This is a genomic window from Nocardia alni, from assembly GCF_019038435.1.
Lineage (GTDB): Bacteria > Actinomycetota > Actinomycetes > Mycobacteriales > Mycobacteriaceae > Nocardia > Nocardia alni.
Genome location: NZ_JAGPOX010000082.1, coordinates 1 through 42008, shown reverse-complemented (window position 1 = coordinate 42008; position 42008 = coordinate 1). Strand labels below are relative to the sequence as shown.

40 protein-coding genes are annotated in these 42008 nt (G+C 67.8%); 31 read left to right on the top strand and 9 right to left on the bottom strand.

The genetic code is table 11. The features are described 5' to 3' along the window. Positions 1 to 1184, bottom strand: a 1184-nt coding sequence (locus JZ791_RS47345) for a lytic transglycosylase domain-containing protein (RefSeq protein WP_498049407.1), incomplete at its 3' end; no start/stop codon positions are given. A gap of 271 nt (positions 1185 to 1455) precedes the next feature. On the opposite strand from JZ791_RS47345, the gene JZ791_RS27295 reads away from it, so the two are divergent. The 8 genes from JZ791_RS27295 to JZ791_RS27260 all read left to right on the top strand — a co-directional run bounded on the left by JZ791_RS27295 (position 1456) and on the right by JZ791_RS27260 (position 9658). Further along, positions 1456 to 2412, top strand: a complete 957-nt coding sequence (locus JZ791_RS27295; RefSeq protein ID WP_216898098.1) for an HpcH/HpaI aldolase/citrate lyase family protein — start codon at positions 1456 to 1458, stop codon at positions 2410 to 2412. A gap of 12 nt (positions 2413 to 2424) precedes the next feature. Continuing rightward, positions 2425 to 2916 carry a YflT domain-containing protein gene (locus JZ791_RS27290; protein ID WP_216898097.1) on the top strand — a complete coding sequence of 164 codons (492 nt, stop codon included), beginning with the start codon at positions 2425 to 2427 and terminating at the stop codon, positions 2914 to 2916. A gap of 3 nt (positions 2917 to 2919) precedes the next feature. Next, a complete protein-coding gene (locus JZ791_RS27285) occupies positions 2920 to 3495 on the top strand; it encodes a suppressor of fused domain protein (protein WP_216898096.1) in 576 nt (191 codons plus the stop codon). Positions 3496 to 3713: 218 nt separating this feature from the next. Continuing rightward, positions 3714 to 4568, top strand: coding sequence for a PHP domain-containing protein (locus tag JZ791_RS27280; protein ID WP_216898095.1), 855 nt, complete (start codon positions 3714 to 3716; stop codon positions 4566 to 4568). Between the two features lie 34 nt (positions 4569 to 4602). After that, the gene (locus JZ791_RS27275) at positions 4603 to 4869 is read left to right on the top strand and encodes a hypothetical protein (RefSeq protein ID WP_216898094.1); all 267 of its coding nucleotides are present in this window, start codon (positions 4603 to 4605) and stop codon (positions 4867 to 4869) included. A gap of 51 nt (positions 4870 to 4920) precedes the next feature. Then, positions 4921 to 6498: an FAD-dependent oxidoreductase gene (locus tag JZ791_RS27270; RefSeq protein WP_216898093.1), complete on the top strand. Its 1578-nt coding sequence runs from the start codon at positions 4921 to 4923 to the stop codon at positions 6496 to 6498. A 578-nt stretch (positions 6499 to 7076) separates the two neighbouring features. Further along, the gene (locus tag JZ791_RS27265) at positions 7077 to 8273 is read left to right on the top strand and encodes an NAD(P)-dependent malic enzyme (protein WP_216898092.1); all 1197 of its coding nucleotides are present in this window, start codon (positions 7077 to 7079) and stop codon (positions 8271 to 8273) included. A 59-nt stretch (positions 8274 to 8332) separates the two neighbouring features. Beyond that, positions 8333 to 9658, top strand: a complete 1326-nt coding sequence (locus JZ791_RS27260; RefSeq protein WP_216898091.1) for a glycoside hydrolase family 27 protein — start codon at positions 8333 to 8335, stop codon at positions 9656 to 9658. An 82-nt stretch (positions 9659 to 9740) separates the two neighbouring features. Here JZ791_RS27260 and JZ791_RS27255 read toward each other — a convergent pair whose 3' ends face one another. Continuing rightward, positions 9741 to 11189 carry a sensor histidine kinase gene (locus JZ791_RS27255; protein ID WP_216898090.1) on the bottom strand — a complete coding sequence of 483 codons (1449 nt, stop codon included), beginning with the start codon at positions 11187 to 11189 and terminating at the stop codon, positions 9741 to 9743. Continuing rightward, positions 11186 to 11842: a response regulator transcription factor gene (locus JZ791_RS27250; protein WP_216898104.1), complete on the bottom strand. Its 657-nt coding sequence runs from the start codon at positions 11840 to 11842 to the stop codon at positions 11186 to 11188. The genes JZ791_RS27255 and JZ791_RS27250 overlap by 4 nt, the downstream gene beginning before the upstream one ends. Positions 11843 to 11951: 109 nt before the next feature. Between JZ791_RS27250 and JZ791_RS27245 the strand changes: the two genes are divergently transcribed. From JZ791_RS27245 to JZ791_RS27190, 12 genes are all read left to right on the top strand, one after another. Continuing rightward, positions 11952 to 13259 carry a DUF1800 domain-containing protein gene (locus tag JZ791_RS27245; protein WP_216898089.1) on the top strand — a complete coding sequence of 436 codons (1308 nt, stop codon included), beginning with the start codon at positions 11952 to 11954 and terminating at the stop codon, positions 13257 to 13259. 12 nt (positions 13260 to 13271) lie between these two features. Next, the gene (locus JZ791_RS27240) at positions 13272 to 14465 is read left to right on the top strand and encodes a DUF1501 domain-containing protein (protein ID WP_216898088.1); all 1194 of its coding nucleotides are present in this window, start codon (positions 13272 to 13274) and stop codon (positions 14463 to 14465) included. Positions 14466 to 14516: 51 nt separating this feature from the next. Beyond that, positions 14517 to 14753 (top strand): FitA-like ribbon-helix-helix domain-containing protein, encoded by a 237-nt coding sequence (locus tag JZ791_RS27235; RefSeq protein WP_216898087.1) that lies wholly within the window; start codon positions 14517 to 14519, stop codon positions 14751 to 14753. Then, positions 14750 to 15193 carry a type II toxin-antitoxin system VapC family toxin gene (locus JZ791_RS27230; RefSeq protein WP_216898086.1) on the top strand — a complete coding sequence of 148 codons (444 nt, stop codon included), beginning with the start codon at positions 14750 to 14752 and terminating at the stop codon, positions 15191 to 15193. Before JZ791_RS27235 ends, JZ791_RS27230 begins: the two co-directional genes overlap by 4 nt. A 63-nt stretch (positions 15194 to 15256) precedes the next feature. Continuing rightward, the gene (locus tag JZ791_RS27225; RefSeq protein ID WP_216898085.1) at positions 15257 to 15772 is read left to right on the top strand and encodes a hypothetical protein; all 516 of its coding nucleotides are present in this window, start codon (positions 15257 to 15259) and stop codon (positions 15770 to 15772) included. Further along, positions 15769 to 16953: a sensor histidine kinase gene (locus JZ791_RS27220; RefSeq protein ID WP_216898084.1), complete on the top strand. Its 1185-nt coding sequence runs from the start codon at positions 15769 to 15771 to the stop codon at positions 16951 to 16953. Before JZ791_RS27225 ends, JZ791_RS27220 begins: the two co-directional genes overlap by 4 nt. Continuing rightward, positions 16917 to 17579, top strand: coding sequence for a response regulator transcription factor (locus JZ791_RS27215; protein WP_216898083.1), 663 nt, complete (start codon positions 16917 to 16919; stop codon positions 17577 to 17579). Before JZ791_RS27220 ends, JZ791_RS27215 begins: the two co-directional genes overlap by 37 nt. Before the next feature lie 62 nt (positions 17580 to 17641). Next, positions 17642 to 18049: a VOC family protein gene (locus JZ791_RS27210; protein WP_216898082.1), complete on the top strand. Its 408-nt coding sequence runs from the start codon at positions 17642 to 17644 to the stop codon at positions 18047 to 18049. Between the two features lie 226 nt (positions 18050 to 18275). Further along, entirely contained in the window at positions 18276 to 19193 is a 918-nt protein-coding gene (locus JZ791_RS27205; RefSeq protein WP_216898081.1) for a LysR family transcriptional regulator, read from the top strand. A gap of 322 nt (positions 19194 to 19515) precedes the next feature. Continuing rightward, complete coding sequence (locus JZ791_RS27200) at positions 19516 to 22167, top strand: MmgE/PrpD family protein (RefSeq protein WP_216898080.1); 2652 nt, start codon at positions 19516 to 19518, stop codon at positions 22165 to 22167. Positions 22168 to 22173: 6 nt separating this feature from the next. Further along, positions 22174 to 23574, top strand: coding sequence for an MFS transporter (locus JZ791_RS27195; RefSeq protein ID WP_216898079.1), 1401 nt, complete (start codon positions 22174 to 22176; stop codon positions 23572 to 23574). Positions 23575 to 23723: 149 nt separating this feature from the next. Beyond that, entirely contained in the window at positions 23724 to 24239 is a 516-nt protein-coding gene (locus JZ791_RS27190) for a hypothetical protein (protein WP_216898078.1), read from the top strand. Here JZ791_RS27190 and JZ791_RS27185 read toward each other — a convergent pair. From JZ791_RS27185 to JZ791_RS27170, 4 genes are read right to left on the bottom strand one after another with little or no spacing between them, the layout of a single operon-like run. Further along, positions 24236 to 24919, bottom strand: a complete 684-nt coding sequence (locus JZ791_RS27185; RefSeq protein ID WP_216898077.1) for an ABC transporter permease — start codon at positions 24917 to 24919, stop codon at positions 24236 to 24238. The genes JZ791_RS27190 and JZ791_RS27185 overlap by 4 nt on opposite strands. Continuing rightward, complete coding sequence (locus tag JZ791_RS27180; RefSeq protein ID WP_216898076.1) at positions 24916 to 25584, bottom strand: ABC transporter permease; 669 nt, start codon at positions 25582 to 25584, stop codon at positions 24916 to 24918. Before JZ791_RS27180 ends, JZ791_RS27185 begins: the two co-directional genes overlap by 4 nt. Before the next feature lie 4 nt (positions 25585 to 25588). Then, positions 25589 to 26731: an ABC transporter ATP-binding protein gene (locus JZ791_RS27175; RefSeq protein WP_216898075.1), complete on the bottom strand. Its 1143-nt coding sequence runs from the start codon at positions 26729 to 26731 to the stop codon at positions 25589 to 25591. Positions 26732 to 26734: 3 nt separating this feature from the next. Further along, positions 26735 to 27634 carry an ABC transporter substrate-binding protein gene (locus JZ791_RS27170; protein WP_216898103.1) on the bottom strand — a complete coding sequence of 300 codons (900 nt, stop codon included), beginning with the start codon at positions 27632 to 27634 and terminating at the stop codon, positions 26735 to 26737. Positions 27635 to 27874: 240 nt separating this feature from the next. Here JZ791_RS27170 and JZ791_RS27165 point away from each other — a divergent pair, with 240 nt between their 5' ends. From JZ791_RS27165 to JZ791_RS27150, 4 genes are all read left to right on the top strand, one after another. Next, positions 27875 to 28888 carry a glycine betaine ABC transporter substrate-binding protein gene (locus tag JZ791_RS27165; RefSeq protein ID WP_216898074.1) on the top strand — a complete coding sequence of 338 codons (1014 nt, stop codon included), beginning with the start codon at positions 27875 to 27877 and terminating at the stop codon, positions 28886 to 28888. 46 nt (positions 28889 to 28934) lie between these two features. Next, complete coding sequence (locus JZ791_RS27160) at positions 28935 to 30395, top strand: wax ester/triacylglycerol synthase domain-containing protein (protein ID WP_216898073.1); 1461 nt, start codon at positions 28935 to 28937, stop codon at positions 30393 to 30395. Positions 30396 to 30506: 111 nt separating this feature from the next. Beyond that, on the top strand, positions 30507 to 31004 hold the full coding sequence (locus tag JZ791_RS27155) for an MTB12 C-terminal domain-containing protein (RefSeq protein ID WP_216898072.1): 498 nt from the start codon (positions 30507 to 30509) through the stop codon (positions 31002 to 31004). A 7-nt stretch (positions 31005 to 31011) separates the two neighbouring features. After that, complete coding sequence (locus tag JZ791_RS27150) at positions 31012 to 32577, top strand: MFS transporter (protein WP_216898071.1); 1566 nt, start codon at positions 31012 to 31014, stop codon at positions 32575 to 32577. Between the two features lie 189 nt (positions 32578 to 32766). Here the strand turns inward: JZ791_RS27150 and JZ791_RS27145 are convergent, their stop codons facing one another. Continuing rightward, complete coding sequence (locus tag JZ791_RS27145; protein ID WP_308163119.1) at positions 32767 to 33384, bottom strand: TetR/AcrR family transcriptional regulator; 618 nt, start codon at positions 33382 to 33384, stop codon at positions 32767 to 32769. Positions 33385 to 33477: 93 nt separating this feature from the next. Here JZ791_RS27145 and JZ791_RS27140 point away from each other — a divergent pair, with 93 nt between their 5' ends. The 4 genes from JZ791_RS27140 to JZ791_RS27125 all read left to right on the top strand — a co-directional run bounded on the left by JZ791_RS27140 (position 33478) and on the right by JZ791_RS27125 (position 38675). After that, positions 33478 to 35016: a flavin-containing monooxygenase gene (locus tag JZ791_RS27140; RefSeq protein WP_254206382.1), complete on the top strand. Its 1539-nt coding sequence runs from the start codon at positions 33478 to 33480 to the stop codon at positions 35014 to 35016. Beyond that, positions 35016 to 35849: an SDR family NAD(P)-dependent oxidoreductase gene (locus JZ791_RS27135; RefSeq protein ID WP_216898070.1), complete on the top strand. Its 834-nt coding sequence runs from the start codon at positions 35016 to 35018 to the stop codon at positions 35847 to 35849. Before JZ791_RS27140 ends, JZ791_RS27135 begins: the two co-directional genes overlap by 1 nt. A gap of 16 nt (positions 35850 to 35865) precedes the next feature. Beyond that, complete coding sequence (locus JZ791_RS27130) at positions 35866 to 36780, top strand: alpha/beta hydrolase (protein WP_216898069.1); 915 nt, start codon at positions 35866 to 35868, stop codon at positions 36778 to 36780. Positions 36781 to 36884: 104 nt separating this feature from the next. Continuing rightward, the gene (locus tag JZ791_RS27125) at positions 36885 to 38675 is read left to right on the top strand and encodes an AMP-dependent synthetase/ligase (RefSeq protein WP_216898068.1); all 1791 of its coding nucleotides are present in this window, start codon (positions 36885 to 36887) and stop codon (positions 38673 to 38675) included. A gap of 416 nt (positions 38676 to 39091) precedes the next feature. Here JZ791_RS27125 and JZ791_RS27120 read toward each other — a convergent pair whose 3' ends face one another. After that, positions 39092 to 39796 carry an IclR family transcriptional regulator gene (locus tag JZ791_RS27120; RefSeq protein WP_254206381.1) on the bottom strand — a complete coding sequence of 235 codons (705 nt, stop codon included), beginning with the start codon at positions 39794 to 39796 and terminating at the stop codon, positions 39092 to 39094. Between the two features lie 105 nt (positions 39797 to 39901). Between JZ791_RS27120 and dhaK the strand changes: the two genes are divergently transcribed. The 3 genes from dhaK to dhaM form a co-directional block, all read left to right on the top strand. Beyond that, positions 39902 to 40903: a dihydroxyacetone kinase subunit DhaK gene (dhaK, locus tag JZ791_RS27115; RefSeq protein WP_216898067.1), complete on the top strand. Its 1002-nt coding sequence runs from the start codon at positions 39902 to 39904 to the stop codon at positions 40901 to 40903. A gap of 2 nt (positions 40904 to 40905) precedes the next feature. Next, positions 40906 to 41523, top strand: coding sequence for a dihydroxyacetone kinase subunit DhaL (gene dhaL, locus JZ791_RS27110; RefSeq protein WP_216898066.1), 618 nt, complete (start codon positions 40906 to 40908; stop codon positions 41521 to 41523). Positions 41524 to 41611: 88 nt separating this feature from the next. Then, the coding region (gene dhaM / locus JZ791_RS27105; protein ID WP_254206380.1) for a dihydroxyacetone kinase phosphoryl donor subunit DhaM at positions 41612 to 42008 on the top strand (397 nt) is incomplete at its 3' end.

Here is a 42008-nt window from a genome sequence, read left to right as displayed (position 1 = left end):
TCCGTCGTCGGCAGCGTCAGATTTGTATAAGAGACAGGAACGGCCTGGGGATCGTTCGCCGGGAGGGCCGGTTCGCCCGGTTTCGCCGGTTGATCCGGGATGGCCTGAGTGCTGAGAAGTCCGGGCGCCCAATGCTGTATCCCGGCGACGATGCCGTCCTGGACGGAAGGCTGCGGCGGAACCGCCGCGGGGTCACAGGGGTTCGGCCTCGGTGGCGGGCAGAAGATGCCGCAGGGGATCGGCGGCAGACCCGGGATGTTGATCACCAACTGGGTCGGCGGGAGGGCCTGTGCCCGGGGGGACTTCGGCTCGGCGGGGGTGGCCGGCGTCGTTCCCGTCGCATCGGTCGCTCCGGTGCCCCCGGGCATGGAACCCGGCGGGACGAGGTCGGGGGAGATGCTCACCTGTGTCGGCGTGCCGCCGGTCTTGTAGGCGTTGGACCAGCTCAGCACCTCCGAGGCATAGGACAGGGAGTTGTTGTAGCGCAGCACCGCCCGCAGTTCCTGCGACGGGTCGCGCAGATCCAGCCCGCCCGAGCACAGGTACTTGCCCGCGGCGAGGGTGGCGTCGAAGACGTTGTTGGGGTCCGGATGTCCGCTGCCGCGGCCGTCGGAGGCGTACTTGGCCCAGGTGCCGGGCAGGAACTGCATCGGGCCGATGGCGCGCACATACGCGCCGTCGGAGGCCTTGATGACCTCGTTGCCGGGCAGGGTGCCGTCCAGCGAGGGACCGTAGATGACTCCGACCGTGGTGCCGTTGGCGTCGGTGCGGCCGCCCCCGGCGTGATTGGATTCGACCTTGCCGATACCGGCCAGCAGATGCCAGCTCAGCCCGCAGTTCGGATCCGAGGATTGCAGCGCCAGTTCGGCATTGCGGTACGCGGCCAGCACGAGTTCGGGGATGCCGAAGGCCCCGGCGCCACCCGGTAGCGAAAGCTCCTGCAGCGGTACCGTGCCGCCGAACAATGGGAGGCCGTCGGGCGACTCGGCCATCGCGCGGAGTTTGCGAGGGGCTTCGGGCGCGGCGGGAACCAAGCCCACCTCGTCGTCGGATGTCGCCGCGGTGGTGTCGGATGTCGCCGCCAGCTGGGGTTCGGCCGTCGCGGAGGTGGTGGGGTGCGCGACGGTGTCCACCGCCGAGCCCGAGGCCACCAAACCCGCTACCATCAGCGCCGATACGGTCACAGGTCCCGATATACGCATCGGCACACCAACCCTTCTCGTCGTATGAGTGGCCGGAGCACAAGCGGCCGCTCGCGACCAACGTGATCCAGGTTACCCACCGGTCATCTAGTTGTTATCGAGATTTGCGGTCAGTTGTCGCCTACCTGCGGCGAAATCGGTACCCGAAACCTCTTTCGATCGGTACTGTCCTTCGCCCTTGCTAGGTTAGGGGCCATTGGCGTCAGTGGTATCGATAGACTCGCCCTGAAAACCAGATCCCGAGGAGTCACGCATGCCAACCCGCCGTTCGGTGCTCGCCGTCCCGGGCAGTAACCCCCGGATGATCGAGAAGGCCAAGGGATTGCCCGCGGACGAGATCTTCCTCGACCTGGAGGACGCGGTGGCCCCGGCGGCCAAGGCGGCAGCTCGGGCAACGATCGTCGCGGCGCTGAATTCATCCGGCTGGGGTCGCCAGATCCGGGTGGTGCGGGTCAACGACTGGACCACCGCGTGGACCTACGCCGATGTGATCGCCGTGGTCGAGGGCGCGGGCGCGAATCTGGACGCGATCCTGCTGCCCAAGGTGACCGATGCCGGTCAGGTGCGTGCGCTGGATCTGCTGCTGACCCAGCTGGAGAAGGTCTGCGGGCTCGAGATCGGCCGCATCGGCATCGAGCCGCAGCTGGAGAACGCCCTGGGACTGCGCAATATCGACGAGATCGCCACCGCGAGCTCGCGAGTGCGGACGCTGGTGTTCGGGCCCGCCGATTTCATGGCCAGCATCAATATGCGCACGCTGGTGGTCGGCGAACAGCCCGAGGGCTACGACACCGGCGACGCTTATCACCACATTCTGATGACCATCCTGCTGGCCGCCCGCGCGCACGGCCTGCAGGCGATCGACGGTCCGTATCTGCAGATCCGCGATCTGGACGCGTTCCGCCGCTCGGCCGCGCGCACCGCGGCCCTGGGTTTCGACGGGAAATGGGTGCTGCATCCGACCCAGATCGAGGCCGCCAACGAGATTTTCAGCCCGCGCCAGGTCGATTACGATCGCGCGGAGGAGATTCTCGACGCCTACGCCTATCACACCTCGGCCGATGGCGGCGCCCGCGGCGCGGTCATGCTGGGCGAGGAGATGATCGACGAGGCCAGCGCGAAAATGGCTCAGGTCGTGGCCGAGAAGGGCCGCGCGGCGGGAATGACGCGAACCACGCGTTTCGTAGCACCCGCAACAACGGCCAACTAGCATGATGGAGTTATGACGAACCCGCTCGGGAACCCGAACCGTAATCGGCCGGGTCTGCCGACCCCGCCGTCCGGCTGGCCGGTCGGGTCGTACCCGACCTACGCCGAGGCACAGAAGGCCGTCGACTTCTTGGCCGACAACCAATTCCCGGTGGAAAACGTGACCATCGTCGGGGTCGACCTGATGCAGGTCGAACGGGTGCTCTATCGGCTCACCTGGGGCAAAGTCATTGGCGGCGGCGTGATTTCGGGTGCCTGGCTGGGCCTGTTCCTGGGTTTGCTGCTGAGCCTGTTCACCAGCGGCGGCGCGATCGGCCCGCTGATCGTCGGCCTGGTCGGCGGCGTGATCTTCGGCCTCATCTCCGCCTCGATCCCCTACGCCGCCACCCGCGGGCAGCGCGACTTCGCCTCCACCATGCAGTTGGTCGCCGGTCGCTACGACGTGCTGTGCGAGCCGAAGGCCGCCGAACAGGCCCGCGACATGCTCGCGCGGCTGGCCATCTGATCCATGGATGTGCTTGACTCCGTCCGGGCGTCGGTGCTGTCGCATTTCGATGTGTCGTCGGCGAATTCGGCCTCGGTGACCTTTCTCGGACTCGAACCGATCGAGATCATGCGCATCCCCGAGGGCAATTTCCTGCATTACGTCACCCTCGGCGGCGCGCGGCGTCCGATGACGGATCCGGCTGCGGCCGTGGTGGATTCCGAACGCGGACCGCGCGCCGAACTGGTGATGACGTTACGCGCACGCCGTACCCCGCACGCCGGCCTCACCCGCGCACTGGGCGTCCTGATCGCCTCGCCCGCTGTGGAAGGCATTGTGCTGCAAACCGATGCGCTGCTGGACCTGGGGGAGTCCCTGTGGGCCGACGCGCCCTTCACCGCAGCCCTGCTCGGCCAGAGCGATATACCGGACCTACCGCTGCCCGAACCGGCCGACCCCGTGCGCTTCCTGTCGGTCGCGCCGATCACCGCGACCGAGGCCGCGTGGGTCCGCCTTCGCGGTGCGTCGGCCCTGCGTGAGGCATGGTCCGAGGCGGGCATCGATATCCGCGACCCCGACCGGGGCGCGGCGAGTCTCTGAGCTGATTCGCCGGCCTGCCTCTCCGGTGATTTTCGGCGCCTGCGGGCACGTCGGCGCGATATCTCGACACGACAACTGATTTCGTGCCTGTACGGGTAACTTGCCGGGAGCGGGCTGACTCGGCCACACGTTTACCGCCGGTCGCCAACGGAACCGGGCGTGACTCGCAAGTCTGGCCTGAGGCGCGCAGAGGCGGGCCAGCGGGCAATATGGACACGGTGCGCATCGATCTTCATACCCACAGCACCGCGTCGGACGGTACCGACAGTCCGGCGGATCTGGTCCGAAAGGCCCAGGTGAGCGGCCTGGACGTGGTCGCGATCACCGACCATGACACCACGGCGGGGTGGGCCGAGGCCCTGGACGCGTTGCCGTCGGGGATGTCGCTGGTGCGGGGGATGGAGATGTCGTGTCAGGGGATGGGTGAGGACGGCTGGCCGGTGCCGGTGCATCTGCTGGCGTATCTGTTCGATCCGGCCGACGTGGCCTTCGCCGCCGAACGTGAGCGGCTGCGTGCCGAGCGGGTGACCCGGGTGCGGGCGATGGCCGAGCGGATGGCCGCGGACGGGCTGCCGGTCGATCCGGAGACCGTGCTGGCCTCTGCGGGCCCGGCGGCCGGGCGTCCGCATCTGGCGCGCGCACTGGTCGCCGCCGGGGTGGTGCCGACGGTGGACGCGGCGTTCGTGAAGCTGCTGGCCCCGCGCGGGCGCTATTACGCCGAGAAGGCCGACACGCCGCTGCACCGCGCGGTCGAGATGATCACCGCCGCGGGAGGTGTGCCGGTCGTGGCGCACGCACGGGCGCGCAAACGAGGTCGGCTGCTGGCCCTGGACGAGATCCGTGACCTGGCTGGGATCGGGCTGGGCGGGCTGGAGGTCGACCACCCGGATCACAGTGCGGCCGATCGCACGGTCCTGCGTGAGCTGGCCGCCGAGCTGGGGCTGCTGACGACCGGTTCATCGGACTACCACGGCGCGAACAAGACCATCCGGCTGGGTGAATTCACTACGGATCCAGCGCAATTCGAGAAACTCGCCGGTAAGGCGACCGGGGTGCCGGTGGTGTCGGCATGAGGTCTCGGGTCGGGGTGCGCCCGATGGAGGTGGCGTGAGGGTGCTGCGTGGGCTCAGCGGTGCGATTGCCGCGGGGATGGTGGTGTTGACAGTGGTGGTGGCCGGTTCGGCGGTGGTCGGCGGGCTGCGCGGGTATCCCGGACCGGGCATGAGCATGGTGGCCTGGCATATCGGGTTGTCGGTGGTGGCCGTGACTGCCCAGGTATACACAGACAGGCGTCGAGCTTTGGCCGCCTTTTCTGGGGCACTGGTCGTTTTTGTGGCGGCAGGTTATCTATTGGTTACGCAATGGTGGAATTAAACCCCCTGTAATAGTTGCGTCCAGGTGAATTGTGGCCGAACCTTATTAATCGTGACCGAGATCGAGTCCGACGTACTGGTGTTGGGGGGTGGTCCCGCGGGGGTGTGGTCGGCGCTGGCCGCAGCACGTGCCGGCGCACGCGTGGTCTTGTTCGACAAGGCACGGTGCGGTGCCAGCGGACCGACCGCGAAAGGCAGTGTCTCGCTCTGGCATATCCCGCCCGGTGCGGCCCACGCGGAGGCGGTGGCGCGCGGATTCGCCGACGGCGGGCGGCTCGGTGATCCGGAATGGATGGTGCGGCTGCTGGCCGAAACGCACCGTCAGGTCGAAGAGTTGATCCGCTGGGGGTATCACATTCCACCGGATTACACCGGGAAGCCGGTGCGGATCAGCCTGGACGGGGCACGATACCTGGCTCGGATGCGTCGGCGCCTGGTGCTGTCCGGGGTGCGGATCTTCGATTACCACCCGGCGCTCCAGTTGCTCACCGACGCCGAGGGCGTGGTGACCGGTGCGGCGGGTGTCCAGGTGGGCAATGGATTTCGCGGCTGGTCCGCGCGCGCCGGGGCCGTGGTGCTGGCGACCGGCGGATGTGCGTTCCGTTCCGGGGGTGCGGGGACCGATGTCGACACCGGCGACGGGCTGCTGATGGCCGTCGAGGCCGGTGGCGAGCTGTCCGGAATGGAGTTCTCCAGTGCGTACTCCCTGGTCCCGGCTCAGGCTCGGGAGGCGGCCGGAGCGCCGTGGACGGCCGGGACGGCGCCGTGGATGGACGGATCGGCGTCGAGGGGGTCCGGGGGTCCGGGACGAGCGAGAGGGTCCTTCACGACATTGACCGACGAATCGGGCACGGTATTCGACGATGCCGGATCTGCTTCGTGGGCACAGGCTTTCGCGGCGATAGCCGATGGTCGGCGGGTCTACGCGTCCTGGTGCGATTCCTCTCAGGACGTCTCGCGAGTCCCGCTGCGCGCCGTACTGCAGGGCACCGTGCGCGGCGCCGGCGGTGTGCGCCTGGCCGGATTCGACTGTGCCACTACAGTTCCCGGACTGTTCGGTGCGGGCGAGGTGACCGCCCGCGAGCCGATCACCGGCGCGGTCGGCGGGCTCGACGGCCACGGCGGGGCCTGGGCGATGACGTCGGGTTCGTGGGCCGGCGCGAGCGCGGCCCGGTTCGCGCGCGGACGCGGACGCCTCGGTGCGGTGCGGGCGGTGCCCGGCGCGGGACTGCACCACATGTCGGGCATCGATCCGCGCGCGGTGGTCGGCCTGGTACAGGAGCACACGCTGCCGCTGCGGCGCAGCTACTGGCGCAGCGCCGGGAGCCTGCGCGACAGTATCGCCGAATTGGACGCCATCTGGCCCGCCACCGAATTCGATCTGGGCGGCAGCGGCCCGGGCAGGGTCCACGCCCGGGAGGCCGCGGCGCTGCTGGCGGTGGCGCGGTGGACCAAGTACAGCGCCCTGGCCCGCACCGAATCACGCGGTGTGCATCGCCGCACCGACTACCCGGCGTCGGGGGACAGTTGGTGCCGGATGTTGTCTACCGGCGGCCTGGAATCGGTATGGGTGCGCGCGCGGCAGTGCGAACCGATCCCGGCACAGCCGTCCGACCTCGCCCCGGCCTGATATCGCCGCTTTGCTCACTCCTGCCGGTCGCGTCCGGTGCGACAGTTCACCGACCGGGCGTTCTCATCCGCGAGTCTTCACTAACTCGACGGTAATTCCCGTCACCTACTGTCGGGAGATGGTACGAATGGTCCACCTCGCGCGGGCGCGCCGCACCTCGCAGGAGGGGTGGTGATTTGGCAAGTCCTCGACCTACTGGCAGAATGTTCGGGATCCCGGCCGATGCCACCGCCCGGTCCGGGATGTTGGTGAACGGCGATCCGTGACGCACGGCTCCGGTCCGCGGATCACCCGCCGGGTCAACCCACCCCGGTGGCTCCGCAAGTTCCGCCGCCTTACCGTCCCCCATACGCTCTGCCCGGACAACCCTCCGGATCGGATTCGCGGATCTGTTTCGCTATATGCTGATCATGTCTTGTAATCCGTTGTGTGACTTGCCCTGATGTAACTACTGAACAGTATTTTCGGACAGGCGTGAGCACCCGTGAGTAACTCGGCTGTAAAGCCGAAAACCCCTATTTCCCATACCCGACGGTAACCGTCCCCCGGTTTAGACCGCACCGAGCAGGAGTGAAATCGTGTCATCTGTGACTGACGCACCGAATGCAACTGCCAACCTGTCCGAGATTACGCATGATGAGATTTTCGCCGGCCATCTCGGAGGCAAGCTCTCGGTAGAACTCAGCGCACCCCTGGACTCGCAGCGCGATCTGTCCATTGCCTACACCCCGGGCGTGGCGCAGGTGAGCCGGGCCATCCACGCCGATGCGGAGCTGGCCAAGCGCTACACCTGGACCGACCGTCTGGTCGCCGTGGTCAGCGACGGCACGGCCGTGCTCGGCCTGGGCGATATCGGCCCGCGCGCCTCGCTGCCGGTGATGGAGGGCAAGGCGGCGCTGTTCAAGAAGTTCGCCGGGCTGAACTCGATTCCGATCGTCCTGGACACCAAGGACGTCGACGAGATCGTGGAGACCGTGATCCGGCTGCGGCACAGCTTCGGCGCGGTCAACTTGGAGGACATCTCCGCCCCGCGCTGCTTCGAGATCGAGAAGCGGATCATCGAGGCGCTGGACTGCCCCGTCATGCACGACGATCAGCACGGCACCGCGATCGTGGTGCTGGCCGCGCTCGAGGGCGCCGCCGCGGTGCAGAAGCGGGATATGTCGGGCCTGAAGGTCGTCATCTCCGGTGCGGGCGCGGCGGGTGTGGCGTGCAGCAACATCCTGCTGGCCGCCGGTGTTTCGGACGTCGTCGTGCTGGATTCGAAGGGCATCGTCAGCACCGACCGGACCGACCTGAACTCGGTCAAGGCCGAGCTGGCCGGGCGCACCAACCCGCGCGGGCTCAGCGGCGGCGCGGCGCAGGCGCTGGCCGGGGCCGATGTGTTCATGGGCCTGTCCGCGGGCACCATCGCCGAGGAGCTCATCGCCTCGATGGCGCCCGAGGCCATCGTGTTCGCGATGTCCAACCCGGATCCGGAGATCCACCCGGAGGTGGCGCACAAGTACGCCGCCATCGTGGCCACCGGCCGCAGCGACTTCCCGAACCAGATCAACAATGTGCTCGCCTTCCCCGGCGTGTTCAAGGGCGCGCTGGACGCGGGCGCGCGCCGGATCACCGAGGGCATGAAGGTGGCCGCCGCCAAGGCGATCTTCGGTGTGGTGGCCGACGAACTGGCCGCCGACAAGATCATCCCGAGCCCGCTGGACACCCGCGTGGCGCCCGCCGTGGCCGAGGCCGTCGCCGCGGCCGCGCGTGCGGAAGGCGTTGCGTAGCAATCGTTGTCATCACAGGTAAAGAGCGCCCCACGCCGCGACGGGTGGGGCGTTCTGCGATGTCCGGCGAGCCGTCCGGCAGTCGCCGGGGTCCGGTCGCGGGGACGCTGGCCGTAGCGCTGTCGGTGGTGCTGCTGTTCCTCGGCTGCGCGGCCTCCGCACCCGTCTCCGATACCGTGCGGCTGAGCCGTGCGACGGTCGCGATACCCGGCGTCGCGCCGACCCCGCCGATGGGCTGGAATTCCTGGAACAGCTACGGCTGCACCGTGAACGCGCAGGCCGTCGAGCTGGCGGCCGACACGCTGGTGGCCAGCGGGATGCGCGATGCCGGATATCGGTACGTGGTCGTCGACGACTGCTGGTTCCTGCCCCAGCGCACGTCTTCCGGTGCGCTGCAAGCGGATCCGAAGCGGTTCCCGCAGGGGATGCGGGCGCTGGCCGACTATGTGCACGCGCGGGGTCTGAAATTCGGGATCTACCAGAGCCCGAACGCACGCACCTGCGCGCAGATCGCCGGCACCTATCCGGGCAGTACGGGCAGCGCCGGACACGAGGCCGCCGATGCCCGCACCTTCGCGTCCTGGGGTGTGGACTATCTCAAATACGATTGGTGCTCACCGGATTCCGATCTGGACCGGCAGATCGACGACTTCACACGAATGCGAGATGCGTTGCGCGCCACCGGTCGTCCGGTCGTCTACAGCATCAACCCGAACAGCGACGTGCCGGAGGCGCCGCCCGGCACGATCTTCGACTGGTCCGGCATCGGCACCCTGTGGCGTACCACCAACGACGCCTACCCGGGCTGGGCGCTCGGTCAGGGACTGGCCGGGGACCAGGGCATTCGCGAGATTCTGGACACCGCCTCGTGGTGGGCGGCACGGACCGGGCCGGGTCACTGGGCCGATCCGGATATGCTCGCCGTCGGCGTCGCCGGTGTGGCCGGCACCGCCTACCCGGGACTCACACCCGCCGAGGAGCGCACCCAGTTCGGCATGTGGTCGCTGCTGGCCGCCCCGCTGATCGCCGGTAATGCGCTGCCGTACATGGATGAGACGACCTGGCGGCTGCTGACCGATAGAGATGTCATTGCCGTGGACCAGGATCCGCTCGCCGCGCCTGCCACCGTGGTGCCCGGAACCGGCGGAAAAGTCTGGCGTAGAACGCTATCGGATGGATCGATGGCGGTGGCGTTGTGGAACAGCGGTGATGCCGATGCGCGGATATCTATTTCACTGGCGGATCTCGGGCTGCCCGCGGGGAATGGTTACCTCGCCCGAAATCTGTGGACCGGAACACGGACGACAGTGGGGAATTCGATCGGCGCGCAGGTATCGGCGCACGACACCGTACTTCTGCGGATCGGTCCGATTCGGGCGAGTTGAGAATTACCGTCGGGCTTTTCGAAATAATGAACGTCGAAGTGTCGACGCGGTTTCAATTACGGGAACGAATGGTGTGTTGATATCAGTGACGGAGCTCCAGAGAACGCCGCAGCGGGTTCGTCGGTGCGGAAGCCGAGACGATCGGTTCGGTGGTCTGCGAATCCGATTGCGTTAGTTGAAGGCGTGCCGCACCGGTGGTCAGGGCGGGGCTCGCATCGACCCGCAGTGTCAGGACGAAGACCGCGCCGACGCCCTCGATCGGTTCGGCGCACACCAGGTCGCCGCCATGCGCGCGGGCGATACCGCGGGCGATCGGCAGGCCCAGTCCCGACCCCGAGGAACGGATCTCGCGCGCGGGGTCCAGGCGGACCAGGCGGTCGAAGATGCGCTCCCGGTCGGCTCGCGGGACCCCGGGGCCGGTATCGGCGATGACGACCCGAGCGACATCACCGTGCACGCCGACGCGCACCGTGACCCGGCCACCATCGGGCATGGCGTGGCAGGCGTTGCCGAGCACGTTCACCAGGATCTGACCGATTCGTTCGGGGTCGGCCGTCACCCGCGCGGGCACGCCGTCGAGCTGGAATTCGACGCTCGGGTGCAGCATCCGCACCCGATCCACCTGTACCTGGGTCAGCTCGTACAGGTCCAGTGATTCGCTGTGCAGTTGCAGGCCGGCGTCGATGCGGGCCATATCGAGCAGATCGTCGACCAGTCGCCCGGCCCGCTGCGCCTCCCGGGCCAGCAGCAGATACATCCGCTGGGTTTCCTCGGCATCGGCGTCGGCCCGCTGGTGCAGGACGGCCTCGGCGATCGCTCGGATTCCGGCGACCGGGGTGCGCAGCTCGTGCGCGGCGTCGCCGACGAAGGCCCGCAGCTGCCGCTCGGACGCGCGGGCCCGCGCCTCGGCGCCCTCGAGCGCGTCCAGCATCTCGTCGAAAGCGCCGGCGGTGCGGCCGAGTTCGGTATTCGTCCGGGCGGGGGACAGACGGCGGCCGCGATGCCCGCGGGCGATATCGCGGGCCAGCAGCGTCATCGAATCCAGCGGCGCCAGCGCGCGCCGCACACCGAACCACAGGCCGCCCGCGATCAAGACCAGGGCCACGGTGATCGCCCCGACGATCACCCACACCAGCTCCTGCTGGATCTTGGCCAGCAGCGGCATATCCACCTGGAGGGTCAGCCGGGCGCGATTCACCGGGCCCCGGCCGACCAGCACGATCCGGCGCGTCATGCCCACGTTCTCGGCCTCACGGCGCGGGACGAGGCTGCCGTAGGCACGGCCGTCGGTCAGTACCAGCCGCGCACGCACCGAGCGGTTGTCGACCCGGGCGATCAGCTCGCCGGGCGGGGTGTGCTGCTGGGCGAGCTGGCGGGCCAGCTGCGCCCGGTCGGTGATCGTGTTCTGCTCGGTACGAGTGACCACGAACGCGAACAGGCTGTGCACGGCGAATCCGACGACCAGCAGCGCGATCCCGGAAACGATCGCGGCGGTGAGGGTTACCCTGCGGCGTAGCGATACCGTCTTCATCGGTCCCCGGCGCGTAACGCGTATCCCATACCGCGCACGGTGTGCAGCAGGCGCGGGCCGTGCTCCTCGAGTTTGCGGCGCACCGCGCTCACGTACACCTCCACCAGATTCGGGTCGTAATCCTCGTAACCCCATACCGCGGTGAGGATTTGGGTCTTGGTGACCACCTGGTCGCGATGCGCGGCCAGATAGGTCAGCAGTTTGAATTCGGTCGCGGTCAGGGTAACGGTGTTGTTGCCGCGCTGCACGATGCCCGAATCGACGTCGACGACCAGATCGGCGATCGTGATCTTGGTCTGTAGTTTGCCCATCCGCCGCAGCAGCGCCTCCACCCGGGCCACGAGTTCGGTCAGATCGAACGGTTTCACCACGTAGTCGTCCGATCCCGCGCGCAGCCCGCGCACCCGGTCCTGGACGCCATCCCGGGCGGTCAGCATCACCACCCCCGCCGCGCAGTGCGCCCGCACCGACTCCAGCAGGACGAAGCCGTCCCGCCCGGGCAGCATCACATCGAGCACCACGACATCGGGCCGGAACTGCGCCAGATCGCGCTCGAGCTGCGCGCCGTCGGGGCGCGCCAGCACCTCGTGACCGGCCGCACCCAGTCCCGACGCCACCGCGGCCCGGATCGCGTCGGCGTCTTCGATGATCATGATTCGCCCGCTCTGCACACAGACATTCTTGCTGCTCCGCGCTGAGGATTGGCTGAAAGTCCCGTGTGCGCGCTCTCGAGACGGCCGGTTTTCGGCCGATACTCGGTGCATGGCCAGCCAATCAGCACAGTGGACGCACACCGCGCGGGTGCTGCGCCGTGCGGGTTTCGGTGCGACCGGAGCCGAGATCGACGCGACGCCGGATCCGGTGGGGTATCTGCGCGCCGCGCTCGCCGGTGATCCGGAGGCCGATCCGGGCGCGCGGGCCACCCCGATGCCGCAGTTCACGACGCCGACGCCGCCGGGCAAGAACGCGACCGTCCAGCAGCGCAAGCAGCACGGCGCCGAGATCGGTCAGCAGCTCGACGCACTCACCGTGTGGTGGATCCGGCGCATGGCGGCGGTGCGGGTTCCGGTCCGGGAGAAGCTGACCCTGTTGTGGCACAACCACTTCGCCACATCGGCCAGCAAAGTGCGCAGCGCCGCGGAGCTGGCCGGGCAGAATCGGACGCTGCGCACGATGAGCGCCGGGGACTTCTCACAGCTGGCCTACGCGATGCTCACCGATCCGGCGATGCTGCGCTGGCTGGACGGCAACGCCAGCACGGCCAAGGCGCCCAACGAGAACCTCTCGCGCGAATTCATGGAGCTGTTCGCGCTCGGGCACGGCAACGGATACACCGAAACCGATGTGCGCGAGGGGGCCCGGGCGCTGACGGGCTGGGTCGTCAAGGACGGCGGCGCGGTCTTCGAGCCCGAACGCCACGATACGGGCACGAAAACCCTTCTGGGCGTGACGGGTCCGCTGGGTACGAAGGAATACTGCGATATCGTGCTCGGCCGCCCGGAGTCGGCGAAATATGTGTGCGGGCGGATGTGGCAGCAGCTGGCCTCGAACGATCCGGCCTCACCGGCGGCGCTGGATCGCCTCACCGCCGCTTACGGTCCGGGCCGGGATCTGGGCGCGCTGACCACTGCGATACTCACCGATCCCGAATTCACCGGTGCGCGCGATACCGTCGTGCACGCCCCGGTGGAATGGCTGATCGGGGCGGTGCGCGCGTTCCGCGTGCCGCTGAGCGAGGACACCGATGCGCGGCACGTCGCCGGGGTACTGCGCACCCTGGGCCAAGTGCCGTTCTACCCACCGGATGTGGGCGGCTGGCCCAGTGGGCAGGCGTGGATGTCGACCGCCGCCGCGCAGATTCGGCTTTCGGCGATCACCTCCCTGCTGAAAAAGGCCGATCTGTCGGCGATTTCGAGCGCGGGTACCAGCGATCGCATCGATGTCGTCGGTCATCTGCTCGGCGTCGGCGCGTGGTCCGACCGCAGCGCCAAGGTGCTGGGGACGGCTGTGAACAGCCCGCCCCGCCTGGCCGCCATCGCCGTGAACACGCCCGAATACCTGACCAGCTGAGGACGAATCGCCATGACTCGAGTCAGTCGCAGACAATTCATCGTCGGCTCCAGCGTGCTGGGCGCGCTCGGGGTGCTGGGCGCCTCCGCGATCACCTGGGACGAATTGCAGCACCGCGCGAGCGCAACCCCGCTGGCCGCGGGGTCGGGAATCCTGGTGGTGCTCACGCTCTACGGCGGCAACGACGGCATCAACACCGTGATTCCCTACGCCGACAACGCCTATCACGACGCTCGTCCCGAATTGTCCTACCGCCCGGAGGAAGTGCTGCACCTGGACTCGCAGCTCGGCCTCAACCCGGCGATGAAGGGCATGGCAGGTCTGTGGAACAGTCACAACCTGGCCATCGTGCGCGGCGTGGGCTATCCGAAACCGGATCACAGCCACTTCCGTTCCATGGAGATCTGGCAGACCGCCGTCCCGGACGACCCCTCGCCCACCGGCTGGATCGGCCGTTGGCTGGACGCGACCGGCGAGGATCCGCTGCGTGCGGTGAATATCGGTTCGGTGCTGCCGACGCTGGCCATCGGCGCGAAACACACCGCGTCGGCGCTGGATCCGGCGTCCGCTCCGCTGACCTCGGCGATGCGGGCGGAGCTGGCCGCGCTGGCCATATCCGATCCGCGGGACAGTGCCGCACAGGGTTTCGTGTGCGGCGGGTATCGCTCGGAACAGACCGTGTCGCAGACGTTCTCGAAGGTCGAGTCGGACCGGACGAAGCGAGGCGCGAATTCACTGGGTGCGCAACTGAATCTGGTCTCCCAATGTATCAAGGCCGGTGTGCCGACCCGGGTGTACTCGGTGAGTCTGGGCGGCTTCGACACCCACGCCGGCGAACGCGAGACCCAGCAGCGACAGCTGGGCCGGGTAGATGAGGCGGTCTCCGGATTCCTGCGCGATATGGCCGGGCATCCGCGCGGGCGTGACGTGGTGCTGCTGGCGTACAGCGAATTCGGCCGCCGCGTACGCGCCAACGCCTCGCAGGGCACCGACCACGGCACCGCCGGGCCGGTCTTCGTCGCCGGCATGCCGGTCAAGGGCGGCTTCTACGGCGACGAGCCCAGCCTCACCGACCTCGACGACGGTGATCTGAAGTCCACCGTCGACTTCCGCGACATCTACAACGAGCTGTTGCGGCGGGTGGTCTCCACCGATCCGGGGCCGGTGGTCGGCGCCGGTCGCCGCGATCTCGGCCTGATCGCCTGATCCGGACCAGCTATGCCTGCATTATGCAGGCATAGACGCTAGACTGACATCATGGCAGTGGCGATCACCATCCGCAACGTCCCCGAGGGCATCCGGGACGAGCTCGCCGCGCGCGCGGCGAGTCAGGGCCGCTCGCTGCAGGAGTTCCTGATGCAGCAGCTCATCGAGATCACTACGCACCCTCCGCTGGAGGATGTCGTCACTCGCGCGCGTGCTCGCGTGCGTGCCGCGCGCACCGAGCTGAGCCGGGAGGACATCCTCGCCGCGCGCGACGAGGACAGACGATGACGGTCGTTCCCATCCGTCGCGGGATGCCGACCCGTCCCGCGGCCGTCGTCGACGCCTCGGCCGTGGTGGCATTGCTCGTCGATTCGGGTCCGGTCGGCGAATGGGTCAGCGAGGTCGCCGAGGGGCGCATGCTGTTCGCCTCCGATCTGATGCCCTTCGAGGTCACGAACGTCCTGCGCCGCAATCGGCTGGCGGGGTTGATCGACGAGACGACCGCGAACCTCGCCCATGCCGACATGCTCGACATGGTGATCTTTCTCGACCCGTATTACGCGGTGGCCGAACGCGTCTGGGCGTTGCGCGAGAATGTCACCGCGTACGACGCCGCGTACGTCGCGATCGCGGAGGCCAGGGGGATACCGCTCATCACGCTCGACGAGCGCCTGGCCCGGGCGTCCGGGCCCACCTGCGAGTTCCTCACCCCGGTGTCCGCGGCCTGATTTCCACCCCGGGTCCACCTGCGGGTGGTGGGTGGAGGCATCGGCGTCGGCGACCGTAGAGCTATGAACATGCAGCATGCGGTGCTCGAAGGCATTGTGGTCGTCCTGGTGCTCGGACTCGTCGTCTACCGGCAGACCAGGTGGCAGGTCCTGGATATCGGGCGGATCTGGCGCGGTCCGATCATCCTCGCGGTGATCGGGGTCGTGGAGGCCAGGACCGCGCTGTCCGGGGCGACGTTCGGTACGACGGCGGTGGCGCTGCTCGCGCTGGAGGCGGTGCTGAGCGTGGCGGTCGGCGTGGGCATGGGGATGCTGTCGCAGTTCCGGTGGGCCGAGGGCACGTTGCAGGCCCGCACCGGACTGGTCGGATCGCTGCTGTGGTTCGTCATGCTGGCGCTGCGCCTGGGTGTGGACGTGTGGGCCTCGGCGGGCGGCGCGAAGATCGTGGCCTCGGCCGGTTTCATCCTGCTGATGCTGGCGCTCAACCGCGCGGGGCGCAGCCTGGTGCTGCTGCGGCGTGCCGAGCGGATGCGCCCGGTCGCGGCCGGTTCCGCGGGTACGGCAGACTGGATCCGATGACCACCCCCCTGTCGACGAACGGCCTGTCCAGGCTGCTGCGCCTGATCGGGCTCGTCGCCGTGGTGTTGTCCTCGCTGAGCGTCCCGCTGTGGCATCACCCGTGGCTCGCCGCGGGCGCGGTCCTGTCGTGGGCCGGGTGGGCGGTGTGGGCGCTGGCGCCTGCACTGACGCCTGTGACGGTGCGGCTGTGCGTATTCGCCCTGGCGATCGGTGGTGGTCTGACGGGCGTCCGGGTGCCAGGGTCGGCCATCTCCGCACTGGTGGCCCCCGCCTCCGCCCTGGCGATGGTGGGGGAGACGCTCTGGTTCGGGCTCGGCGTTTCGGCGCTGACCGTCGTATGCCTGGGCATCTCGATACTCACCACGCCCGGAAATGTGACGGGTGTGGTGGGCCTGCTGATCGGCTTGGTGGTGGTGGGACTGATCGGCTGGAGCCGCCGTCAGGCGCGGACCACCAGCGAGCAGAACCGGATCCTGGTCGAGCAGAGCCGGGTGATCCGCGACGAGCGGGACCGCGCCGCGGCCATGGCCGAGCGCGGACGGCTGGCCCGCGACATCCACGACGTGCTCGCGCACACCCTGGGCGGGCTGGTGCTGCAACTCGACGCCGCCGACGCGCTGCTCGAGGCCGGGGATGTGCAGCGAGCGGCCGAACGGGTCAAGGCCTCCCACAAGTTGGCCGTATCGGGACTGGATGACGCTCGGCGCGTGGTGAACGCGCTGCGCGCCGAGAGATTCGATCTCTCCGGTGAGCTCGAGCGTCTGCTGCAGGATCATCGCGCGGTGGGCGGGCAGGTGCGGCTGCACGCCGATGTCGAGTTGCGAGGCGTGGACGAGCAGGTGGCGGTCGCGCTCACCCGAGCGGTACAGGAGGTGCTGACCAACGCCCGCAAACATGCGCCCGACCAGCCCGTCGCGCTCACCATCCGGGATGCGGATGCCGGGTTCCTCGAGATCGAGGCCACCAATCCGATTGCCTCCCACTGGGTTTCCCTGGGCAGCACCGGCGCGGGGGCGGGTCTGCTCGGGATGACCGAACGCATCGCGGCGGTGGGTGGCAGTGTAGAGGCGGACAGGGTGGCCGCCGGAGCCGGTGACGCCGCACGAACGGATGCCGAGGACGGGCTCTCGGCGAAGGAGGGTCGATGGTGGAGGGTGCGAATCCGAGTGCCGCGCCGGTGATCTCGGTGGTGGTGGCGGACGATCAGACCACGGTCCGCGACGGACTGGCGACCGTGCTGTCGCTGCTGCCCGATGTCGAGGTGGTCGGTGAGGCCCGCGACGGCGCGGAGGCGGTGGAGTTGGTGCGCACGCTGACCCCACGTGTGGTGCTGATGGATCTGCGCATGCCCGGTATCGACGGCGTCGCCGCCACCGCCACGATCGTCGCCGAACATCCCGAGACAGCCGTCCTGGTCCTGACCACCTACGCCGACGACGCCTCGATCGCCGGCGCGCTGCGCGCGGGCGCCCGCGGATATCTCACCAAGGACGCGGGGCGTTCCGAGATCGCCGCCGCGGTCCGCTCGGTCGCCAGCGGCCACACCACCCTCGCCGCCGACGTCGCCGGCCGTCTGGTTTCCGCGCTCGGCGCGCCCGCACAGCCCGCGCGCGCGGATCTCACCGACCGCGAACTCGATGTGCTACGTCTGATGGCCCAGGGCCGCAACAACTCCGAGATCGCCCGCGAGCTGTTCATCGGCGTCAGTACTGTCAAGAGTCATATCAATTCGCTGTTCTCCAAGCTGGACGTGCGCGACCGAGGTCAGGCCATCGCGTACGCCCATCGTGCGGGCCTCGCGGTGTGACGGCAGCCGGCCCGGGGTGCATAGTGCAACCTTAAGGTTGCCTTTTGTGGCAGGATCGGGATATGGACGATCAGAGAATCACCACACAACTGATGTTCGAGGGGAACGCCGAGGCGGCGATGAGCTTCTACGTCGGATTGTTTCCCGACGGTGAGATCCTGTCCGTGCAGCGGTACGGCCCCGGCGACCCCGGCCCGGAAGGAACGATCAAGCACGCGGCGTTCACCCTGGCGGGCCAGCGCATCCAGTGCATCGACAGCCCCGCATCCCATGCCTTCGGTTTCACCCCGGCGATGTCGCTGTTCGTCCAGTGCGCGACGAACGAGGAACTGGAATATCTCTACAACGCCCTGATAGAGGGGGGTCAAGCATTGATGCCCCTGGACGAGTACCCGTTCAGCACTCGCTACGGCTGGGTGAACGATCGCTTCGGCGTGTCTTGGCAGCTGAACTACGGCGAGGTCCGCTGAGGCGGATGCGTTGTGACCTACCCCGGCCTATCGCTGCATTCTTGTGGCCCGATCGTCCGGTTTCCGCCAGAATCGGCCGGAAAATGCAGCGGGAGGCCGGTTCTCGGACTGCCGAACCGGGTTCTCCTGCGACGAGGTTCGGCTCGGTCGGTCGCGCTGGGTACTGAAAACCGCGCGCCGCGTGGGGGCGCGCGTAGATTGCGGGCGGGGGACCCGGAGGTGGTGTATGGATCGGGCCGCGCAGGTGAGCTTTCACGATCTGGAAGTGCTGCTGGCGTTCTCCGCCACCGAACATCTCGGGCAGGCCGCCGACCATCTCGGGATGAGCGTGCCCAGTGTGCAGCGGGCGATCCGGGCGCTGGAGGACAAGCTGGGGGTGCGGCTGGTGGAGCGGGAGGGGCGGCGGCTGCGGTTGCGGAATACCGGGTGGGTGCTGGTGCGCCAGGCGGCCGGACTGTTGCGCTCGCGTGCGGATGCGGTGGACGCGGTGCTGGCGGCGGCTGGGGCGAACCTGGTGCCGCTGCGGATCGGACATACCTTCTCACTGGGGATCGCGGTGGTGCCGAGGATTGTCGCGGCGTTCCAGGAGCAGGCGACAGGGGTGCGGGTGATGCTGCGGCAGGGTGCGGCTACCGCGATCATCGCGTCGTTGCTGTCGGGCGAAGTGGACGCGGCGTTCACCTCGATCTCACCGGTCGAGCCCGATGTGCGGGTGGTGCCGCTGTTCGAGGAGCCGATGCTGCTGGCGGTGCCGACCGGGGATGCGCTGGACGCGGGGGCGGCGGTGGAGCTGAGTTCGGTGGCGGATCGGCGGTTCGTGGCGATGAGTGAGGGGTCCAACAGTCGTGGATATTTGATGAGAGCCTGTGCGCGTGCGGGTTTCACGCCGCGTATCGTGCTCGACACCGATGATCTGTTCAGTGTGACCGGGGCTGTTGCGGCTGGTATCGGTGTCTCGGTACTGCCAGGGCGGATGGGGGATTACGGGCATCCGGGGGTGGCGCTGTTGCCGCTGATCGAGACCGTGCCGACCCGGCGGACCGTCTGCCTGGCCTATCGGCGGCAACCGGGGCGAGAGGCGCAATTGCGTGTGTTGCGGGAGGTCGCGCAGCGGTATGTGGGGTTGAGGGACTTATCCACTTAGGTGTACTTGGCTACCGCTTGTCAGGTGTCCCGGATGATCGTTGGACTCAGATCGGGAAACCCGGGGCACATCAAAGTCTCCGGATTCACCGGGGCGGCTCAGCCCGGGGTCGGCAGGCGGCGTTGAAGACTCGTCCATCGAGGTGTTCTCGAATACCGCCCGTCAGGTGTCGTGGACGGTCGTTGGCTCAGGTCGGGAAATTCATGTGGGAGCCGGTGGTTTTCGGGGGCGGCGGGTGTGGGGGTAATCGTTGCGTTGGGCGTAACGATTGGGTTGGTTGGCGCTGTCGATTCGCGAGGGCGCCGATCGTACCGTTTGCCATGTGACTTCTCTCACAAGTGATTTCTGTGTCGGGTTGGTCGGACTCGCGGCGGTGCCGTTGCCGCCGCGAGTCCGGAGGGCTGCTCAGCGGACGTTGTTGAACGTTGTCGCGACGTCGGTCGGGGCGTCGGGTGAGGCGGCGGTGGATATCGCCGTTGCGCACGGTCTCGAGCATGGTGGTCAACCCGTGGTGTCCGTGCCGGGGCGTGGGGAACGGCTCGACGTGTTCGGGGCGGCGTTGGCTATCGGAATCGCCGCGCATCTGGACGATTTCGACGACACCCATCTGGCGACCGTGATTCACCCCGGGGCCGCGACGTTGGCTACCGTGCTGCCACTGGGTGCGACGCTCGGCGCATCGGGGGAGCGGGTGCTGCGTGCGTTCGCGGTCGGTTGCGAGGCGCAACTGCGGCTGGGTAATGCGATATCGCCGGAACATTACGACGCCGGTTGGCATATCACCGGCACCTGCGGGGTGGTGGGTGCGGCGGTCGCGGCGGCGGTCCTGCGCGAGCTGGACGCGACCGGACTGGAGACCGCGGTCGCGCTGGCCGCCACGCAAACTCTCGGTCAGCGGGAAGCCTTCGGCTCCATGACCAAACCCTTTCATCCGGGGCAGGCGGCGGCGAACGGACTGCTGGCCGCGCTCCTTGCCGAACGCGGATTCCCGGGCGTACCACAGATCTTCGAGCGCCCGGGCGGATTCTTCGCCGCCCTCACCACCCAGGCGCATCCGGAACAACTCCTCGACGGGCTCGGCGAGCGCTGGGAACTGGAGAAGAACACCTTCAAGCCGTATCCGTGCGGGATCGTCAGTCATCCCCTGATCGATGCGGCGGTGGCGGCCGCGGTGCGGATTCCGAATCCCCAACGGGTACAGAGAATCACCGCTCACTGCCACCCGCTAGTGGTGGACCTGATGGGCCGCATCCAACCCGCCGACGGACTCCAGGCACGATTCAGCGCCGCACATACCATCGCCGCCGCACTGGCCGACGGGGAACTGACACTGCGGCAGTTCCGAGACGAGCGAGTAACCGCCGACGACCTCCGGCGCCTACGCGCGGCCGTACGCTTCGAAACCGATCCGGAAATCCGCCGCGACGAGGCCCGCCTGACGGTCCACCTGGACAACGGCACCGAAATCACCGAATACGTCGAACACGCCCGAGGCAGCCTGGCCCGCCCCCTCACCGACGCGGAACTGACAGCCAAGGCCCGCAACCTGATCGAGGACGTCCTCCCCGGCCGCACCGACCGCATAATCGCCGCGACCGCCCTGGACACCCCAGACGGACTGACCCCCCTGATCAATGCGATAACACCCGAAACAACCACGGTGCCAGCAGAATTCGATACCGAAGCGATACCCTCCTCCGAAGCGATCCCAGCGGTAGACGAGTCCAATGCCGCAGCCGTGTCGGACGACGGACCATACACAGCCGCAGCCGGATTCAGTACCGCAGTCGTGTCCGATGACGGATCGAACGTAGCCACCGCGGTCTTCGATTCCGGTGCCGGATCCGCCGCCGTCGCATCCCCGCCCGATGGTGCTTCGGTGCCGGGCGGTGGGACGAATACTGCCGGAGCTGGATCTGGTTCTGCCGTAGCGTTCGACGAGGGATCGGAGGTCGCCACAGCCGAATTTGGTGTCGGGGCCGGTGCTGAACATGGGGCTGTCACTGCCGCCGCGCGATCCGATGTCGCCTTCGGATCTGCCGGTGCTCTCGCTGCCGAGGCCCGAGTCGATGCCGGTGGCCGGTCCGATGGTGGTTACGAATCTGGCAGCGGGCATGCTGCCGGGGCCGGAGCCGACAGTAGCGACCATGGCGCAACGGGAACGACTTCTCTGCTGGCCGGTTTCGCCGCCGGGGTTCGGGTGCCGGACGTAGCCACGGCAGAGGCTGTGCGCGCGATAGAGGTGGTCATTGCTGCGACGCCTGGTCCGGAGGTGGCGGCAATTGCCGAGGTTGCTGCTGTCGAGGGTGATTCGGGGAAAGTAGGGGTTCCGGGCCGGGCCGGGCGCTTCGGAGTCCTCTGGGCGGCCGTGCTGACCGGTGCTGCGGCATGCGGTGTCGGGGGCGAGGTGGCACACAGCACTGGTGATGTCGTCATCGTCGCTGCGGCGTTGGCGGTGGGATCTGCCGGGAGCCATACGCTCGGTGCGGTCGCTGAGGCGGTTGCCGTCGGCCGAGAGGTGGTGCGCCGCATGCACATTGCGATCGGAGTTCACCTGGGCGCGTTCGACTCGGCGACTGCGATCGGACGCCTTGGTGCGGCGGCCGCCGCCGGACGCTTGCTCGGGCTGCACCCGACCGTACTGGCGCATGCCCTCGGGATGGCCGCCACTCAGGCAGCGGGATTCGCGGTGCTTGCCGAAACCCCGGTGGGTGCACTGCAATCCGGCAAGGCTGCCGGTGACGCCGTGCAGGCGGCCTACCTGGCACGCGCGGGATTCACCGCCGCACCCACCGCCATCGAGGGCCGCCGCGGCCTCGCGGCACTGCTCGCCCCGGGTACGGCGCTCGACGGCGTCACCACCGGCCTCGGCGTCATCTGGCGATCCGTGTCGCAGGACACGGCCGCCACGTCGCCGTGGGATCTCGATCGTCCGATCGAGGAGTTCTCGAAAATCTCGCAGCCGAAAGGATAGTGAGCAATGGCTGCACCCACCGATATTCCGCCTACCGCTTTGGATCTCGCGGCGCGGATCGACCGGCTACCGGGCTGCCGCTACCTGGCGGGGCTGACCGCTCGCATCGCGCTCGGCGGGTGGTTCGAGTTCTACGAGCTGTTCCTGGCCGGGTACATCTCGCTGGGATTACTGGGATCCGGTCTGTACCAACAGAAATCGGGTGGATACTTCGATTGGTCCGGCTTCGCGGCGTTCACCGCGTCGTTCTTCGCCGGGATGTTCCTGAGCACGGTGGCGTTCAGCCGGATTCCGGACCGGTACGGCCGCCGGTCCACCTTCACCGTGTCGATGGTCGGCTATTCGGTGGCCGCACTGCTGATCGTGACCGCGCCCTCGTCGGGGTGGATCGACCTGTGGCGCTTCATCGCCGGATTCGCGGTCGGCATCCAGTTGGTCAACAACGACAGCTTCATGTCGGAGCTGGCCCCGAAGGCGATCCGCGGTCGGTACGTGGCACTCGGATTCGTCGTGATCCTCACGGCCGTGCCGATCGTGGCGCTGCTGGCGTGGCTGTTGGTGCCGCATGCGCCGCTGGGATTGTCCGGGTGGCGCTGGGTGATGCTCATCGGCGCGGTGGGCGGGCTGCTGGTGTGGTTCGCCCGGCGCGGGCTGCCGGAGTCACCGCGGTGGCTGGCCGCGCGCGGGCGGTTGGCCGAGGCCGCGACGGTCGTCGATGCGATCGAGGCGCGAGTGGTCGCGCAAACCGGTCGGCCCCTACCGGATCCGGCGCCCACGGCCGCCGAACCGGTTATCCGGGCGGGCAGTTGGCGCGAGGTGTTCGGGCGCCGGTATGGGCGGCGCACGCTGATGCTGTCGATATTCCAGTTCTGCCAGACCATCGGCGTGTACGGCTTCTCCAACTGGGCGGCGATCCTGCTGGTGCATCGCGGCCTGACAGTGGTGAATTCGCTGGGCTACAGCTTCCTGATCGCCTGGTTCACCCCACTGGGCGGCCTGCTGGCCTTCGCGGTGGCCGACAAGGTGGAACGCAAGTGGCAGCTGGCCGTCGCGGCCGCCGGAATCGGCGTCTTCGGAATGGTTTTCGCCGAGGCACGCTGGATCGGACTGGTGATAGTCGGCGGCGCGGTGGTGACGCTGTGCAGCAACTGGCTGATCGGCATCTTCCACACCTATGCCGCCGAGCTGTTCCCTACCCGGATCCGTGCTCGCGCAGTCGGATTCTCGTTCAGCTGGAGCCGGCTGAGCCAGGTGTTCGTCGGCTACTGGGTGGCCGACCTGCTCGCCGACTACGGCACGGCGGGAGTCTTCGTATTCATCGCGATCGCGATGGTTGTCGTGATCGTCGCTGTCGGCGGCTTCGGCCCGAAGACGAACGGCAAACGGCTGGAAGAGATTTCACCGTAGGGACCGGGCGCGTCACCAAAGATGAAAGTCAAGAGAGTGTAACGATCCGACGCACTCCCCGCAGATCTCCGACCAGGGTCGCACACTCGGAACGTCAACAAAATTGTTGACAATAATTCTCGCAGTCTGTGGGGAATGAAGGAGTTGGCATGAGCAGTCGAGCCGGGGTAAGCGTCCTTGCGACGCTGCGGCGCGAGGAGCTGAGTGAGACCGTGCGGGTCGGGCTGATCGGCGGATTCGTCGGAGCCGTATGCATCTGGATCTACGAGGCCATCGTCTGGGTCGGGGTGCAGCATCAGATGCCGATGAAAGGAATTCCGGCCAATGCGACCGGGTTGACGTTCGGTCAGTCGGTGCAGAGTTCGCTGGGGGTCTGGGCGTACGTCCTGGGCACCATCATCCACGTTCTATTCGCCCTGATCTGGGGCGTCGTCTTCGCGGTGTTCTGGCCGTGGTTCCGGCGGCACGGAGTCGAGGCGACGCTGGTGGCACTGCCCTACGCGATCATTCTATGGATCCTGATGCATGTCGGCATCATCATCGTCTCGAACTATCATCCCAACTACGGGGATTCGACGGTGGTGATCGGCGGGTTCATGTCCCACTTCTGTTACGCGGTCCCAATGGCTCTAGTGGTGAAACATCTGATGGCACAGCGGAATTAAGCAGCTGACCTGGCTCTGCGCAACCGGCCTTTACCAGGGGCGCTGAGCCAGACCACCACCGCCAGAAGCGAATCCAGTACCAGCGCCAGTAAGGCCACGAGCAGCGCGCCGACCAGTACTCGGTCGTACTTGTACAGGGCGATGCCGTCGAAGATGTAGCGGCCCAGCCCGCCCAGGTTCACGTAGGCGGCGATCGTGGCCGTCGCCACCACCTGGAGTGTGGTGGAGCGCAGGCCCGTCAGCAGGACCGGCATCGCGTTGGGCACCTCGACCCGAAGCAGGATCTGGCGCTCGCGCATGCCCATGGCGCGCGAGGCGTCGACCACGGTCGGGTCCACGTTCGCGATGCCCGCGTACGCGCCGGCCAGCAGCGGCGGGACGCCGACGGTGATCAATGCGAGCAATGGTGGCAGCAGGCCAAGCCCGAGGCCCAGGACGACGAAGGTGAGCACGCCCAGGGTCGGCAGCGCGCGCATCGCGTTGGCGAAGCCGACGACCGCGCCGCCGCCGCGGCGGGTGTGGCCGACCAGCAGGCCGATCGGCACCGCGATCACCGCGGACAGCGCGATCGCCAGGAAGCTGTACCACACGTGCTGGACCAGCCGGTGCGCGATACCGGCCGATCCGTCCCAGTTCGCGGCGGTGGTGAAGTAGTGCCACGCATCGATGAAAAGATTCACGCGCCAACCGCTTTCGTCCGGCGACTCACCCGGGGAGCGCGCAGCCACGGGGTGGCCATGCGCCCGATCACGAACAGCACGCGGTCCACCACCAATGCCAGGATCAGCACCACGACGATTCCGGCGATGATCTCGTCCGGATAGTTGCGCTGATAGCCCTGGGTGAACAGCTTGCCGAGCCCGCCGACGCCGATCAGCGCGCCGACGGTCACCATGGAGATGTTGGTCACCGCGACCACCCGCAGATTGGCCACGAAAACCGGTACGGCCAATGGGAATTCGACGGCGATCAGGCGGCGCAGCCGGGTATATCCGATCGCGTCGGAGGAGTCGAGTACGGCCGCGGGCACCGAATCCAGCGCCGCGGGGACCGCGATGATCAGCAGCGCCACCGAGTAGATGCTCAGCGCGATGATCACATTCAGCGGATCGATGGCCGCGATGCCCGCCAGCGGCGGAATGATCACCAGCAGCGCCAGCGACGGGATCGTGAAGGCCAGGCTCGCCACGATGGTCGAGATGCGGCGCAACCACGATACCCGCCGCACCAGCGCGCCCGCCGGAATCGCGATCACCAGCCCGATCAGCAGCGGCGCCAGCGCCAGATACAGGTGGGTCTGCGCGAATCCGGCGATATCGCCGAAGTTGTCGATCAGATAGCGCATCGGCTCACTCCTGGTCGAAGAAGTGCCGGTTGCGGGTGACATCCTCGGCCGAACGCTGCTGTGCCAGTTGGTCGATGACCTCGGTGGCCAGGATTCCGCCCGCCGCCGCCCCCGAATCATCCACGGCCACACCCCATCCGGACGGCGAGGAGATGGCCGAGTCCAGCGCCTGGCGCAGATCTCCGCCGGGCGGGAACAGCGAACCGCCCGCGGCCATGCCGTCGGCCGGCGGATGGCCTGCGCGAATGAGTTCGAGGCCGGTGACGTCGACCCAGCCCTGCGGCCGCTTCGCCGCGTCGACCACCAAGACCCAGTCGCCCGATTCGAGCCGCAGCGTGGAGAGCTGCTCGGCGGTCGCGGTCGTGATGTCGTGCAGCACCACATCGGCGGCACTGCGGAACGACAGGCCACGGTAGCCGCGGTCGCGCCCGGCGAAGTCGGCCACGAAATCCGTTGCGGGATCGGCCAGTATCACCTGTGGTGGGTCGTACTGCTGGAGCACGCCACCGCGGCCGAAGACCGCGATGCGGTCGCCGAGCTTGATCGCCTCGTCGATATCGTGCGTGACGAACACGATCGTCTTGTGTAGATCCGCCTGCAGTCGTTGCATTTCCGCCTGCAACTCCTCGCGCACCACCGGATCGACGGCGCTGAACGGCTCGTCCATCAACAGGATCGGCGGATCGGCCGCCAGCGCCCGCGCCACGCCCACGCGCTGCTGCTGCCCGCCGGACAGCTGGGCCGGATAGCGGCCGGCCAGCCCCCGGTCCAGGCCGACCCGGTCCAGCACCTCGAGCGCGGCCCGGCGCGCGGCGCGGCGGGACTGCCCGCGCAGCACCGGGACCGTGGCGACGTTGTCCAGCACGGTGCGGTGCGGTAGCAGCCCGGCGTTCTGGATGACGTAGCCGATGCCCAGGCGCAGCTTCACCGGATCGACGGTCGAAATATCCTGGCCCGCAACGGTGATCGTGCCCACAGTGGGCACGATCATCCGATTGATCATCCGCATGGACGTGGTCTTACCGCAGCCCGAGGGGCCCACGAAGACGGTGAACGACCCGGATTCGATGCGCAGATCCAGATCGGTGACGGCCTGCGTGCCGTCGGGATAGGTCTTACCCACACCCTCGAATGCGATGTCGCTCACCCTCTATCCGACCGGCTTGTCCAGCCCCTGCGCGGTGACCCACGCCTTGGCCGCGGCGGCGGGCTCTGTCTTGCTCGCGCCGGAGACCTGCTCATTGAGAGTGATCAGCTGGTCGGTGGTCAATTTCGCGGAGACGGCGTCGAGGACCTTGACGGCCTTGTCGGACTTCTTCTTGGCGTTGAACACCGGCACGACGTTCTGCGGGGAGAAATTGTGCTTGGGATCTGCCAGTACCACCAGATTGTCCGCCTTGATGGCCGGCGAGGTGGTGAAGATATCGGCGATGGTGACCTGTCCACTGGTCAGCGCGCGTACGGTCGCGGGTCCGCCGCCGTCGCTGATCGGGACGAACTTGTCGGCCGCGATATCCAGGCCATAATGGGCCTTCAGGCCCGGCACTCCGTCGGGGCGTTCGGCGTTTTCCGGCGGGGCGCCGTAGCTGACCTCGGCCGAATGCGGGGCCAGATCACCGATCGAATGCAGATTCCACTTGTCGGCGGTCGCCTGGGTGACCACGACCGCATCGGAATCCTCGCCGGGGGCCGGGGTGGCGATGGCCAGCTGATCGCCGAGCGCCTTGGTCAGTGCCGCATTCACCGCGTCTGGGTCGGTCGCGGTCGCGGATTTGTCGAGGTATGTCAGCAGATTGCCGGTGTAGTCGGGAATCAGGCCGATCGAGCATTGCTTCAACGCCGGAATGTATGCCTCGCGGCTGCCGATGTTCAATTTGGTGTCGACGCTGAAGCCGTTGGCGCGCAACGCCGCGGCATAGACGTCGGCGACGGTCTCGGATTCCGGGAAGTTCGCCGAGCCGACGGTGAGCTGATTGGCGTCACCGCTGCAGCCGCCGGATCCGGAGGCCAGAGGATTGGAATTGCTGCCGCCACAGGCCGACAGGGCCATCGCCGCGGCCAGCGCCACGGCCGTGGCGAGGAATCGCACGGCGGTGAATGCTGGGCGTAGGCCTCGTCGACGTGCGTAGGTGGTGATCGTGGATTTCACTGCTGTCCTTCCGGGGGCCCGGCACCGCCGGGTTCGGTTTCGGCGTGCCCCGTTACGATTCTCGCCGAGACGGCCGCCACAGGCTGTCCATCCTTGCAGCCAGATATCATTCTTACTATCAAAGGGAGTGGGTGTCGCCGGATGGCGTTGGCCGTGCCGTTGCAGTCGCTGCGCAGGGCGGCGCACGTCGTGGTCGCGGTTATGGCGGCTACGCTGCTCGTTTCCTGCTCCCACGGTGATTCCGCCGCCGCGATCGCGATCGGCGCGGGTGATTCGGCTCAATCCGAGTTGATCGCCGAACTCTATGCCGGGGCCCTGGCACGCACCGGGGTGCACACGATTGTGCGGTCGCAGCTGGGCCGGCGCGGTGATTATCTGTCCGCCCTCGACGCCGACCGGGTGGTGCTGGTGGGCGACGAGAGCGGCGATCTGCTGACCGCATTCGACGCGGGTTCCGCCGCGCGGTTTCCGGATCCGACGGCTGCTTCGGATTCGGAAGCCTCAGATTCGAGCGCCACCAGTACCGCACCGTCATCGGCCGCCACCTCGGTGCCCTCGGTATCGGATTCCCTGAGTCGCGCGCTGCCCGAGGGTCTGGCGATCTCCGATATCGCCGACGGCACCGATCTTCGCCCGGAATTCGTATTCTCGAAGGCCGCGGCGACGCGCTTTCCGAGTTCGCTGACAGATCTCGCGCCACGATGCGGTGCACTGTCGGTGGGCATCGCCACCGGTCATGAGCTCGATCCACTGCGGCGGCCGCCGGACCCGCGGCGCGACGTGCTCGACCCGCTGCGCTCGGTCTACGGCTGCGATATCACCCACTACACGGTCTTCCCGAACGACAGCGCGCTGCAGAGTGCGCTGCGGTCCGGCCGGGTTCAGGCCGGTGTGCTGACCGCCCCTGCCGCGCTGCTGACCGGCGGCGTGGGTGATCTCGTCACGGTCGCCGATCCGGAGTACGCGTTCCGGGCGCAGAACGTCGTCCCGCTGTTCCGGCAGGGTTCGCTCAGCGACGTGCAGATCAAAAAGCTGAATTACGTTGCGGGAGAACTGACCACCGACGACTTCACAACGATGATCCGCAAGCTGCGGGACGAGCATGCCAAACCCGCCGACCTGGCCCGCGACTGGCTCGATCTGCACAGTCTGTAGGACGCGGGCGTAATCTCGAGATAGATCATCTACTCGGGAGTCCGAGATGGACGTGGTAATCGGATTGATGGTGTTCACCGCGGGTGTCGTGGTGGGCATGCTGGTGTTCGCCTACGTATATCCGGATTCTCCCGTCGTCCCGCCCGCCGACGCCTTCTTCCTCTACGTAGAGGACGCCGGCGCGCCGCAGCACGTGGGCGGGTTGGTGGTATTGCGCCCCGATCCCTCCGGTGGACCGACCCTCGACGAGGTGCGTGCGCTGGTGCGCGCGGAGTTGGTGCGGCTCCCGCGCTTTCACCAGCGACTGGACTCGCCCGGGCGGTGGTGGCGGTACCGGTGGGTCGAGGCGGGGATCGACTGGGCCTGGCATGTCACCGAAACGGTGCTGGACGCCGATGCGGCGCCCGCCGACCACGCATCCGGAGCATCCGGGACTGCCGGGAAAAGCGCCGCATCGAATGAAACCGACGCCGCCGCAGATCCTTCCGGCTCGATGGCGGCACTGTGCGCGATCGTCAGCGATCTCGCGGCGGTTCCACTTCCACGAGATCGGCCGCTGTGGCGACTGGTGCTGGTGCGGTCCCGGCCCGGCGGCCCGGCGGTGGGAATCGTTCTGCTGCTGCACCATACGGTCGCCGACGGGATCGGCACGGTGGTGCAGGCGTTGCATCTGCTGCGTCCGCCCGTCGACCTGACCATGGGTGCGCCCGACGAACCATTCTGGGGAACAAGGGCTTTGGCGGTCACGGTGGGCCTGGCCCAGCTCGCCGCGCAGGCCCGCCCTCCCGGACGTCTGCCCGCAGGATCCCCGCAGCGGACCTTCGCCGCCGCGACGCTGGATCTGGAAACGGTTCGGGCGGTGGCTCGTTCACGCGATATGCGGGTCACCGACGTGCTGCTCGGCGTCATCGTGGGTGCGGTGCGTCGCACGCGCCCGGATCTGGCCGGGCGCACGGGCGGGACACTGCGGGTGGCGGTGCCGCTGATGGTGCGCACATCCGCCGCCGATGCCGAAGGTAACCGCACCGCCGCGGTGATGATCGATATCCCGTTGACCGATGACGGACCCGACCCCGAGCGCGGACTGGCCGATATTCGCGCCCGCAGCGCCCGCCTGCACACCGGAACCCGTGCGGTTGCCTCACATTTCGTCCTGGCCACGGCGCTGCGTCTGCTGCCGGAGCCCGCGGTGTCGCTCTTCGCGCGCAACGTGTACGGCGGCCGGTTCTTCCACGCCATCGTCTCCAACATGGCCGGGCCCGATCTGCCGATGACGTTCGCGAACGTGCCGATCGCGCAGGTGTTTCCGATTCTGCCGACCGCTCCCGGGGTGCCGCTGGTGGTCGGGCTGCTCAGCTGGAACGGCGTGCTCGGCGTCGGGCTGTCGGTCGACCCGGCCCTTCTGGATCCTGCGCCGTTCACCACTATGTTGCCCGGAATTCTCGCTGAATTCGGCACAAGATCGGCTGTTGCCGATCCGGGTCCGCAAGTGGGCTCCGGCGAGTAACGTGCGGTGCAGTTGATCAAGCACCCGCCGCCACCCGCGACGGCGGGACCGGCGGCGATGCTCTTGGCGCAGGGCGTCGCGCCGGATCACCCCACCCGTGGGAGGCACAGGATGTTCACTCGGACTCTTCTGGCGCGCACGGTCACCGCCTGCACGATGGCCGCGCTCCTGACCACGGCGGCGTGCGGAGGGTCGGGCGGCGCCACATCCTCCGCGAGTCCGTCCGGTACCGCCGCGCCCACCGCGAACCAGGCGGTCACCGAGACTTTCCAGCACTTCTTCGCCGGTACCACCGACGCCGATCACAAGATCGCGTTACTGGAGAACGGCCAGCAGTTCGCGGCCACCATCCGGGCGCAGGCCGGATCTCCGATCGCCAAGAGCACCACGGCGACGGTCGGCAGTGTCAGCAGTACCGACGCCGATCACGCCGATGTGCACTTCACCGTGCTGTTCAACGGTAAGCCCGCCCTGGTCGCGCAACCGGGTTCCGCGGTGCGCGTCGACGGCGCGTGGAAGGTCACCGCCTCCACCTTCTGCGCGCTGCTGACCCTCGAGGGCAACCCTCCGCCGATATGCGCCAAGACCAGCCCGACGCCGACCGCATGAGATGATCATGTCTCGGCTCGGTTCCCAGGACACGCCCGCCACCAGGCCCGGAATCGCACTGCTGACCGTGACCGCGGTGCTGTTCGTGACATTCCTGGACACCACGATCGTCAGCGTCACCCTCGGCAATGTGCAGTCCGACGTGCACGCCGGGGTGGTGTCGCTGCAATGGGTGGTCAACGCCTACACCCTGGTCTTCGCCAGTCTCATGCTGACCGCCGGATCGCTCGGTGACCGTTGGGGCCGCAAGCGGGTGATGATCGCCGGCTTGGTCGTCTTCTGTGCGGGATCGGTGATTTCGGCGCTGGCGGGCACCGTGGCGGTGCTGATCGCCGGGCGTGCGGTGATGGGTCTGGGAGCCGCGGCCTCGGAGCCCGGGACGCTGTCGGTGCTCCGGCACATCTTCCCCGACCGCCGCGCCCGGGCTCGGGCGCTGGGCGCGTGGGCCGCGGTGTCCGGGCTGGCGCTGGCGGCGGGACCGGTCATCGGCGGCCTGCTGGTCGGCGCGTTCGGCTGGCGCGCGGTGTTCTGGTTCAATCTGGCCGTGGGCGTGGTGGTGCTGGCCGCGGCGCTGCGATACGTCCCGGAGAGCGCCGACCCGCAGCCGGGTCCGGTCGATATTCCCGGATTCGTTTTGGGCGCACTGTTTCTGGGGTGCGTGATCTATGCGGGCATCTCGGGTGAGACCGCCGGCTACGGCGCCGCCTCGGTGATCACGCTGTTCGTGATCGGCGGTCTGGCGGGTGCGGGTTTCCTGGTGGTCGAACTGCGCGCGCGCAATCCGATGTTCGATTTCGCCTATCTGAAGCGGCCTTTGGTGCGCAGCGCGCTGATCGTGGCGTTCGCGGTGTACTTCGGAATCTTCTCGATCTTCTTCTTCACCGCCCTGTATCTGCAAGAGGTGGTGAGCTATTCGGGCTGGCGGATCGCGGGCGTCTTCGCGCCGATGGCGGTGGCGATCATCGCCGGCGCGTTGGCCTCGGGGTTCTGGGTGGCCTCGCGGGGCTCACGCACGCCGATGATCGCCGGATGCCTGCTCGGTGCTGCCGGTTTGCTGCTGACCCGTCAATTCCTGGGCGTCACCGTGCATTTCGTTCCGCTGGCGCTGGCGCTGACGGTCGCCGGTCTGGGCTTCGGCATCGCCGTGGTGCCGCTGACCTCGGCGGTGTTGTCCGGTGTGCCGGCGGAGCATTCGGGCATGGCCGCGGCGGCCACCAACACCATGCGCCAGGTGGGCGCGGTCGTCGGCGTCGCGGCGCTCGGATCGCTGGTCAACTCGTTCCTCAACTCCGACTTGACCTCTCGGCTCAACGAGTTGAAGGTTCCGCTCAACTTCCAGTCGATCGTGATCGACGCGATCGAGACCGGCAACGTCCCCTCCGGTGGCGACCAGGCCGCCTCGGCCGCCTACGGGCCTATCGTCGATCAGGTCATCAACGCCACATACGCGGCGTTCCATCGCGGACTCGAAGTGGCGCTGCTGGTTTCGGGCATCATTATTCTGCTCGCCGCGATCCTGACCGCGATATCTCTTCCCCGGCACGACCGTTCGGGGTACGAGTACGAGAGCTGAACCGTCCCATGCGACCGGAGCGGGGTCCGGAGAGACCCCTCCGCGCCCCGGGCTCGACCGCTCCGGTCGCATTCTCACCGTAGGAGAGCGGAGAATCCGGATGAAGCGGCCAGACCGGATTCGGCGGGGAAACCGCTGATCGTTGCCATGATCGGAATAATCCGGACCGGAATTTCGTGCACCGGGCGATCAGCGGCCCAGGGCGGCGCTGAGCGTCGGATGTGCTGCCAGCCCGGGTAGTGAGTCGACGAGCATATCGATCAGCTGCTCGCGGGTGACGGTCTCGGTGGTCAGCCAGCTCAGCGTGACCTCCTCCACGAACGCGATCCAGCCCCGCACGGCCAGGGCCAGGCGCGGACGGTCGGGGTCGTCGGCGGGAAGCGGTAGTTCGGCCAGGATGCGCTCGGCCATCGCGGCGCGGGTCGCATCGACCAGCGCCATCAGTTCGGTACCGGCGGGACGGCGCAGCAGGGCGAGATAGGAGGTGCGGTTCTCGGCGACGTACTCGACGTAGCGGTGGACCGCGTCGTGCAGCATCGCGCCCAGCATCAGACTGCGGTCGGGGGCGGTGCGGGCGAGTAGCTCGGCGTTCGCGTTGGCCACGATCGCCAGCTGGAACTCCTGTTTGGAGGAGAAGTAGTGGAACAGCAGACCCCGGGAGATTCCGGCCTGTGCGGCGATCTCGCCGATCGAAATATCCTCCAGAGCCCGTTCGCGCAGCATCCGGGTGCCCAGGGTGATGAGCTGATGGCGGCGCTCCTCTGGACTCAGGCGCACCCGCTTCGCACCACCATCTCTTCCGGCCACGGGACCATCCTACTGAACGCGAGTCAATACTATTGACTCCGGATCAATAACGTCTTACGCTCGAGTACATGAGTCGCAAGGTTACAGACAGTGATGGTGTCTATGGCCCTCGGAAGTGATCGGGAATCCCGACATGTGCACGTCCTCATCGTCGGCAGCGGGTTCTCGGGCCTGGGTATGGCCATCCGGCTCGCGCAACAGGGGGTGCGGGACTATCTGGTCCTCGAGCGGGGCAACGACGTCGGGGGCACCTGGCGCGACAACACCTACCCCGGCGCGGCCTGCGATGTGCCCTCGCAGCTGTACTCGTACTCCTTCGCGCTGAACCCGGACTGGTCCCGCTCGTTCTCCAAACAGCCGGAGATCCAGCGCTACATCCAGGGTGTCGCCGACCGATACGGCGTGCGGGACAAGCACATCTTCGACTGCGAGATGACAGAGGCCCGCTGGGATTCCGACACCGCCCACTGGCAGGTACACACCAGCAAGGGTACCTTCACCGCCGATATCCTGATCTCCGCGGTCGGCGCGCTGTGCGAGCCGAATCTTCCGGATATCAAGGGCATCAACACCTTCCAGGGGAAGGTTTTCCACTCCGCGCGCTGGGATCACGAGGCGGATCTGACCGGCAAGCGCGTCGCGGTGATCGGTACCGGCGCCTCGGCGATCCAGATCGTGCCGTCCATCGCACCGAAGGTCGCGCGTCTGGACCTTTACCAGCGCACCGCGCCTTGGCTGCTGCCGCGTAACGACCGGCCGTACACCTCGGCGGAACGGTTCGTCTTCGAACACGTTCCGGGCGTGCAGCGGCTGTATCGCGCGGGCATCTACGCCGCGCGCGAGGCCCAGGTCATCGGCCTGGCCAAATTCCCGCCCGCCATGCTGGTGCTGGAAACGATCGCCCGGGCCAAACTCCGTTCCCAGGTGCGCGATTCGCGGTTGCGGGAGAAGGTGACGCCGAACTTCCGCATCGGCTGCAAGCGCATGCTGGTCTCCAACGACTACTACCCGGCGCTGGGGCGCGACAACGTGGACGTTGTCACCGACGGCATCGCCGAGATCCGCGCCGGTTCGATCGTGACCACCGACGGCGCCGAGCGCGAGGTCGACGCCATCGTGGTCGCCACCGGATTCCACGTCACCGACTCGCCGGCGTACGAGACCATCACCGGCCGCGACGGCCGCACGCTCGCCGAGGTGTTCGAGGCCGAGGGCCAGCAGGGCTACAAGGGGTCGGCGATCGCCGGATACCCCAACCTGTTCTTCCTGCTCGGCCCGAACGTCGGACTGGGCCACACCTCGATCGTGTACATGATCGAATCGCAGATCGCCTACATCGCCGATGCCGTCGCCACCATCGATCGCCGCGGTCTGCGCACGGTCGAGGTGCGAAAGGACGTGCAGGACAGCTTCAATCGGACGCTGCAGGGCAAGTTGGTCCGCAGCGTCTGGAACACCGGTGGCTGCGCCAGCTGGTATCTGGACAAGTACGGCAATAACACCACGCTTTGGCCGGATTTCACCTTCCGCTTCCGTAAGCTGTTGGAAAAATTCGACGTGCCGGCCTACGAGACGACGACGCGTAGCCGGGACATCGAGGCGGGGGCCGAATCGAAGGTGGTGGCAGGGTAATGAGCAACAGTGACGCCTATTTCCGCGGCAAGGTCTGCGTGATCACGGGCGCCGGATCCGGTATCGGCCGCGCGCTGGCCGAGAACCTGGCCGGCCGTGGCGCGAAACTCGCGCTGTCCGACATCGATGCCGAGGGCCTGGCCGAAACCGTGCGCCGCAGTGAGGCACTGGGCGCGCAGGTCAAGTCCGACCGGCTCAATGTCGCCGAGCGGGAGGCCGTCCTGCTCTACGCCGACGCCGTGCACAAGCACTACGGCGTCGTGCATCAGATCTACAACAACGCCGGCATCGCCTTCCACGGCGAGGTGATCGACTCCCAGTTCAAGGACATCGAGCGCATCATGGATGTCGACTTCTGGGGAGTCGTCAACGGCACCAAGGCATTTCTTCCCCATCTGATCGAATCCGGTGCGGGCCACGTGATCAACGTGTCCAGCCTGTTCGGCATCATCGCGATTCCCGGCCAGAGTGCCTACAACGCGGCGAAATTCGCGGTGCGCGGCTTCACCGAGTCGCTGCGCCAGGAGATGCTGGCCCGCAAGCATCCGGTGCAGGTCACCTGCGTGCATCCCGGCGGCATCAAGACCGCCGTGGCACGCAACGCCACCTACGCCGAGGGCATCGACGCCAAGCAGCTCGCGTCGTTCTTCGACAAGACGCTGGCGCTGCACACCCCCGAGATGGCCGCGCAGACCATCACCGAGGCCGTGGCGAAGGGGCACGGCCGCGTGCTGATCGGCTGGGAGGCCAAGGCATTGGATCTGTTCGTGCGCACCACCGGCTCGTACTATCAGCGCATCGCGAACCTGGTGAACCGACGATTCCTTCCGTGAACTGAAAAGGACTGCCATGTCCGGTATTTCGCTGCCACTGCCCTTGGCTCGGGCGATCCTGCATCCGGTGTTCCGATATTCCATGAATGTCCGGCTACCGTGGCGCGTACAACGCGCGGCGCTGGATGCCGAGGCCGTACTCCAGATGTCACCGAAGGGCACCCGGGTGGACCGGCTGCCTCTGGGCGGTCGCGCTACCGAACGGGTCACCGTCGGCCGGGCCGGATCGCCCTTCGCGCTGCTGTATCTGCACGGCGGCGGGTACACGGTCTGCTCGCCACGGACGCACCGGCCCCTGGCCGCGCACCTGGCCGAGGCGCTCGACGCCCCGGTGTACGTACCGGACTACCGGCTGGCGCCCGAACATCCGTATCCCGCCGCCCTGGACGACGCCGAGGCGGCCTACCTGGAGCTGCTGTCCACCGGGTTGACTCCGGAAGGGCTTGCGGTAGCCGGTGATTCGGCCGGTGGCGGCCTGTCGCTCGCACTGGCCCAGCGATTGCGCGACCGGCACGGGATCCGGCCCGCCGCACTGGGGTTGATCGCACCCTGGAGCAATCCGAACGAAGTACCGCCCCGCGAGCGAGACCTCGTGATCAATCGGGCATGGTCGCAAGCCAGCGCGGCCGCCTACCTGGGGGACGCCGATCCCCTCGATTCCGGCTATGCCCCGCTGCTGGGTGAGATGAGCGGACTTCCGCCGACCTATGTGCAGGTCGACGACGGTGAGATGCTGCGCGCCCAGTGCGGGCGACTGGTGGCGGCGCTGCGGGAGGCCGACGTGCCGACGCAGTTCTCGGTGACCCGCGGGCTCTGGCATGTCGCGCAGCTGCAGGCCGAGATGGTCACGCCCGCGGCGGCCGAGCTGCGCGCGCTCGGTGATTTCCTCGGCGAAGCGCTGCGAACGGCGCAAACGGGCTCAATAAGATAGGTTGCGACCATTCCGCGACGGGGAGACGCGCTCGGGCGTCGGGTGCGGGTCTGCGGTGCGGCTGGCGTAAATTACTGGTGAGTTAACCACGCGGAAGGGCAGCGATGCGAGAGTTCGAAGTCCCGGCTACCTATACGATCCCCGAGGACGTCAACGTCTCGGACGGCGCCTTTCGGCATGCCGAGCGCACGCCCAACCTGGTGGTTTTCAACCGGCCGGACGGCAAGGGCGGCTGGACCGACGTGACCGCGAAGCAGTTCGCGCAGGCTGTCACGGGCGTGGCCAAGGGTCTGATCGCCTCGGGCGTCGAACTGGGCGACCGCGTCGGGATCATGGCATCCACCCAGTACGACTGGGTGGTGCTCGACTTCGCCATCTGGGCCGCCGGCGGCTGCACCGTGGCGATCTTCGACAGCTCCTCGGCCGAGCAGGCCAAGTGGATCCTCCAGGATTCCTCCACCAAGCTGCTGGTGGTCGAGACCGACAAGCAGCGCGCGATGATCGGCGAGATCGAGTCGGCGCTGCCGGAGCTGAAGGAAACCCTGCTGTTCGGCAAGGGCGCGATCGACGAGCTCACCGCCCGCGGCGCGGAGTTGGACGACGCCGTGGTGCACGAGCGCCGCGCCCAGCTGAAGGCCAGCTCCCCGGCCAGCCTGATCTACACCTCCGGCACCACCGGGCGGCCCAAGGGCGTCATGCTCTCGCACGCCAACCTGTACGCCGAATCGGTGGCCGACCGGGCGGTCATGCCGCAGGACCTGCGCCCGGGCAAGCGGTCGCTGCTGTTCCTGCCGCTGGCACACGTGTTCGCCCGCGCGGTGGCGCTGGCCGCCTTCGACGCCGGGGTCACCGTCGCGCACACCGCCGACTGGTCGACGCTGGTCGAGCAGTTCGGGGTGTACAAGCCGGACTTCATCGTCTCGGTGCCCCGGGTGTTCGAGAAGGTGTTCAACGGTGCGAAGCAGCAGGCGCAGGACGGTGTCAAGGGGAAGATCTTCGACGCCGCCGCGACGACCGCCATCGCGTACAGCCAGGCGCTGGACAACGGCGGACCGGGGCTGGCACTCAAGGTTCAGCACGCGGTCTTCGACAGGCTCGTCTACGCCAAGCTGCGCACGGCGATGGGCGGACAGTGCACGTCCGCGGTGTCCGGCGGTGGCCCGCTGGGTGCGCGGCTGGGTCATTTCTTCCGCGGCGTCGGCGTCAACGTCCGCGAGGGCTACGGCCTGACCGAGACCACCGCCGCCATCACGGTGAACACCCGCGAGTACACCCGCATCGGCTCGGTCGGCCGCCCGCTGCCCGGCCACGGCGCGAAGATCGCCGAGGACGGCGAGCTGCTGGTCCGCGGCCCGGTGGTGTTCAGCGGTTATTGGGGTAACGCCGCGGCCACCGAGGACGCGTTCACCGACGGCTGGTTCAAGACCGGCGACCTGGGCGCCATCGACGGCGACGGCTTCGTCACCATCACCGGCCGCAAGAAGGAAATCCTGGTCACCGCCGGCGGTAAGAACGTCTCCCCGGCCGTGCTGGAGGATTCGCTGCGCGGCAACCCGCTGATCAGCCAGGTCATGGTCGTCGGCGACGGCAAGCCGTTCATCGCCGCCCTGATCACCCTGGACGTCGAGGCGCTGCCGGGCTGGAAGGACCGCCACAACCTGCCCGCCGACACTCCGATCGAGAAGCTGATCGAGAACCCGGACCTGGTCGCGGAGATCGACGCCGCCGTCGCCGAGACCAACAAGCTGGTCTCGCACGCCGAGGCGATCAAGAAGATCCGCATCCTCCCGGTCGACTGGACCGAGGAGAGCGGCGAACTCACCCCGAAGATGTCCCTCAAGCGCGCGGTCGTGATGAAGAACTACGCCTCCGACGTCGAGGCCATCTACGGCTGAGCGTCACTGCGCGACAAAGAGTTTCATAGCCACCTGCCCGCCCGCTCCGCCGAGTGGGCAGGTGTGCATCCGCATGGTGTGCTGTCGGATCAGCGACCGCCGTCTGCCGTCCAGACGACCACCAGTTCTGCGTCCATGTGTGCGGCTGGATAGCCGTCTATATGGGCAGCACCTAAGCGTCCAAATGCTCAGCTCGTGCGCGTCCATATGCGCAAGCTCGTGGATATTGAAGTCGTGCCCAGCACCGAAGTCAGGACTGATCGCTCGAAGAGCGCAGGTTGCGGTGGCTGAGGCGTGAGAAGATACGCTCTGCGCCCTGCCGATCGGAACACCTTGGCGCGCGGGACTGTAGGAAACCCGCGATTGATGAGCAGATAACTGTCCCAGTGGATGACGCACGATGATGTTCTGCGAGGTTATCGCTGTGGGGGTGCGGGCCAGTCGGTGGTGGGGATGACCGCGCCTACCGCGCCTACCGCGGCGCCGGTGCGGTCGAAAACTGTTCCGGCGATGCAGGATTCGCCCAGGACTGCCTCGTCGCACTCGTAGGCTATGCCCGAGGCGGTGACCGGTTTCAGGTGGTCGGCCAGGGCCGTGGTCGAGGTGATCGTCTCGCCGGTCATGCTGCGCAGGGGGCCGGGTTCGGTGTGGGGCTCGAAGGCCAGGATGGCCTTGCCCAACGCGCTGGCGTGCGCGGGGATTTCGATGCCGACCTCGGGCATCTGGCGGCTGCCGTCGGGGCGGGGCTCGTGGTGGATGATGACGATGTCGTCGCCGAACAGGACGCCGACGCGCACGGCCAGGCCCGTGCCGCGAGCCAGTTCGTGGGCCCAGGTGAGTGAGCGTGCACGCAGGTCGAGGGTGTCGAGGTAGACGTTGCCCAGCCGCAGGACCGCCGGGCCGAGCTGATAGCGCCCGCCGCCGTGCTCCTGCACCACCACGCCGTGCGCGGCCAGGGTGCGCACGATGCCGTGCACGGTGGTGGCGGCCAGACCGAGCTCGGCCGCCAGTTCGGACAGCGTCATCCGACGAGAACCCTGTAGCGCGAACAGGATTCGTACCGCACGATCGACCGATTGGATCATGCGGACGCCCGTATCCGCCGGATCGCCACGTGCCATCGGATCGCTCTGCCTTCCGGGTCTTGTGAGCTACGCAACATCGACGTAGCCTACGAGTAATTCGACATTATCGAATAGCGTTCGTAAATACCATGGGAGACTTCCATGAAGAAGCTCATCAACGACCCGGCGGATATTGTCGGCGAGGCCCTGGCCGGAATCGCCGCGGCACATCCGGAACTGCGGGTCGACGAGAAGAACAGGCTGGTCCTGCGGGCCGACGCGCCCGTGCCGGGCAAGGTGGGACTGGTCTCCGGCGGTGGATCCGGGCACGAGCCGCTGCACGGCGGGTTCGTCGGGTTCGGGATGCTCGACGCCGCCTGTGCCGGTGAGGTGTTCACCTCGCCGGTGCCGGATCAGATTCTCGCCGCGACCGCCGCCGTCGACGCCGGTGCGGGCGTGCTGCATATCGTGAAGAACTACACCGGCGATGTGATGAACTTCGACATGGCCGCCGAACTCGCCGCGGCCGAATCCGGCGCCGAGGTGGTGGCCGTGGTGGTGAACGACGATGTGGCCGTGCAGGACAGCACCTACACCGCGGGCCGTCGCGGGGTCGGCGGCACAGTGATCGTGGAGAAGGTCGCGGGCGCGGCAGCCGAACAGGGACGCCCGCTGGCGCAGGTCGCACGGATCGCGAACGTGGTGAATGCGAACTCGCGCAGTATGGGCATGGCGCTGACCTCCTGCACCGTGCCCGCCGCGGGAAAGCCCACCTTCGAGCTGGGCGAGTCCGAGATGGAGATCGGGATCGGCATTCACGGCGAACCCGGGCGCCGCCGGGCGCCGCTCGCCCCCGCGCGCGAGGTAGCCGAAATGCTGATGGAGCCGATCCTCACGGATCTGCCGTTCACCAGGGGCGACGCCGTGATCTGCTTACTCAACGGCATGGGCGGCACCCCGCTGCTCGAGCTGTACGTGATGTACAACGAGGTGGCGCGGATCCTGCGCGGGCACGGCGTCGAGGTCGCGCGCTCGCTGGTCGGGCCCTACATCACCTCGCTGGAGATGGCGGGTTGCTCGGTGACCCTGACCAAGGCCGACGACGAACTGCTGACGCTGTGGGATGCGCCGGTGCGCACGCCGGGCCTGCGCTGGGGAGTATGAGGATGACCCTGGATCCGATCGAATGGATGCGTGAGTTCGCCGCTCTCGTCGACGAAAACGCCGACGCACTCACCGAATTCGACGCCGCCATCGGCGACGCCGACCACGGCAGCAATATGCGCCGGGGAACCGCCGCGGTCGTCGCGGCCTTGGCCGAGAGCCCGCCCGAGACACCGGCGGCGGCATTGAAACAAGTGGGAATGACGCTGATCCGCTCGGTGGGCGGCGCCAGCGGCCCGCTGTACGGCACCTTCTTCCTGCGCGCCGCCTCGGCTTGCGGCGAGAACGGTTTGGACGCAGCGGGGTTCGCGGCCGTTGTTCGCGCGGGGCTCGACGGCATCGTGGCGCGGGGTAAGGCCGAGCCGGGGGATAAGACCATGCTCGACGCGCTGTCCCCGGCGGTCGACGCGTTGGATGAAAGTGTCCGTGCGGGAGAGGAGTTGGTGCAGGCTCTGGATGCCGCCCTGGCCGCCGCCGAGAAGGGGCGCGACGCCACCACGCCGATGCAGGCGCGCAAAGGCCGCGCGTCCTACCTGGGGGAACGCAGTGTGGGGCATCAGGATCCGGGGGCGACCAGCGTAACCCTGTTGATCCGCGCCGCTCGACAGGCCGTGCGGTGATGTCCTGGCGGTCCGCTGTCGGCACGGCGGGGACGTTCCCGTCGGGTTATCCGGCGTACTCACGGCGATCCGGCAGGGTGGTTCGCCGATGATCGGCATAGTCGTTGTCTCCCATAGCCGTTCGTTGGCCACCGCTGCGGTGGCCCTGGCAGGCGAGATGCTGCACCAGCAGGCGGTGCGGATCGAGATCGCCGCCGGGCTAGACGACGTCACCTTCGGCACCGACGCGGTCGCCGTGGCCGGCGCCATCACCGCCGCCGACTCCGGTGACGGCGTGCTGATCCTGATGGATCTCGGCAGCGCGGTGCTGTCCGCCGAACTCGCGCTGGATCTGCTGGAGACCGAGCATCGGGTTCGCCTGTGCGCCGCGCCGATCGTGGAGGGACTGGTCGCGGCGGCGGTGTCCGCTGCGGGTGGGGCGGGGCTGGACGAGGCCGCCGAGGAGGCGGATAACGCCCTGCTGGGTAAGCGTGCGCAGTTGGGGG

Excerpts from the sequence above, each read along its gene's own strand:
- JZ791_RS27170 (WP_216898103.1), bottom strand. The coding sequence starts at position 27,634 with ATGGCCCTGTCGGCCTGTGGCGGCAGCAATTCCAATCCTCTGGCCTCC.
- JZ791_RS27260 (WP_216898091.1), top strand. The coding sequence starts at position 8,333 with ATGTCCGGCGAGCCGTCCGGCAGTCGCCGGGGTCCGGTCGCGGGGACG.
- JZ791_RS27165 (WP_216898074.1), top strand. The coding sequence starts at position 27,875 with ATGGCGTTGGCCGTGCCGTTGCAGTCGCTGCGCAGGGCGGCGCACGTC.
- dhaK (WP_216898067.1), top strand. The coding sequence starts at position 39,902 with ATGAAGAAGCTCATCAACGACCCGGCGGATATTGTCGGCGAGGCCCTG.
- JZ791_RS27220 (WP_216898084.1), top strand. The coding sequence starts at position 15,769 with ATGACCACCCCCCTGTCGACGAACGGCCTGTCCAGGCTGCTGCGCCTG.
- JZ791_RS27210 (WP_216898082.1), top strand. The coding sequence starts at position 17,642 with ATGGACGATCAGAGAATCACCACACAACTGATGTTCGAGGGGAACGCC.
- JZ791_RS27290 (WP_216898097.1), top strand. The coding sequence starts at position 2,425 with ATGACGAACCCGCTCGGGAACCCGAACCGTAATCGGCCGGGTCTGCCG.
- JZ791_RS27295 (WP_216898098.1), top strand. The coding sequence starts at position 1,456 with ATGCCAACCCGCCGTTCGGTGCTCGCCGTCCCGGGCAGTAACCCCCGG.
- JZ791_RS27250 (WP_216898104.1), bottom strand. The coding sequence starts at position 11,842 with ATGATCATCGAAGACGCCGACGCGATCCGGGCCGCGGTGGCGTCGGGA.
- JZ791_RS27225 (WP_216898085.1), top strand. The coding sequence starts at position 15,257 with ATGAACATGCAGCATGCGGTGCTCGAAGGCATTGTGGTCGTCCTGGTG.
- JZ791_RS27255 (WP_216898090.1), bottom strand. The coding sequence starts at position 11,189 with ATGAAGACGGTATCGCTACGCCGCAGGGTAACCCTCACCGCCGCGATC.
- JZ791_RS27190 (WP_216898078.1), top strand. The coding sequence starts at position 23,724 with ATGAGCAGTCGAGCCGGGGTAAGCGTCCTTGCGACGCTGCGGCGCGAG.
- JZ791_RS27120 (WP_254206381.1), bottom strand. The coding sequence starts at position 39,796 with ATGGCACGTGGCGATCCGGCGGATACGGGCGTCCGCATGATCCAATCG.
- JZ791_RS27205 (WP_216898081.1), top strand. The coding sequence starts at position 18,276 with ATGGATCGGGCCGCGCAGGTGAGCTTTCACGATCTGGAAGTGCTGCTG.
- JZ791_RS27125 (WP_216898068.1), top strand. The coding sequence starts at position 36,885 with ATGCGAGAGTTCGAAGTCCCGGCTACCTATACGATCCCCGAGGACGTC.
- JZ791_RS27245 (WP_216898089.1), top strand. The coding sequence starts at position 11,952 with ATGGCCAGCCAATCAGCACAGTGGACGCACACCGCGCGGGTGCTGCGC.
- JZ791_RS27285 (WP_216898096.1), top strand. The coding sequence starts at position 2,920 with ATGGATGTGCTTGACTCCGTCCGGGCGTCGGTGCTGTCGCATTTCGAT.
- JZ791_RS27240 (WP_216898088.1), top strand. The coding sequence starts at position 13,272 with ATGACTCGAGTCAGTCGCAGACAATTCATCGTCGGCTCCAGCGTGCTG.
- JZ791_RS27150 (WP_216898071.1), top strand. The coding sequence starts at position 31,012 with ATGTCTCGGCTCGGTTCCCAGGACACGCCCGCCACCAGGCCCGGAATC.
- JZ791_RS27195 (WP_216898079.1), top strand. The coding sequence starts at position 22,174 with ATGGCTGCACCCACCGATATTCCGCCTACCGCTTTGGATCTCGCGGCG.
- JZ791_RS27130 (WP_216898069.1), top strand. The coding sequence starts at position 35,866 with ATGTCCGGTATTTCGCTGCCACTGCCCTTGGCTCGGGCGATCCTGCAT.
- JZ791_RS27135 (WP_216898070.1), top strand. The coding sequence starts at position 35,016 with ATGAGCAACAGTGACGCCTATTTCCGCGGCAAGGTCTGCGTGATCACG.
- JZ791_RS27180 (WP_216898076.1), bottom strand. The coding sequence starts at position 25,584 with ATGCGCTATCTGATCGACAACTTCGGCGATATCGCCGGATTCGCGCAG.
- JZ791_RS27155 (WP_216898072.1), top strand. The coding sequence starts at position 30,507 with ATGTTCACTCGGACTCTTCTGGCGCGCACGGTCACCGCCTGCACGATG.
- JZ791_RS27140 (WP_254206382.1), top strand. The coding sequence starts at position 33,478 with ATGGTGTCTATGGCCCTCGGAAGTGATCGGGAATCCCGACATGTGCAC.
- dhaL (WP_216898066.1), top strand. The coding sequence starts at position 40,906 with ATGACCCTGGATCCGATCGAATGGATGCGTGAGTTCGCCGCTCTCGTC.
- JZ791_RS27215 (WP_216898083.1), top strand. The coding sequence starts at position 16,917 with ATGGTGGAGGGTGCGAATCCGAGTGCCGCGCCGGTGATCTCGGTGGTG.
- JZ791_RS27230 (WP_216898086.1), top strand. The coding sequence starts at position 14,750 with ATGACGGTCGTTCCCATCCGTCGCGGGATGCCGACCCGTCCCGCGGCC.
- JZ791_RS27160 (WP_216898073.1), top strand. The coding sequence starts at position 28,935 with ATGGACGTGGTAATCGGATTGATGGTGTTCACCGCGGGTGTCGTGGTG.
- JZ791_RS27235 (WP_216898087.1), top strand. The coding sequence starts at position 14,517 with ATGGCAGTGGCGATCACCATCCGCAACGTCCCCGAGGGCATCCGGGAC.